49 protein-coding genes and 7 pseudogenes (1 of these 56 cut by a window edge) are annotated in these 56496 nt (G+C 70.3%); 22 read left to right on the top strand and 34 right to left on the bottom strand.

Annotated elements, in window-relative coordinates; all coding sequences use genetic code 11:
* The 8 genes and pseudogenes from ACZ6Z8_RS12965 to ACZ6Z8_RS13000 all read right to left on the bottom strand — a co-directional run.
* Positions 1–78, bottom strand: the beginning of a protein-coding gene (locus ACZ6Z8_RS12965) for an STAS domain-containing protein (protein WP_465609004.1). The gene continues 327 nt to the left of window position 1, outside the view; only the first 78 of its 405 coding nucleotides appear in the window; the start codon lies at positions 76–78; its stop codon lies beyond the left edge, outside the window.
* A 192-nt stretch (positions 79–270) separates the two neighbouring features.
* On the bottom strand, positions 271–714 hold the full coding sequence (locus tag ACZ6Z8_RS12970; protein ID WP_465609006.1) for an ATP-binding protein: 444 nt from the start codon (positions 712–714) through the stop codon (positions 271–273).
* 125 nt (positions 715–839) lie between these two features.
* Positions 840–1193 carry an STAS domain-containing protein gene (locus ACZ6Z8_RS12975; RefSeq protein ID WP_465609008.1) on the bottom strand — a complete coding sequence of 118 codons (354 nt, stop codon included), beginning with the start codon at positions 1191–1193 and terminating at the stop codon, positions 840–842.
* 183 nt (positions 1194–1376) lie between these two features.
* Positions 1377–1796 (bottom strand): annotated as a pseudogene (locus ACZ6Z8_RS12980) (YdcF family protein); the annotation flags it as partial.
* A 188-nt stretch (positions 1797–1984) separates the two neighbouring features.
* Positions 1985–2110: pseudogene (locus ACZ6Z8_RS12985) on the bottom strand (hydrophobic protein); the annotation flags it as partial.
* Positions 2111–2252: 142 nt separating this feature from the next.
* Positions 2253–3824 carry a PP2C family protein-serine/threonine phosphatase gene (locus ACZ6Z8_RS12990; protein ID WP_465609010.1) on the bottom strand — a complete coding sequence of 524 codons (1572 nt, stop codon included), beginning with the start codon at positions 3822–3824 and terminating at the stop codon, positions 2253–2255.
* 115 nt (positions 3825–3939) lie between these two features.
* The gene (locus ACZ6Z8_RS12995; RefSeq protein WP_465609012.1) at positions 3940–4353 is read right to left on the bottom strand and encodes an STAS domain-containing protein; all 414 of its coding nucleotides are present in this window, start codon (positions 4351–4353) and stop codon (positions 3940–3942) included.
* Between the two features lie 176 nt (positions 4354–4529).
* Positions 4530–5090, bottom strand: a complete 561-nt coding sequence (locus ACZ6Z8_RS13000; protein WP_465609014.1) for a MarR family winged helix-turn-helix transcriptional regulator — start codon at positions 5088–5090, stop codon at positions 4530–4532.
* 81 nt (positions 5091–5171) lie between these two features.
* On the opposite strand from ACZ6Z8_RS13000, the gene ACZ6Z8_RS13005 reads away from it, so the two are divergent.
* Positions 5172–6365 (top strand): PP2C family protein-serine/threonine phosphatase, encoded by a 1194-nt coding sequence (locus tag ACZ6Z8_RS13005; RefSeq protein WP_465609015.1) that lies wholly within the window; start codon positions 5172–5174, stop codon positions 6363–6365.
* A 487-nt stretch (positions 6366–6852) separates the two neighbouring features.
* Here the strand turns inward: ACZ6Z8_RS13005 and ACZ6Z8_RS13010 are convergent, their stop codons facing one another.
* A complete protein-coding gene (locus ACZ6Z8_RS13010) occupies positions 6853–7773 on the bottom strand; it encodes an NADP-dependent oxidoreductase (RefSeq protein WP_465609017.1) in 921 nt (306 codons plus the stop codon).
* 85 nt (positions 7774–7858) lie between these two features.
* Here ACZ6Z8_RS13010 and ACZ6Z8_RS13015 point away from each other — a divergent pair, with 85 nt between their 5' ends.
* The gene (locus ACZ6Z8_RS13015; RefSeq protein WP_465609019.1) at positions 7859–8428 is read left to right on the top strand and encodes a TetR/AcrR family transcriptional regulator; all 570 of its coding nucleotides are present in this window, start codon (positions 7859–7861) and stop codon (positions 8426–8428) included.
* A gap of 604 nt (positions 8429–9032) precedes the next feature.
* Entirely contained in the window at positions 9033–11159 is a 2127-nt protein-coding gene (locus ACZ6Z8_RS13020) for a HEAT repeat domain-containing protein (protein WP_465609021.1), read from the top strand.
* Positions 11160–11170: 11 nt separating this feature from the next.
* Here ACZ6Z8_RS13020 and ACZ6Z8_RS13025 read toward each other — a convergent pair whose 3' ends face one another.
* The 3 genes from ACZ6Z8_RS13025 to ACZ6Z8_RS13035 all read right to left on the bottom strand — a co-directional run bounded on the left by ACZ6Z8_RS13025 (position 11171) and on the right by ACZ6Z8_RS13035 (position 12812).
* The gene (locus ACZ6Z8_RS13025; RefSeq protein ID WP_465609023.1) at positions 11171–11368 is read right to left on the bottom strand and encodes a hypothetical protein; all 198 of its coding nucleotides are present in this window, start codon (positions 11366–11368) and stop codon (positions 11171–11173) included.
* A gap of 180 nt (positions 11369–11548) precedes the next feature.
* Positions 11549–12301 carry an SDR family NAD(P)-dependent oxidoreductase gene (locus tag ACZ6Z8_RS13030; protein ID WP_465609025.1) on the bottom strand — a complete coding sequence of 251 codons (753 nt, stop codon included), beginning with the start codon at positions 12299–12301 and terminating at the stop codon, positions 11549–11551.
* Positions 12302–12380: 79 nt separating this feature from the next.
* On the bottom strand, positions 12381–12812 hold the full coding sequence (locus tag ACZ6Z8_RS13035) for an Rrf2 family transcriptional regulator (RefSeq protein WP_465609027.1): 432 nt from the start codon (positions 12810–12812) through the stop codon (positions 12381–12383).
* Positions 12813–12870: 58 nt separating this feature from the next.
* On the opposite strand from ACZ6Z8_RS13035, the pseudogene ACZ6Z8_RS13040 reads away from it, so the two are divergent.
* From ACZ6Z8_RS13040 to ACZ6Z8_RS13055, 4 genes and pseudogenes are all read left to right on the top strand, one after another.
* Positions 12871–13178: pseudogene (locus ACZ6Z8_RS13040) on the top strand (aromatic-ring hydroxylase C-terminal domain-containing protein); the annotation flags it as partial.
* A gap of 389 nt (positions 13179–13567) precedes the next feature.
* Complete coding sequence (locus tag ACZ6Z8_RS13045; protein WP_465609028.1) at positions 13568–15178, top strand: hypothetical protein; 1611 nt, start codon at positions 13568–13570, stop codon at positions 15176–15178.
* Between the two features lie 524 nt (positions 15179–15702).
* Positions 15703–16956 carry a glycine-rich protein gene (locus ACZ6Z8_RS13050; protein WP_465609030.1) on the top strand — a complete coding sequence of 418 codons (1254 nt, stop codon included), beginning with the start codon at positions 15703–15705 and terminating at the stop codon, positions 16954–16956.
* A 663-nt stretch (positions 16957–17619) separates the two neighbouring features.
* Positions 17620–17973 (top strand): hypothetical protein, encoded by a 354-nt coding sequence (locus ACZ6Z8_RS13055; RefSeq protein ID WP_465609032.1) that lies wholly within the window; start codon positions 17620–17622, stop codon positions 17971–17973.
* Positions 17974–18165: 192 nt separating this feature from the next.
* On the opposite strand, the gene ACZ6Z8_RS13060 is transcribed toward ACZ6Z8_RS13055, so the two are convergent.
* A complete protein-coding gene (locus tag ACZ6Z8_RS13060) occupies positions 18166–18750 on the bottom strand; it encodes a hypothetical protein (protein WP_465609033.1) in 585 nt (194 codons plus the stop codon).
* 370 nt (positions 18751–19120) lie between these two features.
* Between ACZ6Z8_RS13060 and ACZ6Z8_RS13065 the strand changes: the two are divergent.
* Positions 19121–19487 (top strand): annotated as a pseudogene (locus ACZ6Z8_RS13065) (Tn3 family transposase); the annotation flags it as partial.
* Between the two features lie 92 nt (positions 19488–19579).
* On the opposite strand, the gene ACZ6Z8_RS13070 reads toward ACZ6Z8_RS13065, so the two are convergent.
* Complete coding sequence (locus ACZ6Z8_RS13070; protein WP_465609035.1) at positions 19580–20410, bottom strand: alpha/beta fold hydrolase; 831 nt, start codon at positions 20408–20410, stop codon at positions 19580–19582.
* 36 nt (positions 20411–20446) lie between these two features.
* Here ACZ6Z8_RS13070 and ACZ6Z8_RS13075 point away from each other — a divergent pair, with 36 nt between their 5' ends.
* The gene (locus ACZ6Z8_RS13075; protein ID WP_465609036.1) at positions 20447–21067 is read left to right on the top strand and encodes a TetR/AcrR family transcriptional regulator; all 621 of its coding nucleotides are present in this window, start codon (positions 20447–20449) and stop codon (positions 21065–21067) included.
* 68 nt (positions 21068–21135) lie between these two features.
* Here the strand turns inward: ACZ6Z8_RS13075 and ACZ6Z8_RS13080 are convergent, their stop codons facing one another.
* Positions 21136–21825, bottom strand: a complete 690-nt coding sequence (locus tag ACZ6Z8_RS13080) for a hypothetical protein (protein ID WP_465609037.1) — start codon at positions 21823–21825, stop codon at positions 21136–21138.
* Positions 21826–22400: 575 nt separating this feature from the next.
* Here ACZ6Z8_RS13080 and ACZ6Z8_RS13085 point away from each other — a divergent pair.
* Complete coding sequence (locus ACZ6Z8_RS13085) at positions 22401–22568, top strand: hypothetical protein (protein WP_465609039.1); 168 nt, start codon at positions 22401–22403, stop codon at positions 22566–22568.
* A gap of 273 nt (positions 22569–22841) precedes the next feature.
* Here the strand turns inward: ACZ6Z8_RS13085 and ACZ6Z8_RS13090 are convergent, their stop codons facing one another.
* The 4 genes from ACZ6Z8_RS13090 to ACZ6Z8_RS13105 all read right to left on the bottom strand — a co-directional run bounded on the left by ACZ6Z8_RS13090 (position 22842) and on the right by ACZ6Z8_RS13105 (position 26698).
* A complete protein-coding gene (locus tag ACZ6Z8_RS13090; protein ID WP_465609041.1) occupies positions 22842–23999 on the bottom strand; it encodes an IS701 family transposase in 1158 nt (385 codons plus the stop codon).
* A gap of 80 nt (positions 24000–24079) precedes the next feature.
* Positions 24080–25186 carry an HNH endonuclease gene (locus ACZ6Z8_RS13095; protein WP_465609042.1) on the bottom strand — a complete coding sequence of 369 codons (1107 nt, stop codon included), beginning with the start codon at positions 25184–25186 and terminating at the stop codon, positions 24080–24082.
* A 357-nt stretch (positions 25187–25543) separates the two neighbouring features.
* A complete protein-coding gene (locus ACZ6Z8_RS13100) occupies positions 25544–26014 on the bottom strand; it encodes a hypothetical protein (protein ID WP_465609044.1) in 471 nt (156 codons plus the stop codon).
* Positions 26015–26173: 159 nt separating this feature from the next.
* Positions 26174–26698: a P-loop nucleotide/nucleoside kinase family protein gene (locus ACZ6Z8_RS13105; protein ID WP_465609046.1), complete on the bottom strand. Its 525-nt coding sequence runs from the start codon at positions 26696–26698 to the stop codon at positions 26174–26176.
* An 88-nt stretch (positions 26699–26786) separates the two neighbouring features.
* Here ACZ6Z8_RS13105 and ACZ6Z8_RS13110 point away from each other — a divergent pair, with 88 nt between their 5' ends.
* A complete protein-coding gene (locus ACZ6Z8_RS13110; protein ID WP_465609048.1) occupies positions 26787–27089 on the top strand; it encodes a hypothetical protein in 303 nt (100 codons plus the stop codon).
* A gap of 72 nt (positions 27090–27161) precedes the next feature.
* A complete protein-coding gene (locus ACZ6Z8_RS13115) occupies positions 27162–28274 on the top strand; it encodes a hypothetical protein (RefSeq protein ID WP_465609049.1) in 1113 nt (370 codons plus the stop codon).
* A gap of 110 nt (positions 28275–28384) precedes the next feature.
* Here ACZ6Z8_RS13115 and ACZ6Z8_RS13120 read toward each other — a convergent pair whose 3' ends face one another.
* Positions 28385–28900, bottom strand: coding sequence for a hypothetical protein (locus tag ACZ6Z8_RS13120; protein ID WP_465609051.1), 516 nt, complete (start codon positions 28898–28900; stop codon positions 28385–28387).
* A gap of 26 nt (positions 28901–28926) precedes the next feature.
* Between ACZ6Z8_RS13120 and ACZ6Z8_RS13125 the strand changes: the two genes are divergently transcribed.
* Entirely contained in the window at positions 28927–29646 is a 720-nt protein-coding gene (locus ACZ6Z8_RS13125) for a hypothetical protein (RefSeq protein ID WP_465609053.1), read from the top strand.
* A gap of 72 nt (positions 29647–29718) precedes the next feature.
* On the opposite strand, the gene ACZ6Z8_RS13130 is transcribed toward ACZ6Z8_RS13125, so the two are convergent.
* Positions 29719–30117: a hypothetical protein gene (locus ACZ6Z8_RS13130; RefSeq protein WP_465609055.1), complete on the bottom strand. Its 399-nt coding sequence runs from the start codon at positions 30115–30117 to the stop codon at positions 29719–29721.
* Positions 30118–30291: 174 nt separating this feature from the next.
* Positions 30292–30840 (bottom strand): HAD domain-containing protein, encoded by a 549-nt coding sequence (locus ACZ6Z8_RS13135; protein ID WP_465609057.1) that lies wholly within the window; start codon positions 30838–30840, stop codon positions 30292–30294.
* A 107-nt stretch (positions 30841–30947) separates the two neighbouring features.
* On the opposite strand from ACZ6Z8_RS13135, the gene ACZ6Z8_RS13140 reads away from it, so the two are divergent.
* The 3 genes and pseudogenes from ACZ6Z8_RS13140 to ACZ6Z8_RS13150 all read left to right on the top strand — a co-directional run bounded on the left by ACZ6Z8_RS13140 (position 30948) and on the right by ACZ6Z8_RS13150 (position 33453).
* Complete coding sequence (locus ACZ6Z8_RS13140; protein WP_465609059.1) at positions 30948–31715, top strand: transposase; 768 nt, start codon at positions 30948–30950, stop codon at positions 31713–31715.
* A gap of 266 nt (positions 31716–31981) precedes the next feature.
* Positions 31982–32380 (top strand): hypothetical protein, encoded by a 399-nt coding sequence (locus ACZ6Z8_RS13145; protein ID WP_465609061.1) that lies wholly within the window; start codon positions 31982–31984, stop codon positions 32378–32380.
* A 72-nt stretch (positions 32381–32452) separates the two neighbouring features.
* Positions 32453–33453, top strand: a pseudogene (locus ACZ6Z8_RS13150) (IS5 family transposase).
* 1120 nt (positions 33454–34573) lie between these two features.
* Here ACZ6Z8_RS13150 and ACZ6Z8_RS13155 read toward each other — a convergent pair.
* Positions 34574–34789: a hypothetical protein gene (locus ACZ6Z8_RS13155; RefSeq protein ID WP_465609062.1), complete on the bottom strand. Its 216-nt coding sequence runs from the start codon at positions 34787–34789 to the stop codon at positions 34574–34576.
* A 109-nt stretch (positions 34790–34898) separates the two neighbouring features.
* Between ACZ6Z8_RS13155 and ACZ6Z8_RS13160 the strand changes: the two genes are divergently transcribed.
* The gene (locus ACZ6Z8_RS13160) at positions 34899–35843 is read left to right on the top strand and encodes a hypothetical protein (protein ID WP_465609064.1); all 945 of its coding nucleotides are present in this window, start codon (positions 34899–34901) and stop codon (positions 35841–35843) included.
* Between the two features lie 44 nt (positions 35844–35887).
* Here the strand turns inward: ACZ6Z8_RS13160 and ACZ6Z8_RS13165 are convergent, their stop codons facing one another.
* The 3 genes and pseudogenes from ACZ6Z8_RS13165 to ACZ6Z8_RS13175 all read right to left on the bottom strand — a co-directional run.
* The gene (locus ACZ6Z8_RS13165; RefSeq protein ID WP_465609066.1) at positions 35888–36526 is read right to left on the bottom strand and encodes a VC0807 family protein; all 639 of its coding nucleotides are present in this window, start codon (positions 36524–36526) and stop codon (positions 35888–35890) included.
* Positions 36523–37173 (bottom strand): TetR/AcrR family transcriptional regulator, encoded by a 651-nt coding sequence (locus ACZ6Z8_RS13170; protein ID WP_465609068.1) that lies wholly within the window; start codon positions 37171–37173, stop codon positions 36523–36525. Before ACZ6Z8_RS13170 ends, ACZ6Z8_RS13165 begins: the two co-directional genes overlap by 4 nt.
* Before the next feature lie 142 nt (positions 37174–37315).
* A pseudogene (locus ACZ6Z8_RS13175) lies at positions 37316–37654 on the bottom strand (transposase); the annotation flags it as partial.
* Between the two features lie 317 nt (positions 37655–37971).
* Here ACZ6Z8_RS13175 and ACZ6Z8_RS13180 point away from each other — a divergent pair.
* Positions 37972–38868 (top strand): hypothetical protein, encoded by an 897-nt coding sequence (locus tag ACZ6Z8_RS13180; protein ID WP_465609070.1) that lies wholly within the window; start codon positions 37972–37974, stop codon positions 38866–38868.
* Between the two features lie 143 nt (positions 38869–39011).
* Here the strand turns inward: ACZ6Z8_RS13180 and istA are convergent, their stop codons facing one another.
* The 4 genes from istA to ACZ6Z8_RS13200 all read right to left on the bottom strand — a co-directional run bounded on the left by istA (position 39012) and on the right by ACZ6Z8_RS13200 (position 48534).
* The gene (gene istA, locus ACZ6Z8_RS13185; protein ID WP_465609160.1) at positions 39012–40649 is read right to left on the bottom strand and encodes an IS21 family transposase; all 1638 of its coding nucleotides are present in this window, start codon (positions 40647–40649) and stop codon (positions 39012–39014) included.
* Positions 40650–40858: 209 nt separating this feature from the next.
* Positions 40859–45124, bottom strand: coding sequence for an nSTAND1 domain-containing NTPase (locus ACZ6Z8_RS13190; RefSeq protein ID WP_465609072.1), 4266 nt, complete (start codon positions 45122–45124; stop codon positions 40859–40861).
* Positions 45114–45977 carry a lipase family protein gene (locus tag ACZ6Z8_RS13195; RefSeq protein ID WP_465609074.1) on the bottom strand — a complete coding sequence of 288 codons (864 nt, stop codon included), beginning with the start codon at positions 45975–45977 and terminating at the stop codon, positions 45114–45116. Before ACZ6Z8_RS13195 ends, ACZ6Z8_RS13190 begins: the two co-directional genes overlap by 11 nt.
* Before the next feature lie 1594 nt (positions 45978–47571).
* Positions 47572–48534 (bottom strand): zinc-dependent alcohol dehydrogenase family protein, encoded by a 963-nt coding sequence (locus ACZ6Z8_RS13200; protein WP_465609076.1) that lies wholly within the window; start codon positions 48532–48534, stop codon positions 47572–47574.
* 163 nt (positions 48535–48697) lie between these two features.
* Between ACZ6Z8_RS13200 and ACZ6Z8_RS13205 the strand changes: the two genes are divergently transcribed.
* Complete coding sequence (locus ACZ6Z8_RS13205) at positions 48698–49351, top strand: TetR/AcrR family transcriptional regulator (protein WP_465609077.1); 654 nt, start codon at positions 48698–48700, stop codon at positions 49349–49351.
* A 239-nt stretch (positions 49352–49590) separates the two neighbouring features.
* Here ACZ6Z8_RS13205 and ACZ6Z8_RS13210 read toward each other — a convergent pair whose 3' ends face one another.
* Entirely contained in the window at positions 49591–51111 is a 1521-nt protein-coding gene (locus tag ACZ6Z8_RS13210) for an IS1182 family transposase (RefSeq protein ID WP_465609079.1), read from the bottom strand.
* A gap of 239 nt (positions 51112–51350) precedes the next feature.
* Between ACZ6Z8_RS13210 and ACZ6Z8_RS13215 the strand changes: the two genes are divergently transcribed.
* Both ACZ6Z8_RS13215 and ACZ6Z8_RS13220 read left to right on the top strand, forming a co-directional pair.
* Positions 51351–51530, top strand: coding sequence for a type IV toxin-antitoxin system AbiEi family antitoxin domain-containing protein (locus ACZ6Z8_RS13215; RefSeq protein ID WP_465609081.1), 180 nt, complete (start codon positions 51351–51353; stop codon positions 51528–51530).
* 1032 nt (positions 51531–52562) lie between these two features.
* Positions 52563–53105, top strand: a complete 543-nt coding sequence (locus ACZ6Z8_RS13220) for a GNAT family N-acetyltransferase (RefSeq protein WP_465609083.1) — start codon at positions 52563–52565, stop codon at positions 53103–53105.
* A 427-nt stretch (positions 53106–53532) separates the two neighbouring features.
* Here the strand turns inward: ACZ6Z8_RS13220 and ACZ6Z8_RS13225 are convergent, their stop codons facing one another.
* Complete coding sequence (locus ACZ6Z8_RS13225; RefSeq protein ID WP_465609085.1) at positions 53533–54114, bottom strand: ArsR/SmtB family transcription factor; 582 nt, start codon at positions 54112–54114, stop codon at positions 53533–53535.
* A 480-nt stretch (positions 54115–54594) separates the two neighbouring features.
* On the opposite strand from ACZ6Z8_RS13225, the gene ACZ6Z8_RS13230 reads away from it, so the two are divergent.
* Complete coding sequence (locus tag ACZ6Z8_RS13230; RefSeq protein WP_465609087.1) at positions 54595–55647, top strand: hypothetical protein; 1053 nt, start codon at positions 54595–54597, stop codon at positions 55645–55647.
* A 411-nt stretch (positions 55648–56058) separates the two neighbouring features.
* On the opposite strand, the pseudogene ACZ6Z8_RS13235 reads toward ACZ6Z8_RS13230, so the two are convergent.
* Positions 56059–56214, bottom strand: a pseudogene (locus ACZ6Z8_RS13235) (DUF6296 family protein); the annotation flags it as partial.
* A complete protein-coding gene (locus tag ACZ6Z8_RS13240) occupies positions 56211–56495 on the bottom strand; it encodes an STAS domain-containing protein (protein ID WP_465609089.1) in 285 nt (94 codons plus the stop codon). The pseudogene ACZ6Z8_RS13235 and the gene ACZ6Z8_RS13240, both read right to left, overlap by 4 nt.
* Between the last annotated feature and the right edge of the window lies 1 nt (position 56496).

Here is a 56496-nt window from a genome sequence, read left to right on the forward strand (position 1 = left end):
GTCGGAGCGCTGCACCGTCACGGTCGCCCCGTTCCCGAGGGGGCAGTCGTCGGTGCCGGAGGATGCGGTCGGCGTCATCGGCAGGTCCTCTCACACTCGTGGCGACGCGCTTCGCTTCCCGCAGCTGGGCGCGGCGGTATGACCGACACGATCACCTGCGGCTCCTGAAGGCGTCAAGGAATTCATGACATGCGATTCAGGTAATGAATATCAAACTGACGAGGGCAGCAGGCACCGGGCCCTGCTCACGGGCATCGCACCCGGCCTTCGTCAGCCGTGTGCGCGGCCGGGCCAGGGCAGAGCGGCGTGGATGTGCTTGCCACCCTCGTGGGCAACCACTGTCAGGGTGTCGGCGAGTTCCTCCAGCAGGAGCCAGCCGTAACCGCCGGTGCCATCGGGCTGCGGCGGGCGGGGCTGGGGTGCGGCGGTGCTGGTGTCGCTGACGGTGACCCGTACCTGGTGCTCCTCGGTGAAGTCGATGTGCAGCCGTCCGGGGCCGGGAGTGTGCCGCACGGCGTTGGTGACCAGTTCCGAGACGGCCAGCAGGATGTTGTCGGCCGCCCGCGGGTCGTTGCTGGGACGCACACGGTGCAGCGCGGCGAGGAAGTCCCGGGTGACGGCGCGGGCGGCGCCGATGCTTCCGTGCCGGCCGTCGAAGACGTGCCGAACCGACCACTGGCCGCTGCGAGCCCCGGAGAGGTTGTCCACCAGCATCCTCACTCCTGTGACTGTCACGGGCCCCTCCAGGCGGGAGCACTCAGTGGAGATCCCCGCGCCGGTACCTGCTGGCCGCACCGGTACGCGGCGGCTTCGGGCAACGTGTTGCCGTCCCGAGGACTCTACACATCCCGCTCCGGTCCCCGGCCGGGGCCGGGGGGATCGGCCGGCCGGCCGAGCAGGTCCGCAAGGCCGGTGAACGCCAGCAGTTCGCGGGCCTGACGGCCGGCTCCGCTCACGAACAGCGCGCCACCGCCGTCCCGGGCGACGTGCTGAAGGGTGACCAGGGCATGGATGCCGGAGGAGTCGATGAAGGTGACCCCGGTCAGATCGACGGCGAGGTCGGTACCCGCCCCACGTTCCGCGGCCAATGCGGCTCCGACCAAGCGGCCGGCGGTGTCCAGATCGATCTCGCCGAGGGGGTGGAGGGTCAGGGTGGCACTCTGGCGACTGGTGAAGACGTGAAGCTCGGTCATGACCGGCTCAGCCCCCTTCCGGGGCGTTGACTGCTCCCACCCTCTCACCACGCCCACGTCTCACCAACCCAGCGACTGGTGTCCCCCGCGGGCACGGCCCGTCGGCGGGCGCGCCGTCGCACGCCGGACACCCCCGCTCTCGCGCGTCGTCGAATCCCCGGAGGGCGGTCGGGTTTCACCGGCTCAGCCGTACCAGCCCGCCCGGGCCCCGGCCGCGGCCAGAACCGCGCACGCCGCCAGGTTCGCGAGCGGGTAGGAGACCAGTACCGCCACGAATTCACGCAGAGTCGCGCTCGGCCGGTAGTAGGCCGCAGTGGGCGCGCCACGGGCCTCGCCCGGAACCCCGGCCCGGCGCGCGAGGATGCCCGCTCGCAGCACGTGGAAGTCGTTGGTCACGATGGCGCAGCGGTAGTCCGGGCGGATCCGCTCCATCAGCTCGCGGCTGAACCGGAAGTTCTCCCCGGTGTTCGTCGAGGCACGCTCCTGGAGGATGCGGTCCTCGGGGACGCCCCGCGCCATGAGGTAGTCGGCCATCGCCTCGGCCTCGGGTACGCGTTCGTCCGAGCCCTTGCAGCCGGAGACCACCAGGGTCGGGGGCCGTCCTCGGGCCGCCTGGCGCTGGCCGACCGGCCAGGAGCGCTCCGAGGACGCCGGCCACTGCTGCCGCCGCGATGCGCTGAGCGTCCGGTGCCCTGTCGCCGGGTGCGCGCCTGCGCACCCGGCCCCGCCGCGGCCGGACCTTCAATCGGCCGGCATGGCACGGGAGTTCTTTCTCACCGGCCGTGTCGACGTCACCACCGGTACCAGCGGCGTCGGCCGCCGGCATCGTCGACGGTGCGGACCACGAAGCCCAGGAGCCACACCGCCAGGACGAACAGCGCCACCCACCACAACACCTTCACTGCGAACCCGAGGCCGAGAGGCGACCTGGACCCAGTCGAACAGGGCTGGACACCCCCGGGTCGGGGTGTCCAGCCCTGTTCGACCGCGCGGTCAGAAAGTGTCAAGATGCGTCGCCAGCGCTCCCAGCGGGACCGAGGCTGGCGTGCGGGGGATTCGTCATCGGCTGATGTGCAGGGCGCAGACGTCGTCGCGGCGGGTGTGCGGGGCGATGAGGGGCCGCACGATGCCGTCCAGGGGTCGTGGGGTGTGGGCGTGGGCCAGGGCGGTGTCGGCCAGGCGGCCCAGGCCTTCGTCCAGGGGTTCGTCCGGCCTTTCGACCAGGCCGTCGGTGTAGAGCAGCAACTGGTCGCCGGGCAGCAGGTCGAGGGTGGAGGCCTCGTAGTGGGGCGTGGTGATGGCACCCAGGAGGATGCCGCCGGTGGAGGGAAGGTAGCGGGCCCGGCCGCCGCGCAGGAGCAGGGGTGGCGGGTGGCCGGCGCGTACCCAGGTGAGGCGGGAGGCGGCGGGCTGGTACACGGCCATGATCATGGTGGCCGTCGGGCCGTTGCGTTCCGGGGTGTGCAGCAGGAGGGTGTTGAGCCGGGCAAGGATGTCCGGCAGGGGGGTGCCGGTGATGGCCATCCCCTTGGCGGTGAAACGCAGCAGAGCCATGGTGGCGACCGCGTCCAGGCCGTGGCCGGCGACATCGCCGACGACGAGAAGTGCGCTGCCGTCGGGCAGTTCGATGGCGCTGTACCAGTCGCCGCCGAGGCTGAGCCCTTCCTGGAGCGGCAGGTAGGCGACGTCGACGGTCAGGCCCGCGAGGTCCAGCGTCTGCTGGGGCAGTGGGAGCAGGGTGTCCTGCAGCCGGGCGGCGAGGTCGCGTTCGGCGGTCAGCAGGCTCTGGTGGAAGAGGGCGGCCTCCTGGTGCTCCAGTAGCTGCTGTTCGGCGAGCTTGGCGGCTGTGAGGTCCTGGAAGAAGCCGTGAACCTGCACCGGGTCGCCGCGCACGTCCGTCTCCGCCTCGGCGACCACCCGCACATGGCGCACCGCTCGGCCGGGCAGGCGGACGCGGAAGGTGCGATCCATCGGCTCCCCGACCTTGAGCAGGCGCCGCACCGCGTCCTCCACCGCCGGACGGTCCTCGGTTTCGGCATGGGCCGACAAGTCCTCCAGCGTCATCGGGCCCAGAGAAGGGTCCCTCTCGAAGATCGAGTACACCTCGTCGGACCAGGTGATCTCAGCTCGGACCAGGTCGCGGTCCACCCAGCCCATCCGGCCCAGACTCTGCATGAGCGCCAGGCGACGCTGCTCGCGCTCACCGGTATCCAGACGGTTCCAGGAGACGATCAGGCCGCCCTGGCACGGGGCCGCGCGCACGCCGTACCGGGACCGGTGCGGGATGCCGGCCGCCGTCTCCTCGTACTCCAGCTCCCCCTCGTACAAGGCACCGCTCTCCAGTACTCCCAGGTAGCCGCGCCACAAGCCCGTGGCATCGACCCCCGGATACGTGCCCAGCACAGTCAACCCCAGCAGCTGGGCTCCGCTGCGCCCGCCGATGTCGACCGCTTCAGGAGAGGCGGCCAGGAACCGGAAGTCCACCACCTCGCCGCGCGGTCCGCGTTCCGGCTGGAGGAAGACCACCGAACCGGGGAGGCCGGCCAGGACCTCCCGAACCACCGCAAGGCCGGTCTCCGCCGCGGGCCTGTCGCCCGGTACCTGCACTACCAGCTGCTCGTGGTCCATCATGCGACGAGCATGTCACGTGGACCGCCCGCGTCGACAAGACCGGCTGACGCCGCCCCTCCCCGGCCGGCGAAGGTACGCGGCCCTTCGGCGGGCACCCGATCCCGCCCCGGGCCGCTCAACTTGGTCGCGGGGCGACGCCTACGGGTTCACCGTCGTTGGCGGGAGCGGGCTTGGTACGGGCCGCCGGTAGCTGCGGTGAAAGGCCAAGGGCACTGCGAGTACGGGTGAGATCGGCGAGACGTAGCAGAGCGGGTGACGGATTGGCGAGGTGGAAAGTGGCGGGTGCTTCCGTGATGCGCTTCTTCGCCCGGAGCAGACCGCCGAGACTTGCGCAGTCGCAGAACGTGAGGTTCTTCGCGTCCACGATCACGATCCGGGCGTGCGTGAGCAGCACGTGACGGACCGCTTCCTCGAACTGCGGGAGGGTCTCCAGATCCATCTCGCCCGACAGTTCGATTCGGGCGACATCTGCGCCGATCGTCACGTCCACCGTCAAGCAGCCCGGTGCCATGCGGGGTCGTTCGGCCACTACGGCCTCCCTTCACCGGGCGGTGCGCAGAGCGCGGCCCGGGACCGCAAAGTGCGGCATATGGCCCACCCTAGAGGCAATAGTTGCGCTTCGACAACAATCGCCGCTCAGCAATGATCCGCCGCTGCTTCGTGAGCAGGGTGGCCCGAGCGGGGCCGGCAGTGCGAACGCCCGGTTCAGGCGCTACGTGCGGGGCCGGCACCCCGTACGACATCGTGTCCGGACGCATCAGCGACCGGCTCCCCGCCCGGTACCCCGTGCGAGCCCGCTGAGGTGGTTCGCTGCGCCGTGACGCCCATGGCCGCTGCACGGAAGGATGTCAGCCCAGACATCAGCGCGCGGCGGTCCGCGTCGGGCATGGCTTCGAGGACCCGCTCCAGGGACCGCTCCCGGTCCGCCCGCAGACCGGCGAGAAACGCGCGACCGGAGGCCGTGAGGTGGAGTTCGAGCTCCCGTCGACTGGCCGCACTCGGGGTGCGCTGCACCAGACCGATCGCTTCCAGCCGATCGCAGAGCCGACTGGCGGAAGAGGGACGGGTGTCCAGGGCCTGTGTGAGGGTGCGCAGGTTGATTCCGTCACTGGCCTCCAAGACGTAGAGCACCCGCAGTTGTGACACCGAGACCGGCGCAGCGACCAGGTCGCGGCCACCGCCCCAGAGCACCTCCAGCAGTTCCACCACGGACGACGCGATGGCCGCGGCGTCTGGGCGGCCCGGCAGGGGGGAGACTGTGTCCATGGGGCCATCTTGGCACCCGTACCACCACACAAGACACACCGCCGACGGAACAGTCGGCGGTCGAACGGGAGGGCGAACTGATTGGCGGCCAACCTGTCGGCGGTAGAACGCGCACTGCGCGTCGCCGCACCCTACGCCCTGCTGGACACCATCCGTGCCATCCTCACCAACCTCTACCACGCACACCAGGTCGAGCTGCTTCTGGCCGACTACAGCCTGACCGTGCTACAGCCGGTCACGGAACTGCCCCACACCGCGCGACCGCTCCCCGTACACACCAGTGCTCCGGGCCGCGCTTTCGGCTCGCAGGAGCCCTTCGCGGAGCCGGGCCCCTTCGAGGGAACACGTCTGCTGCACCTGCCGGTGACCGTCCGGGGTGACCGTCTCGGCATCCTGAGCGTCGGCCTCGACAGCTCCACCCTCACCCCCTCCGTGCAGGACGAATTGTGGGAAATCGCCGAGATGCTCGGCTACCACATCATCGTCGCGGAACGCGACACCGACCTCTATCTCCAGGCCCGCCGCAAGAACCGACTCACTCTCGCCGCCGAGATGCAGTGGCAGCTCCTGCCTGCCCGCGCCTGTGCCCGTGACGAGTACGCCATCGGTGCCCAGCTCGAACCGGCCTACGCGATCCGCGGTGACAACTTCGACTGGTCCGCCACCGAGGACCACCTGACTCTGACCGTCACCAACGGCATGGGTGAGGGCATCGAGGCGTCCCTGCTCACCAACCTGGTCGTCAACTCCCTGCGCAACGCCCGCCGAGCGGGCGTCAGCATCGCCGACCAAGCGGCCCTGGCCGACCAGGCCGTGTACGGGCAGTACCGCGGCAAGGCCCACGTATCGGTCCTGCTCCTTGAGTTCCACCTCGACACCGGCCTGGTCGAGATCGTCGACGCGGGCTCACCCAAGCTGCTCCGGCTCCGGGCCGGAGCGGTCGAGCACATTCCGTTCGAGGCGCAGCTACCGCTGGGTCTCGCCGACGAGACCCCGTACGAGGCGCAGCGCATTCGGGTCGAACGGGGCGACCGGCTGATCTTCGTCAGCGACGGCGTGCACGCGGTCACCTCCAAGACAGGCGAGCCATACGGCGAGCGGGCGCTGGCCAGGGCGATCCTGGCCACCCAGCTGCTGCCCGCCGCCGAAGTCCCCCGAGCGGTACTGACTGAGCTGGGCCGCCACCGCGACGACGATGCCCTGGACGACGCCCTGGTCGTCTGCCTCGACTGGTACGGCCGCCATCCGGCGTCGGCCGATGCCACGCCGGCGTGAGCCGCCGCCATCCGACCGTCGCGAGGAGGCACGCCGCGGACCGCGCATCCACCTCCGCGGTCCGCAGGGCCCCATTCACGCATGGCTGCGGCTGGTGGTGTGGCAGCAGACAGCCGTGCCAGGACTTGCGCTTGCGGTTTTCCCAGGTAGATCGGATTGCTCCTGGGCCGCCGCCCAGCCGCGTCCTCGATGGTGACTCGGCAGTACCCACCCGCCGGCGAACATCGCTACAGGCAGTGAGCATGGGTCAGGTCTGTGCCTCCGAGGACCTGCTGCCGGGTGAGCAATACGTCGGCCATGTGACAGCTGTCGCCCCGGTCCCCGTAGGCGGACAGCGCGTTGTAGACCTCGACCGCGTGTGCCGCATCCAGGCTCTCGGCGTCGGCGAGGGGGAGGAGCGATGCGGCACGGTGTGCCATACCGATGAACGCGGCGCGCTGCCTGCGGGCCGCGCTCCCCCGGCCTCCCGAGTCTGCCTGGTGACGCTCTACATGGCGATCACGATCTTGCCGTGCACGTGCCTCTCGGCCTGCGTCGTCACGGCTTCGCGAATCCGCTCGACCGGGTAGGTCGCCGCGATCGGCACCGTGATCCCGCCGCGACGGATCGCGTCGGCGATCCGCTCCAAAGTGCCCGGGGCCGCGTCGAGGGCCCCCAGCTTGCGCACGCCGGGCGGCGGGGTGGGGCCGTCGGCCACGACGGTGATCCGCTCGGGTGCCACGCCGAGCTTGAGGGCGGTCTCGGCCGCGTCCCTTCCGAACAGGTCGGTTGCGGCGGTGATCCCCTCGGGCGCCAAGGCCCGCACCCGGTCCGCCAGGCCCGGGCCGTACGCCACGGGTTCGGCGCCGAGCCCGCGCAGGAATCCGAACGTGGCCTCGGAGGCGGTGCCGAGCACCCGGGCACCCGCGAGCCTCGCGAGCTGCACGGCGAAGACGCCCACGCCGCCCGCCGCCCCGCCGATCAGGACGGTGTCCCCGGCGCGGAGCCCGAGTGCGGCGAGCGCGGCGGCGGCCGTCAGACCGGACACCGGAAGCGTGGCCGCCACCTCGTCGCCGACGCCCTCGGGGGTGTGCCAGAGCGTTGCCGCGGCTGTCTTGACCAGCACGAAGTCGGCGACGGACCGGCCGATCGCAGCCCCGTAAACCCGGTCGCCGATCGCGAATCCGGTGGCTTCGGTGCCCACCTCGTCCACCACTCCGGCGAAGTCGCTGCCGAACCCGGCTGGCAGGGTGATGCCGAACCGTGCCGCCATGTCGGGCTGTGTGGTGATCTGCCAGTCCATCGGGTTCAGCCCGGCGGCCGTGACCCGGACGCGAACCTCGTCGGGTGCGGCGTGCGGCTCGGGTATCTCCTGCAGTTCGAGCACCTCGGGACCGCCGAATCGCCGGTAGCGGACAGCTCTGCTCATCGGTGACCTCTCTCCTGGCCAGTGATGGGACTTGGTCTTATCGACCGTACACCAGTGATGGGACGAAGTCCCGTAGACTGCTCCCATGGCTCGCTGGCAACCCGACGCACCAGGACGACTCGCCGCCGCCGCCCTCGACCTCTTCGAGGAGCACGGCTACGAGAACACGACCGTGATCGAGATCGCGGAACGCGCGGGGCTCACCAAGAGCACGTTCTTCCGGTACTTCCCGGACAAGCGGGAGGTGCTCTTCGGCGCGGGCACGATCACCGACCTGCTCACCGAGGGGATCGCCTCAGCGCCGCCGACTGCGGGACCACTCGACGCGCTGGCGCACGCCCTCGATGCGCTCGGCCGCACGTTCTTCACCGCCGACCGCCGCGAGTTCAGCCGCCGGCGCCAGGCCGTGCTGAACGCCAACACGGAGCTGCGCGAACGCGAAGCCCTGAAGCGGATCGACCTCACCGCCGCGATGATCAAGGCCCTCAACAGGCGCGGGGTCCCCATCCTGACCGCGCGCGTGACCGCACAACTGGGCACGCTCGTCTGGGAGATCGCCTACGACCAGTGGATCGACACCACCACTGGCGAGGACTTCGGCCCACTGGCCCGCCGGGCACTCGCCGACCTGCGTGCGACCGGAGCCCTGCGCTAGCCAGGGCACGTATTCGGTCGTGATCCGCTCTGACCGACTTCATCAGCGCCGACGATCGGTGAGGGCATCCTGGGCACTGCCAAGCGCCGATGGTGATCGGCCGGGACGGACGTCGCTGACCGTCCTGCTCCGGTGGTCAGCTGTCGGTGGGCCGGCGTCGGAGACGCGCCGGCCTCGGCAGGACGGCAAGCAGGAGCAGGCTGCAGTACTGCAACCAGCGACGACCACCAGGCCGTCCGCGACCTCACCCGCAACCTCGACCCCGCCACGCTGCGCCAGGTCATGAGCTGGCTGGAGCGCACCCGCACCGCCGCCGCCGCGCTGCGCGGCCCCGGGCAGGAGCGGCCCGGGCGGCCCGTCGTACGGCGCAGCACGTTCTGACGGACCGGGCCCGCCCAGAGGTGTTGACCTTGATCTTCGGCGGGCGTTGGATGGGCGCTCCCGGGTCGGGGCCCACACCCGGCGGCAGCACGGGAAGGAACCGGTGGGCCGGGTGGTCCACGCGGAGTTCTGTCCGGTGAAGGGCTGTGGGGTGTCGTTGTCGGTGGTGGCTGGCACTGTGGTCCGCGTGATCAACGATCTTGAAAGTGTCGACTGGTCGTCGATGAGTCATGCGTACGGGCCGGCCCACGAGGTGCCGGTGTGGCTGCGGGCGATGGCATCGGCCGACGCCGGGACCCGTGAGAAGGCGTTCGGCGACTACTACAGCGCGGCCCACCACCAGGGGGACGTGTACCCGTGCACCGTGGCGAGCCTGCCGTTCCTGTTCGCCCTGGCCGACGACCCGGCAACCCCCGACCGCGGCGCGGTCGTCCACCTGCTGCTCAGCATCGGGCGCGAGGCCGTCGACCGCGGCGACGACATCATCGTCGCGCCGGACGGCAGCGAGTCGACGGCCGCCGGGGACGGCGTGGCCATGCTGCGCGAGCGCTCCGGCGCCTTCCTCGCCTACGCGCAGGACCCGGACCCGTGGGTGCGCCGGGCGGGCATCGAGGGCCTGGGCCTGTTCGTCGAGGACGCCGACCGGGCGCTCGGGGCGCTGCGCGAGCGGCTGGCTGCCGAGGACGGGACCGTGGAACGGCTGCTCGTCGTCCACACGGCGGCGACCCTGGCACTGCGGCTCCCCGCGGCACGCACCGCCGCGACGGCCTGGCTCGCCGCCCTGGCCGACGACCCGACGACGGAACCCGACATCCGGCTCGCCGCACTCGTTCACCACGCCCGCTGCGGGCAGGACCGCGACGACGCCGTGCCGGCCGCGATCGCCCTGCTGCGCCGGCTCGCGACCGCACCGGAGCGGGGGAGCGAGGAGGCCGGATGCCGGTCGGGAACCGGCTCCGGAGCCTGCGCTTGCCGGAACGGGCGCGAGGGCGAGGGCGAAACCGACACACGGGCCGACCGCGAGGCCGACACCGAGACAGAAGCCGTCGCCCAGGACGGCGTTCCGCCACAGGTCACCGCCGCGTTCGAGGACCTCGACCGGCACGGCCGGCTGCACGCCCCCACCACGACCCTGCTGCGCACCTTCCACACCGTCCTGGACGCCCGGGTGCCCGAGCGCACGGCGCTGCTCACCGAACAACTCAGCAGCCCGGACCCGGCCATCCGCTACGACGCGATCCGCATGGCCCAGGACCTCATCACGTCCTGGCGGGGCGAGCACACCGGCCTCGTCCAGCTCCTCGCCGACTGCTTGGCGCCCCAGGACCCGTACACCGCCGCCGCGGCAGCCGAGAGCCTGCGGGCCCTGGGGCCCGCAGGCGAACCCGCCCGCGAGGCGCTCGCCGCCCACGTCGCCGCCAACCGCACCACCCACGGGCCGAACGCCTGGGCCGTCACGAAGACGCTTCCGCGACGCGCGCACCAGGAGGCCGTCATGGCCCTGGCCGCCCTCGGTGATCCCCGCGCCGTGCCCTGCCTGCTGACCGCACTGGACGGCGGTACCGACGCCTGGCGCGCGGTGCAGGTCGCCGGCCGGCTGCGCCCGGGAGCCGGTGAGCTGGTGCCGCGGCTCTCCCGGCACCTGGCGGACGCCGACATGTCGAATCCGTGGGCCGACTTGGGCACAGGCGCCCTGATGTCCGCCTTGGCCGAACTGGGTGACGCGGCCGCCGTCCCCGCGCTCACCGACGCTGTCACCGCCGCCATCCGCCATGACCAACTGCGCCTCGGGGCCTCCGCGCTGAAGGCACTCGCCGCCTTCGGCACCGAGGCCGCGTCCGCCCTGGACGTGGTCCGCCCGCTGGCCGACGCCGCGGACGTGAACCTGCGCGCGGCCGCCACGGCCGCGCTCTGGGCGCTCGAACGCGACCCGGCCGATGTCGTGCCCCGGCTGTGCGACCTGCTCGATACCCACGCGCACCACGACGCGGCCGACGTCCTCGGCCTGATCGGCCCACCTGCCGCTGCCGCGCTGCCGCGCCTGCGCACGATGCTGACCGCCGGGTACGAGTGGACCAGGGTCCATGCCGCGACCGCCCTGTGGGACATCGTCGGCGAGGTCGAGGCCGACGTCGTGGTCCGGACGTTGCTGGCCGCCTGGGAGAAGAACGACGCGACGTCCAACCACGTGCTGGCCTGCCTGGATCGGATGGGCTCGGCCGCCGCACCCGCCCTGCCCCGCATCCGGGCGGAACTGGCGCAGGCCCGCCGCAGTGGGCGCTTCGGGCGCGTCGCCAACGACGAGGAACTGCAGCGCACCTGCCGGACCATCCTGGCCCGTCTGTCCTGACTGAACCGAAGTCACTTGTCCTGAGCCGCGGGGACAACGATCTCCCGGCCGAGCAGGTACTTCGTGCCGGCTGGTCGGCGCGCGTCCGGGGCCCCGCCGTTGCGGAGAGCGAGCGGCTCGTCTACCAGGTCATCGACCAAAACCCTGGCAGCGCCCAGGTCCGGCGGCAACGCGACCGCACCGATCAGCGAGCTGATCCGGGTGAACAAGTCGACCACGATCCGGCTGCAGGGCACCCGAACGGCTCAGGAGTCGCCCGTCAGTCAGCAGAACTTCGGGTCGGACCGGGCTGTCCAAGGGACCTGTCCACGGTCCTCCGGCCCTGCAGGGGCCGCCGCTCGGGCAGACGCCGGGGCGTCGTCACAGGGCCGCGAGTCGCCGAGGCTGCGTCAGAGTTGGGTTGCGCCGCCGTCGACGAAGAGTTCGGCACCGGTGGTGAACGAGCTCTGGTCGGCCGCGAGGTAGAGGGCGGTGGCGGCGACCTCCTCGGGTCGGCCGACGCGACCGAGGGGGGTCGGTGTGGCATGCTCGGCCGCCGCAGACTGCCCGCCTTGCGGCATGGCGGCCCGCAACTCGTCGGCCCCGGGGGTCTCGACGGGACCGGGAGTCAGGGCGTTGACCCGGATCCCGCGATCGGCCAGCTCGGCAGCCCAGGTACGAGCCAGGCTCCGGATCGCGGCCTTTGTGGCGGCGTAGACGCCGAGGCCCGGAGCCGCTCGTAGCGCGGCGCTGGAGGAGAGCAGGATCACCGAGGCTCCGGCCGACAGCAGCGGCAGGGCCTTTTGGACGGTGAAGACGGTGCCCTTGAAGTTGATGGAGGTGGTGCGCTCGTATTCCTCTTCGGTGATCTCCCCCAGTGGGCCGTAGTCCCCGACGCCGGCGTTGGCCAGGACGATGTCCAGGCGGCCGCTGCGCTCGGTGATCCGGGCGAACAGCCGGTCGAGGTCGTCCAGGTTCGACGTGTCGCTCTGGATGCCGATGCCGCGTGGGCCGACCAGTGCGACGGCAGCGTCCAGTTCGGCCTTGCGGCGGCCGGTGAGGTAGACGGTCGCCCCCTCCGCGGCGAACCGGCGGGCGGTGGCGAGGCCGATGCCGGTCGATGCACCGGTCACCAGGGCGGTCTTGTGCTCCAGCAGTCCCATGTCGTTCTCCAGTCCTAGAGGTAACCATCTTTGTTACATTTATGGGCGGAAAACATCCCCGCGAAGGGGAGCGGTCGGATCAGGTTGCTTTGAGTACGTCCCGCAGGACGTCCTCCAGTGTCGTTCTCGCCAGCTCCCTGCGCAGGGCCGCTTCGACCTCGTCGTAGACGGCGGTCATCGCCGGCCCGATGCCGTGACCCACGACGCACTCCGGGTCGGGGATCGAGCGATGCAGGGCGAAGATCGGCCCCGCCTCGACCGCCTCGTAGACATCGAGAAGGGTGATGTCCGCCAGGTCTCGCGAGAGCATCCAGCCGGCCCCCGCGCCGCGCCGCGAATCGACCAGTCCGGCCTTGCGCAGTTCGGCCAGCAAGCGGCGGATCACCACCGGATTGGTGTTGACGCTCGTCGCGATCTGCTCGGAGGTGGCAACCCCATGGCCACGGCGCTGATAGAGCCCGATCCAGGTCAGGGCGTGTGCCGCGATCGTCAGTCTGCTGTTGGCGCTCACGCCGCACCTCCCTTGCCTTGAAGCAACAATAATAGTTACAACAGAAGCCGGCAGGCAAGGCCTCGGCTACCGCGGATTCTCCCTCGCCGTGGACACCCGCCCGGACCTGCCCGAGGCAGCGCTGCGCGCCGGCGACCGCGCCCCGGACGGCCGCCGCGGCGGCACCCGCCTGTTCGACGCCTCCGGGGCCCGCACTGGACCCTGGTCACCGTCGGCACCGACGACCCGCTGCCCACCCTGACCACCCCCGTGGTCCGCATCCCGGCGTACGAGGCGTACGGGACCGGCGTCTTCCTGGTCCGCCCCGACGGCTACCTCGGCTGGGCCGGTCACACCCCGGAGGGCCTCGCCGCCTGCGCCGCCCGGGCCAGGGACTCCTCGCCCGCCGACCCGGGGATCCGGCCCCGGCCGGCACCGCCGGAGTCTGACGGCGCGTCGTCACCGCGTCGCCGTCGCGTCGCCGTCGTGTCAGCGGCACGTCGGCGCCGCGAGGTGCCACGTCGGCGCCGCGAGGTGCCACGCCGACGCCGGTCAAGGCCGGCTGACATGCGACCGGATGACCGTCAGCCGGTCCGACACGGCGGGGCGGGGGTAACGTCGGGCCGGGCGGTGCACGGACGCCGCGACGGAGCCGGGGGTGGCGGCCCGTTCCTGACGTTCCGTCTGCGCGCGTCGGCCTTCCCGGTTAGACTCCCGGACCGTCGTGCGGTCGTCCGACCGGTCGATCCGTCACGCCGTCCGCCCGCGGAGGAGTCTTGGTCTCGATCACCCTCGACGCCGAGCGCCGCGTCCGTGCCGACGCCGCACGGGTTCGGGTCGCGGCCGTGGACGCGCTGCGCTCGCTCGGTTTCCGGATCACCTCGGAGATGGCCACCGTGGTGGAGGCCCAGCGGGGCTCGGCCGTCCGCTCCGCGATGCTCCTGCCCGACGAAGTCCCGCTCGCGATACGCATGCTGTTCGTCGGCGGCCCGGACGGCGCCGACCGGCACACCACGGTGTCGGTGCACCTCACCGACCGTGCCGTCTCGGTCGTCGCGCTGGGCGTGCAGTCCCCCTATGTGGAGGCCTACCGGAGCGCGCTGCTCATGCTCGACCGGACGCTGGCCGGCCTCGATCCGGACGCGGACTTCCCCCAGCCGCGCTGGTGGGCCCGCGCACCCCAGGCGGAGACGTTGGCCCGCCACCACCAGACCGGCGAGCGCGTGGTCGGAGGCGTGGCCTCCCTCATCAACGAGCGGCTCTCCGGCGGCCCCCGGACCACCGGGCCGTCCCTGTGGGCTGGTATCCAGGGCGTCGTCTTCCGCTCCCGGGAGGGCTTCGTCGCCGTGGACCGCAACGCCCTCCCCGGCCTGCTGTCGATCCCGGTGATGATGAGCCGCCGACCGGACGGCGTACCCGAGCGACTCGGCTCCGGGGTGGCGCAGTTGGCGGCCACCGTCGAGGGCTTCCTCGCGGCCGTCGGCGTGGGAGTGGCGGACGTCCCGGTCGGGGAGGAGCACCGGGCGGCCTTCGAGTTCCTGTACCGGCAGTTCGGGATCCGCTCCCGGCTGCCCGTCCGGACCCTGTGCACGTGCCGGGACTGCCGGCAGACCAAGGTCGTCAACCTGGACCTCCAGCGCCTGCGGGAGCGGAGGCGGCGGCTGAAGACGATCCAGTCGGTGCTGCGCGCGGCGCACAGCAAGGACGGCGAGATCCACCCCTTCCAGATCTTCGGGGCGTTCTTCCAGCACGGCAAGGTCGAGCCCGACTTCATCTGCTCACGTTGCGAGAGCACGGAGGCCGACGAGCAACCGGTGACGTTCTGCCCCGGCTGCGGGGACATGCGCACCGAGGGAGCGCTGATCTCCTGCGGTGAGTGCGGGTACGACTTCGAGGCGCTGGTGGCCGGGCTCGCTGTTTGGGACGTGGCGCCGCCACCGGCGGTCGTTCCGCCGGCGGTTCCCCCAGCTCCTCCAGCTCCTCCAGCTCCTCCCGTTCCTCCGGTTCCTCCTGTTCCTCCGGTCCCTCCCGTTCCGCCGGTCGCGCCCCCCGCCCCGGTCGCGCCCCCCGCCCCGGTGGCACCCCCCTCACCGGTCGTCGCCCCGCGCCCGGCGGTTCCCGCACCGCCCGCCGTCCCGCCGATGCCGGCCACCGTCCCGACACCCGCCGCACCCACTGCATCCACCGCCCCGCCCGGCTTCGGGCCGCCGTCCGAAGGCTTCGCCCCTCTCCCAGCCCCGACCTGCGCCATCTGCGGCGTCAGCTACCCGGTCCTGTGGGCCGTACAGATCCTCGACGGTCCCAACCCGCGGCCGCTGACCGTCTGCAGGACCACCCAGCGGTGTTCACCGCCCTCGGTGGCCACACCCGTGCGCATCCTGACCTGACGGCACCCGCCGGGGCCGGCGGCCCGAGCCGCGCGCCGCTGCCGGGCTGAACCGCCGGTCAGCCCGCAGACTGCTGCTGACCGACGCCACGGGTTCGGCCGTCGGGCGAGGTAGGCGAGTTGGCGGCGGTAGGAGCGGTTCGTCTGTCCCGCCGCTTCCCCGCCGGAGCGGTCCGACGACCACCTCGACAGGGTGCTCGCGGTCAACGCCGTTGCTCCCGCGGTCACTCCGGCTCCCGGGGAACGAGAGCGCCCGCCCGGTCAGCGAACGGGTGGCCGCGGCGACTCCGGCCGGAGCCCCCGGGCTCTCCCGAGGACATCGCCCGCGCCGTCGCCTTCCTCGCCTCCGACGAGGCCCGGATGATCCACGGCACCACGGATGCCGGCGAAGGCGTGGTCCGCGGGTCCGTCGGCGTGAACCGACGGTGTGTCAGTTCGGTGGGGGCCCTGACCTCCCGTTGCGTGATCGACAGTGGCGCAAGGCGAAACCTCGCCGGGTCCTTCTTCCGTCTTGTGGAGTTGAGCGTGACGTTCTCACTGTGGGGGGCCGTCGATCGGCCCGCTGCCGGCCGTCGGGGTCGGGTGCTGGCCGTGGCGGCCGGTGTGTTCGGCGCCGCGGCCCTCGCCCCGGTGGCGTTGTCCGCGCCCGCCCGCGCGCAGGGCACCTGTACGGTCTCCGGCCCCACCACCACCTGCACCTTCGCCTTCACCGGCGCCGAGCAGACGTTCACCGTCCCCAACGGCGTCAGCCAGGTCGACGTCACGGCGATCGGCGCGGCCGGCGGCCTGTCGGGGGTCAACACCACCCCGGGCGGCCGGGGTGCCCAGGTCTCGGGCACGCTCACCGGGCTGTCCGGCGGGCAGACCCTGTACGTCGAAGTCGGTGGCGTCCCCACGCTCCCCTCCGGGTGCTACCCCTTCTCACCGTGCATCGGCGGCTTCAACGGCGGCGGCAACAGCCGGTTCGGCGGCGGTGGAGGCGGGGCCTCCGACGTCCGCACCCAGCCCCGCACCATCCCCCTCACCACGAGCGACTCCCGCCTCATCGTGGCCGCGGGCGGCGGTGGAGCCGGTGAGGTGTTCAGCTCGTCGTGTACGGGCGGCAGCCAGGGTGGGGACGCCGGCCAGCCGGGTGCGAACGGGATGTGCACCGGGGGAGGTGGCGGTGGGGCGGGCACCGCCACCCAGGGCGGCCCCGGCGGCGTCAGCCCCGGCAACACGAACGGCTCGCCCGGCACCCTGGACACCGGCGGCGACGGCGGCGCCGGCACTGGCGGCGCGGGCGGCGGCGGTTACTACGGGGGTGGCGGCGGCGGCAGCCTCAACGCCCAGGTCAGCCCCTTCGGGAGCGCTGGTGGCGGAGGCGGCGGATCGTCCCTCGTCCCGGCCGGTGGCACCGGCCCCGCCGTGACCGGCGCCGCCGCAGGCATCACCATCAGCTACCCCACCCCGGGCAAACCGGTGACCACCCGTCTGATCGCGATCCCCCAGCAGGTCCGGCTCGGGCGGCCAGTAGTCCTCGACGACCTGGTCTGCCCGGCGGGCACGGGCGCCACGACCCCGCCCACCGGCACCGTGACGTTCACCGACACCACCGCCGGAGTGACTCTGGGCACCGCACGCCTGGTCCTCAACCTCGGGAACTGCGCCGCCGCCGGGCGCGTCGTCTTCTTCCGGACCACCGGCCCCCACGTCATCACGGCCGTCTACAGCGGCGACTCGGTCTACCAGGGCAACGGCGGCAGCCCCGAGAGCATCACCGTGACGGTGAACCCCTGACCAGAGGAAGATCGCGGGCGCCCCATGGTGCCCCGGTGAAGCGCAGTCGAACGCGTACCGTCGCCGCTTCCGGCAACTGGGGGTCCGCCCTTCGGAGGGGCGGACCCCCAGTTCCCCGTCGGGGCCGCCCGGTCAGGCCGGCTCGACGCCGAACAGCGCTGCCCGGACGTCGACGCCGGGCGGACGAAGGGTCGACGGCCGGTCCGAAAGCCCCACTCGCGCCCCGCCCCGGGCGACGGCACTGGGCACCTGGCGGCGCGCGGTGTCCGGGGGGTGTCCCGCGCGCCGCCAGCCCTGCCCGCGACCTCCGGCTACCCCCGCCCACCCACTTCATGCACCAGACCTGACGGCCGGGGCATGGACACAGCGGTCCCGGCAACCGCTCATGGATCCTCACTGTCAGGCGGCGCCCGTGTCCCGCGCCGGTGCTCCGCGTTCCCGGGCGTCCGGGCCCGCCACCACGGCTTGTTGACGGGAGAGGAGCTACCTTGCATGCTGCGCCTGGGAGTTCGACGGCAGGGGGAGTGGGGCGAAGTGAAGGGGATCGATCTCCGGCGTGCGACCGGTGCCTTGGCGGGCGTATTACTCGGTGGGGGCTGGCTGCTCAGCGGGTGCGTCGCCGATCCCGAGCCCGCTCCTGACCCGCTGAGTCATCCCTGCCTCTTGCTGAGCGCCTCCCAGGCCGCGGACGTGCTGCACCGCTCGCCAGGCCCGGCCAAGGAGATCCTGCAGGAGCAGGTGAGCGAGTGCGCCTACCAGGAAGCGGAGCTCTACGTCAGCGTTGCCCATGCCTCCTACGGCAGGCAGTCCTTCCGCGACGTCGTCGACCGCACCAAGGGCCAACCAGTGGCGGAGGCGGGGCTCGCCGACGCGGCGTACAGCTTCCACGTGCAGGAGGAGTCCAGGGACTTCGTCCTGCTCGACGTCCTCCAGGGCAGCAGGCTCGTGCAGATCACGGCGCCCACGGCCGAGGACGCCCGGCACACCGCCCACCTGCTACTGCCGCAGCTTCACTGACGGCGTCCCGCGCAGCGGAACCGGTGCCCTCCGACAGGCGAACCTGACCGGTAGCCGAGTGACCAGGAGCTGTTCAAGGACGGCGATGCAGCTCCAGTCGCGCCGGGCGCAACGCCGACCGGGTCGCTATACCCCCAACCGCACGCGGGTTCCGCCCCATCATTCATCCTGCCGAAGCAGGGGGATTGTGGGTCAGCAGGGGACGATCGTCCAGACGTAGTACCAGTTGTACGAGGGCTGCCCGTACAGAGCTGGCTGGCTGCTGCCCAGGTAGTCCCCGTACTTGCCATAGAACTTGGCCCTGACCCCGATAGTCTGATCGTTATCGTAGGAACCGGTGCCGTTGAAGGGCATGTTGTAGGACTTGCAGTAGTACATGTCTGCTTCGCTGCCGGTGTACTCCGTCCCACTCCAGGTGCAGAAGTACCCGCTGCCGGTCATGTTGAGGCAAGGACTGCTCGATGCGGTGGCGGGCGCGACGGCGGGGTGGTTGACGAAATCACGCGGGTGGGCTTCGCCGGGGATCGCCACCCGGATCGTCTCGCCCGGCAGAGTGATCACGTTGAGGGCCGTCTGCGTGCCGCCGGTGCGCTTGAGGTACGTGGCCACCTCGGCGTGCAGCGCGCGGTTCTGCGCGGGGGTGAGACGCGCGGCGCGGGCCTGGTCGGCGAACGGCTCGGGCGTGCTGGCGCCGGCGGTTCCCACGCTGAGCGAGAGTGTGAGCAGCGTAGCGGCTGCGGCAGCGATGGCGATCTTCTTGCGGGCTCGGCTGGGCATGCGTGCCCTCCGTGTGGTGGTTGATGGGCCACGGGCGATGCTGGCACCGTTGGCGGGGGGCGTCGAGTGTGTATACCAGCCAGTTTTGACACCCGGATGGTTGCCCTGGACTCCTGTCTCTGACCGCCACTTTGCGGCTGGGGCCAGCGATAGGACTCCGCGGCACCAGCGTCCACCGAGCGTCGCGGGGTCCAGAGGCTGTCCGGCCCGGCGCCCGAGGAAGAGCCAGTCGCTGGTCGGCATGCCGCCGCCCACCCCGAGCGCCGCTCGACCCTCTGGCGATGGATGGGAACCCAAGGCCGACCGGGCCGCTATGCTCCCAACCACACGCGGGTTCCGCCCCGTTCACGCCCAGGAATCGGCGAACCCGCGCGCTTCCGGCAACGGCGTGATGATCTACTGGCACGTGGAGCGGAAGAACGTCTGCATCTACTCCCAGCTCAAGAGCTGTTCGTCGTCCGAGGTCGCGGCGATGATCGAGGGCCTGCTGCGGCACTGCACGGACGCCGAGATCGAGTCCTACTACGTCCAACTACGTCGACACCCACGGCGCCTCCGTGGTCGGATTCGCCTTCACGGAGCTGCTGAACTTCCGCCTGCTCCCACGGTTGAAGAACATCGGCAGCATCCGGCTGTACCGCCCGGACGACGACCCGCCCGGCTGGCCCGCCCTGGGCGGCTCACTGACCCGCTCGATCAAGTGGGACCTGATCGCCCAGCAGTACGACCAGATGCTCGGCCTCCGCGGTCCCCAGGCGCAGGGCGGTCGCCCGCAGCAACGTGGGCGATCGGACGTGACACGCATCGCTCGACGAGTCGCCTGCGGCCCTCAATGGAGAGCGGCGCGTTGGCATGGGTGCCCATCAGATGCGGCGAGGTTGTTGAGCAGGTGGCCAAGCTCTGTCGGCGCCTGAATGTGGGCCAGGTGGCCCTGGCCGGGGAGTTCGTGGACTCTGGCGTGACCGACGTGCCGCCGCACGTTGTCGAACGACGTTCCGTAAGGGGCTGTTCCGCGGTTGTACTGGCCGATGATCAGGTCCACTTGATCTGCCTGCCGCGCCATCACATCCGGAGGCGGCGCCGCGTTGAGCGCGCCGAGTTCGGCGTACAGCGGTCGGCTCAAGCGACGCAAGATCGCCCAACCGTGCTGATCGGCCTGAAGGTCCTCGACATGCGCAGCGGAGAAGCCGGAGATCTGCCGATTGACGATCTCGACGCAGCGATCCCAGTCCGCCGTCTCCGCTGCGTGCTTCAGGTCCGGCAGTGCATGGCGACCGAATGGCTGCATCACCGGCTCGTAGGCGATCACCTGGGGAATAGGGCGATCGTTGGCGGTCAGCAAGGTGATCAAGCCGCCGTAGCTCCAGCCGAAGAGCGCCCTCGTGCTCTCGAACTCGTCAAGGACCACGCCGAGGTCCTCAACCTCTGTCCGCAGTGAGTACGAGTTGGTCAACGGCCCTGAGGAAATACGTCCCCGGCGGTTGACGACTACTACTGAGGGCCAGGCGTCGATGGCGCCCGCAACACGGCGCCACGAATGCGCATCGCTCATCACGCCCGGGACGACGACGAGGCTCGGGGCATCCGGTTCCCCGTACACATCGACCGTGACCCAGCTGTCCCCGCCGACCGACAGCTTCTTCTGAATCGTTCGCTCCATAAATCTATTATGGAGCGAACGATCTACAATGCAAGCGTGACCGAACGCAACCGTGGACGACCACGAGCCTTCGACCGCGACCGTGCGGTCCTTGACGCCGCTCGCCTCTTCTGGCGACGCGGCTACTCCGGCACCTCGACCCGCACCTTGACTGCGGCCCTCGGGCTTTCCACCTCTAGCCTCTACGCCGCCTTCGGCAGCAAGGCCGGACTGTTCGAGGAAGCGGTGCGGACCTACGCCGAGCGTTACCGCGAGATCTACCAGCAGGCTGTCGCCGAGAAGGACATCCAGACGGTCATCGAACGCATCCTCACCGACTCGGTCCACGAGTTCACCCAGCCAAGCGACACGCATCCCGGATGTCTCATCAGCAGCGCCGTGATGACCGACAGCACGAGCACGCTCGATACCAGCGCCTACGTCGCCGAACTGCACAGCTCGAACGAGCAGGCCCTCCTCGTGCGCATCGAACGAGCGGTCCAGGACGGGGAACTAGCCGCGGGCACCAACGCAGCGGTCCTGACCGGGCTCATCCAATCCGTCTGGCATGGATTGTCAGTGCGGTCCAACGTCGACACGGCTCGCGAGGACCTGCTCGCGACGGCACAACTTGCTCACCAGCTGATCTGCCAACAACTCACGTCACCAACGTCCTGACCCGCAACATCGCCCACAAGCGCACCCGCCCCTACCGCCCGCGGATCATCTTTTGGGCGGCCATACGGTCAGTTCAGAACCTCCGTATCCGTGACGGCATAGCCGATCTGGGCGATGTCCTCCGCGAGGTCGTCCAAGCTCACATCCGGGTTCAGCGACGAGACGACGCTCTGCGAGAGCGGGCGCAGGGCATAGACATGGCGCACAGCGACCAGGTCGACCGTGATCTCGTAGTACTCCTCGGCGAACTGCTGGTATGCCTCAGGCCGACCGTCCACCAAGACGTCGAACAGCCAATCGGCACCATCGGCATCCTCCCTGCCTTCCGAGGGAACCTCGACGTCCCCCGATCGCCAGGCGACGTCGGCCTGCTCGCGCCAGAAGCACACTGTTGCCCGGGGCGTCCCATCAGGCTCGCTGAAGGCCGGCTCCTCCACGCAGGAACGGAAGACCGAAGGGACCGAGTCGACCAGGCCAGGCCACGGCGCCAGAGGATCGTCTCGATAGGGGCTCATCGGCGACTCGTGGTCGAACCCGCGGGCATACGCCCCAGCTGCAGAGAAGACGATCGAGTACTCGTTTCCGCAGCCGTCCCGCATCGAGGCCATCTCCTCGGTGGGCGACCACCGGGAATCGAAGGAGTAGAACCGCGAGTCCCAGCCCGGGCTCAGGATGGCGTCCAGCATCGCCATGGCTCGGGAACGATCCCTAACAGTCGATATCTCCGGCAACCGGCGGGTCACTTCATACACAGACATGGCCTCATCCAAGCCGACACCAGTGACAATCCCGGCGCCGGCCCGGGGCAGGGCCCGATCGGTCAACGGTCAGCTCAGAACTACGTCCACAAGGTCGAGGTCGACCGCTCCACCCTGGCGCCCGAGCGGGTGGCCGCGAAGTTCACCGCCTACCGCGAGCTGTTCCGCACCAGGGTCCGCGACAACGACCCGGCCCTCGCCGACCGGGAGCCGGCCGACCGGAAGGTGCATTGGTGGCGCCGTACCTGGCCCACTCTCGCCGTACCTGACCGCGCACATCGACCGGTTCGGCGAGTACAGCACGCACGAGCACGGCATCCTGCCCGAGGCGTACGACCCGAAGCTGGACGTCGGCTTCACCCAGCTGCGCGACCAGGACCCGGCAGCCGCCGGCTTCGGCAAGGCCGCCTGACCGGCCGGTGCCGGGGCCGGGGTGGCATCAGGAGGGCCATGGACGACACGTGCGCGCCCACCCGAAATCCCGGACGGCCTTCGCGGGGATGACGGCCGCGGCGCCGGCACGGTGGAGCCGTCTTCTCCGTGATCAGGCGTGCAGTTGGTTCCACCACCAGGCGATGGTGGGGATGGGGGGCGGCTCGGTGCTGGCGTCGGTGGGCTTGTCGCTGCGGGCGACACACTGGGCGGCGTCGGGGGATGCCGGCCTGTCCGGCGGCCTGTTAGACCCGCTGCTCGGCGACCCGCTGATCAAGGCCGCCCACCTGCGGCCCGCCCTGACCGCCTGAACCGCCCACCTCACCGACCCAGCGGGGCGGACGTCTCGTTGCCAAACTTGCCGCCTGCCCCGCCAGCCATCACCTGACTAGTACTGCAACGGTGCTTACCGCGACGAGGCCTCAGCTCCTGCGCTGTGGCCTCGTCTCTTGTAGTGGCTGGTCCGCGCCTGTGTTGCCGTCGGCGGCGCCATCGGGACCAGTGCAGGACGTGGTCAATGCTGCGGCGGACTGGTCGGGTGAGACGCGTGATCAGTCGGCGGATCTCGGGGAGGGTGAGCCCTATCAGGTCTGGCGTTCGAGCAGGTCCGGCCCCTTTTGAAGCTGCTGGGCCCGCACGACAGTGAGGTAGGCGTGGGCGGCCATCGCGAGAGTGATGTGCCGGTACCAGCCCGGGTGGCGGCGGACCTGGTAGTCGTCCAGGCCGCACTGGCCCTTCGCGGTCTGGAAGCACTCTTCGATCGCCCAGCGGGCGCCCGCGACGGCGATCAGCTCGTTGAGCGTGGCATCGGCCGGCGCGTAGGCGATGTAGTAGGCGATCTTCGTGGGATCGGTGATGCTGCGGCGGGCCAGGACCCAGGGCTTGCGGTCGGGGCGGTGGAAGGGTCGGACCTCGGCACGGGCCCAGTCGTAGATCCGCAGGCCATGGGCGCCCTCGCCGCAGGAGCGGCGCTTCCACTTCTGCCGGGGCAGGTCAGCGACCAGGTCGTGCAGACGCTGGTCCATGGCCCGCCAGGTGACGACGGTGTCGTGGCTGGTGGTGGCCACGACGTGGAAGACGTCGGCCTGCTCGAGTTCGTGGCGCCAGCCCTTGCTGTAGCCGTAGCCGGCGTCTGCGGTCACCCAGCGGAACGGGATCCGGTCGTCGATCGCGCGGCGGACCATCGCCCGTGCGAGCTGGACCTTGGTGGCGAACTCGACCTCGTCGCCGATCCCCGCCGCCCGGCACCGAACGCGGTCGTCCGTCCAGGACGTCGGCAGGTAGAGCGCCCGGTCGATCAAGGTTCGGCCCAGCTCGCTGGAGTAGGCAAGGAAGACTCCGACCTGGCAGTTCTCGGTCCGACCAGCAGTGCCGGAGTACTGCCGCTGGACGCCGGCCGACCGCTCGCCCTTCTTCAGGAAGCCGGTGTCGTCCACGATCAGCACGCCGCCAGGATCCGCCAGGTGCTCGACGACATACTCACGCACGTCGTCGAGCACCCCGTCGGCGTCCCAGTCGATCCGGTTCAGCAGCCGCTGGATCCGGTCCGGGCCGCCGTGACCGGCCTCCTCGGCCACCGTCCACCCGTTCTTGCGGTCCAATGGCGCCAGTAGGCCCTGGATGTAGGCCAGCGCCGACTCCCTCGACTCGCTCCGCGCGAACCGGTGAGCAAACCGCTCATGCAGTCCGGCCAGCCCGGCCGACCAGCGACGAGCATCGACCTCGGATATGTCCCCACCCATGAACGGTCCAACGAGTGAACCCAATAACCGTTACGGTAAGCACCGTTGCAGTACTAACCCGGCCCGCCTTGCGCGACAGCTCACTCACTCATCGCGGCAGTATGCCGGTCATGCGCGACTGTAGACAGCTGCTCCCGCAGCTCGTCGGCGCGCGCACCCACCGTCTTGACCGCATGGCAATTCGGGCACAGCGCGACCATGTTTCTGGGGTGGTCCTCGCCACCATCGGCGAGTTCGTGGACGTGGTCGACCTGCAGGACCGGCTTGCCTGAGGGCGTAACCTCGCGGAACTCGGGGCTCGCGCAGCGCGGGTTCTCGCACCATCCGCCGCAACGAGCCAACACGAGCGCCTTGGCCAAGCGGCTGCGCCGGGGTCGGGTGCCGTGGGTCACAGCCTTCCCGCCGGCACGGCGACCCTCCAGAACGTGCACGCGCTCCCGGTACTGGCCAGGCGGCACGGCTTTAACGGAACGGGTAGGGGCCGGTGCGGGCGCGGTACCGGGAAGCGGGCCAGATGGAGCCTGAGGCCCCAGGTGGGCCGCTGTCTCGATGAGTGCTGCGGCAGTCGCTTGAGTTGGGATCGGCGCCCTGACCTGCGGATTCGCCGGGGGTTGCTCTTCTGGCGCGGAAGCCAATCTCGGCGCCTCACCGCCGCGTCGCGCCGCCTCGCGGCGCAGGACGCCCTGCAACCGATTTGTGTATCCAGCACGGCGAAACGGCGCGGCGATATGCCGGGTGAACAGCTCCACCGCTCGGTCGGCCCACACCACAGGCGGTGCGCCTGCCATCGACGCGACTCCGCCCCATGTGCCCCAAGGTAAGGCGTCCTGGCGGTTGACGATGCTGACGAGACAGTTCGTCCGCTCCCAGGGCTCCGGCCGGTAAGGGCCGTTCCAGTAGCCATAGACGCCCACCCCCCACTCCAGGGACTGGCCCATGGCGCGCGCGAGGTCATGCTCGCGCATGCGTAGGCCACGGATGTCCGCAACGAACTCAGCCCGGTCCGGGCGGACGCGCAGTTCGATCGCCAGAGTCGTGTCACCGCGTATGGCGAGCAGGACGCCCCCGCCGTCGAAGCGCGTCACGACCGCGTTGAGAGAGCCAGGCAGAATCTCGACCTCGTTGCCCAGAACTGCCTTGAACAACGACTGGCGCTGCTTCGCGCTGCTGCTCTGTCCGCCGTGCACGGACGCCCCCTCTGCATGACCATAGTCGGTCCGGAGATCGTTTCGGCGCCCTCGGCACGAGCCTGTTTGGTCCACATGCGGGCTGACGCCGGGGATGGTCGGCAAGATACCGGCATCAGCTCTTTGGGGTGATGGGTTTGCCGTTTCGCTGACGGACGGTGACCTTCGCCAGCCGGGTGCCTTTCCTGGCAACCTGGCATCGCGCCAGCCCGGAGGTGCAACTGAGGCCTCAGGGTCCACGGCGCTCAGGGCCTGGTGGACGGCCGACGGTCGGGCCCAATACGGTTCGACCTGCTCCGGCGGGAATGTAAGGGCGACACGCTCTTACCAGCCACCGGTTTCCGATGTGGGAAAAAGCTAGGTAGACCGTCTCGTGAGTTGGTCGACTGTCAGGTCGGCCCGGACACGGACGTTCCGGGGCCGGTGACGGTAGCGCCCGAACTCGGGGCGGTCCTGGTCGACGAGGATCTCGACGACGACCTCGGGGACGACGGGCAGGTAGGAGACGGGTGGGCTGCCGGGCAGTCCTCCGACGGTGCCGGGAAGCTCGGCGAGCTGTCCATCGGCGGCAGGGCGCAGCTGGGGTGCGAGTTCGCGCCGCAGCTCGGGTGTGAGGGGAAGGCTCACGCCGACCGCGCGCAGCCGGCCGTCGGGGTCGGGGCGGGAGAGGACGGCGGCCTGCTGGTTGGGGTTGGCGGCCGCGGTGATACCGGTGATGACGCCGCCCTGCTCGTTCGCCAGGCCCTGGACCAGGGCCTGATCGACGCCGCCAGCCTCGTCCGCCAGCCGAGCTGACGCTGCAATACGTCCACCGACGGGGTGCAACACAGGTGCAACGCAATGACAGCGTTGCACCCATGACCTGCGATAACGCACAGGGGTTTGGCCTTGGGGTCGTTTTTTGCACCCCCGCGTTGCACCTGGTTACGAATCACCGGTTGGACATCGAGCGGCACGACACCGGCCTTGCTTGAGTAACGCAGTCGCTCAGCTCTTGACCGCCTGTGCGATCTGCAGTGCTGCCTGGGCGGGCGTGAGGTGCGTGGTGTCGACGACCTCAGCCTCGGCGTGCAGCCACGTGCGGGCCGCCTCGGCGTAGGGCTCGAGATACTTGAGGCGGAACGGAGAGTTGGGGCCGACAACAGTGTCCCCCGCGATGCGTCCGCGGAGGGTGTCCTGTTCGGCGTGGAGTACGAAGTGCCGTACTGGAATGTCATGTTGGGCGAGGCCCGTGCTGATCTCGCGCCAGTACTGCTCGACCAGGACAGTCATGGGCATCACCAGAGTGCCGCCGGTGTAGTCGAGCACGAGGCGAGCGGTCTCGACTACGAGTGGCCGCCACGGCGGCCAGTGCTGGAAGTTGTCCGTCACGGGCAGCCCTGGCGTGATGTCCATGAGCGTCTCGCCGACCTTCTCGGCGTCGAACACCCGTGAATCCGGGATCAGCTGCTGCACGAGTGCGCTGGTCGTCGTTTTGCCTGCGCCGTGTGTGCCGTTGAGCCATACGATCATGGGCTCGACGCTATTGCTTCGCGGGCGGTGGGAACCAGCGCGGCAGCGATTCGGGACGGCTTACCAGGCCCAGGTCCGCACCAGCCGCGTGCGCCTGGAGGAGGGGGACCGGGTCGAGCTGCTGGAGCCGGTGCGCGCGTCGTGGATCGACGAGGACCTGGCGGCCGAGGAGTACTGGGAGGAGGACGCCCGCGTCCGTGTGGACGTCCCGGCCGGCACCCTCGGCGTCATCACCCGGGTCCGCCGCTACCCGACCCCGTTCCCGTACGTCGTCGCCTTCGACCGCGGCCCCGAGTGCGGTGTACGCCACCACCAGATCACCCGCTGCGCCGACCAGTCGCTCACCCCCGCCGCGCCGCCCACGCCGACCACCGAGCCGTGGAGGCGCTGACCGCCCACCACCCGCCACCACCCGGTGGCGGCCGCGTTGAACCGCTCAGCCGAGAAAAGGGGAGGCACCAACATGCCAGAAGTTGTGAAGCCGGTGCCGTCCTACACCTGGTGGGGCGAGGTCCTCGACCATCTGCGCACCACGACCCAGCTCGCCGCGCTGGACCTGCCGCGCCAGGCGGCCGGCCCGGTCCGCGCCACCATCAAGACCCGCAACCCCGGCACCGGACGCATGGACGAGTTCGACCTGTACGACGTGCGCGAGTCCGTCCCGACCGCGGCCACCGCCGCGCAGCTCCTCGCGGCCGGCGCGCGCCGCACCACCAACACCCGTACCTGCGAGGACTGCGGCGCCCACCCCGACACGCCGTGCACCCCGGCGGCCGACGGCCGGGCCCTGTGCGGCACCTGCGCCCACATCACCCGCCTGCGCACCCGCCAGGCCGAGGCCCGCGCCGCGGCCCAGGACGTCGCCGAGACCGCCGCCCGACTCCTGGCCGACGAGCGCCTGGCCGTCCTCCAGATCGACTACACCCCCGGCGAGCCCACCGCCGCCGGAACGCCCCGGCCGCCGGCCGCCGCCCGCCTCACCGTCCTCGACCGCACCGGCGCCACCCTCTACGACCGTACCGTGCGCCTGACCGGCCCCCGCACCCCCGGAGCCCCGGAGCCCCCGACCACGCCATCAACCCCGCCCCCACCCTCGACTACCTCACCAACCTCCTCGCAGAGCGCACCGTCGTCCTGTGGACCCCCACCGACCTCGACCCCCTCTACGACGCCCTGCGCCGCCTCAAGCTCAACACCGCCCTGCTGCCCGAAGGACGCGTCAACAGCCTGCGCCCGGCCGCCAGCCAGTGGCGCGACGACCTCGACCCGCGCACCGGAGAACTGCGCCGACCCACCCCGCCCGGCACCGCCGACCGCCCCCTCCTCCTGCTCCGGAAGATGTCCGCCGACGCCCTGCGCCTCGACCCGACGGACGAGCACAACGACCCTGACCGGAAGCGGTGGAACTACCAGCTCACGGGTGGACCAGGCACACCCCGGGGTCTCCGTGATCGTCACGCACGCCTACGCCACCTCGGTCGAGGACCCGGTACGCCTGACCAGGAAGAAGCACGACGGCCACCTCTACGGCGACGGCCTGTACCGGATCGTGCGCGTCGAGGAGGAACGGCCGTGACCAGAGGGCGCCGCAGGTTCTGACCAGCCACAAGGCGCCGGTCACCACCAGGTGGTCGGCGTCTTGTGCGGGGTGTGAGGGGCGCCGCTGTCGGCGGCCCACCCGGTGAGCTACATGAACTCGATGCAGCCGGCCCGGTTGTTGAGGTTCAGGTCGCGCACGTAGACGACGTCCGCCGGGTCGCCTTCGTAGTGACGGATGCCGCGAACGCCGTTGAGGTCGGGGTATCGGTCCGGGTGGTCCGAGCTCGTTGAGCCGGGGAAGAACACGACGTACTCCCAGTCGCGGTACTTCGTGCCCGTGTCCCTGCACGCGCTGGGGTAGAGCCTGATCGCGGGGACGTCCCGGTCCCTGGCGATGGCGGAGCGGCCGAAGTCCTCGCCGTTGTCCTTCGTCAGGTGAACCCAGGTGCGGGATTCCGTCCTTCGCTTGTACACCCAGATGTCCCCGTTCTTGTTGCCGTTGTAGTCCTCCCGTTCGTAGAGGCAGAACGCGTCGGATGGGCAGGCGCCGGGCCCGTGCCCGCGGGCCTTGTACGTCTGGTCCACGGACGCGGCGTCGGCGCAGTGGGGGACGGCGACGGCCAGCAGCAGCCCGGCCAGGCAGGCGGTAGCGATCTTCTTCACGCCCCGGTCAACGAGCGCGCGCAGGATTGGTCATCCAGGCCGAGCCACCTGCTGCGCCGGGCGCAGGGGATCACGAGGAGGGCGAGGGCGAGCCCGACGACCGCGAGCACGGACTGCTCGGCGCCGTCCGCAGCCGGGTCCGCCGCCAGGCGGCCGGGATGACCCTGGAGAACATCCAGCAGGCCCTGGAGCAGGCCCGGTTCGAGGAACGCTGCGCCGACCGGCACGCCGACGCTGGCCACGAGAGCGCCTTCGTCACCGCGGCCGACACCTGCGCCGAGTGGCAGCGCATCCACGACCACACCGCCGCCACCCGCGCCGAGCGCTATGACCCCGACCACGACACCGCCCTCCAGCACGCGCTGCGCCGTGAGCGCCACCAGCAGGACGTCGCCGCATGCGCCCGCGAGGCCGCCCACCAGGCCCGCCAGACCACCGACGTCGCCCACCGCCGCCTGGCTGGCCGAGCCGCCGAACCGCTCTACACCGCCCTCAACCGCGCCGGCCTCCACAACCTGACCGACGACGACCACCAGGCCGTCCGCGACCTCACCCGCCACCTCGACCCCGCCACGCTGCGCCAGGTTATGAGCCGGCTGGAGCGCACCCGCACCGCAGCCGTCGCGCTGCGCGGTAGCGAGCCGCAGCGGCCCGCCCGCCAAGGCCCGCCGCAGCCAGTTCTGACAGACCCTCGGGCCCTCCGAGCCCGCCGCCGCGGTGCGCGCCGGACTGGCTACCGGCCCTGACCCGGCCGGGCGGGGGCGCGTGAGAGTGGGTCAGGGGCGGTGCGCGCCCCGCCCTTCGGTGGATGGTTCGGTTCAGGAGTGGATCTGGACGGTGACCTTCCACTGCTTGGTGGTCGAGGGGCACTTGGCGCCGGCCTTGACGGGCTTGCAGGTGGCCTGGGCGGTGATGGTGGCCGTTGCGGGGTCGAGGGCGTCGAAGGTCGCGGTGACGTCGCCGTTGGACATGGTCCTACCGCTGGTGCGGTGCAGGATGTCGGCGTTCGAGGACGTGGGCACCCGCCACTCCCAGCGCAGTCCGGCCTGCTCCTGGACGGTGAGGTTCACCCGGAGCGTGTCGCCCTGGGCGGTGCTGACGTTCTGGTTGGCGCTGGCGTTGGTCAGCGTGGTGGTGTTGGCGAACGCGGGCGGGGCGGCGAGGACCAAGCCGGCGAGGGCGGCGACGGCCGGCAGGCAGTGGTGGGTACGAATCATGACCGGGCCAACGAAGCCGGCGAACGCGGGACACGGGGCCCGCCCCGGCTGGCCCTGGTCTGCCGGTGGTTGACGGTAAGCGCACGCGCCCTATCACTGGCGCGGTTTATCTAAGGGTTGTCCCGTAACGATCACGTGACCGTGAGGCTGTCCGCGCCACGTGATCCGTCGGTGTCAGCGCAGGTTGGTCGCCCAGTCCGACAGGGTGGCGAAGTCGGCGGCAGTCAGCCCAGTCCGGGGATCCACCTGATGCAGGAGGGCTGGGCCATCATGGTGCGCTTGGGCCCACGCGCGGTCCGCATCGGTGATCTGGTCGTCGACCCAAGCGAACGGACGGCCTTGGGCCCACGCGATGATCTCTGGTGTCTTCCAGAACACGCCGCCTTCCGGCTGGGGCCGAGGTTCTGACCAGGCGATGAATGGCATCTCGGGCAGCCGCAGCAGGGGCGCAAGGAAGTCATTGGCCTCCTCTTCCCATGTCGTCGCCCAGACAAGGTCATAGGGGAGCTTGGCCAGCGCCGGCCCATGGTCAGGGTTCAGCCAGACCCGCAGCGGCTTGACCGGTTTGTTGGGCAGCCCCCACGCGGTGAGCCGACGCCGCTCGGCCGCCTCCCACCGCGGTGTCAGCAGCCGGTGTGTCCCGTAGCCCTCGGGACGCCTATACGGCTTTGCCGCGTACGGATTCAGCGGTCCGTCGACGTCCACCAGCAGCACCGGCCGCATCAGCCCACCCCCTGAGATCGTTTCCGCACAGTACCGGCCAATGATGTGAAGGCCCAGTGCATTTCCTCGTCGCACAGGCTGCCGACCTACGGTGAGATGATCTTGTTGTGGCTGGTGTGATCACGGCGTCAGAGTCGTCTTGGATAGCCCCGTTCACCGGGCTGAGCCCGCACGACTTCCGCAAGCTGATGACGGTACTGCGTCGCGAGGGCGCCGACACGGTGCGGCCCGGTCGACCGTGGAGCCTGCCCTTGGAGGACCGGGTGTTGCTGGTCGCGGCCTACTGGCGAACGAACCTGACACTGCGGCAGCTGGCCCCGCTGTTCGGGGTCTCCAAGTCGGCGGCCGACCGGATCATCGACCATGTCGGCCCGCTGCTGGCGCTCAAGCCCCGGCAGCGGTTCCGCAAGGACACCGTGCTGATCGTCGACGGCACCCTGGTGCCCACCCGCGACCACAGCATCGCCGAGCAGTCCAAGAACTACAGGTACTCCACCAACCACCAGGTCGTCGTCGACGCCCACACCCGCCTGGTCGTGGCTATCGGCAAGCCCCTCCCTGGCAACCGCAACGACTGCAAGGCCTGGGAGGAGTCCGGCGCCAAGGCCGCCGTCGGCAGGACAACCACGATCGCAGACGGCGGCTACCCGGGCACCGGCCTGGTCATACCGCACCGCAGGCCGCGCGGTGGCGAGCTGACGGAGTGGCAAGCCGAGCACAACCGTGAGCACAAGCAGGTCCGCGCCCGCGTCGAGCACGTATTCGCCCGCATGAAGACCTGGAAGATCCTGCGCGACTGCCGGCTCAAGGGCGACGGAGTCCATCACGCGATTCTTGGCATCGCCCGCCTGCACAACCTGCTCCAGGGCGCGTAGGGAGTTCGCCGGGCGGTCACAGCAACCTTGCCTCGATCCCTTTCGAAGATCAATTACGGGACAGCCCTTAGGGTCGGCTCGTTTTTGCAGGTCAGACCCTCAGCTCGCGGTGAGTCACATGAGAATGGAACGAACCCGCCACGGGATGGTCTGGGGCTCTGCGCGGCCACCCGTCCCTCGTTCGAGTGAGCGTCGCTGATCATGACGTCGGATGTCGTCTCTTCCCGTCCAAGCTGGAACCTCACCCGCCGACCGAAGGAAGACCCATGTCTGACGCCGTGCTCAACCAGCCCAAGATCGTCCACAACACCGAGGGCGACTACCACACGTTCGCGACGATCTCCGAGCAGTCGGACGGCAAGCAGGCCACGGCGTGGGAGGTTCCGGCGGGTCCCGTGACACTCGGAGGCGACCTGACCATCGACCCGAAGACGCACGACGCCACCCAGACCCTCTACGCAAAGCTCCCCATGGTCGGACGGACCAACCTGGGCACGGCCAAGGGCAACCTCAAGGACGGGCTCACCACGACGTTCGACATGCGGGGCATCGTGTCTGGGACTTCCACCACCTACCTCAAGAACAACAACGAGGTCTGGGCGAAGTTCACTCTTACCGCCTTCGGCAAGACGTACACGGGCGACACCCGTCTGTTCAACCTCTAGGGCACGTATTCGTCGTGATCAATCTGCGCGATTCACCTTCAGGGCGGGTCGTGATCCGGTAGACCGTAGTGCGTGACGCGAGCGCAACTGACGGATGCGGAGTGGGCGTTGATCGAGCCGTACTTGCCGATCGGCGAGTACGGCCCCTACCCGGAGCGGCTGCGGCAGCAGTTCGAGGGCGTGATCTGGCGATTCCGGACGGGCGGGCAGTGGCGGGAGATGCCGAAGGAGTTCGGTGCTTGGTCGACCGTCTCCAATCGGTTCCGGCAGTGGAGGGACGCCGGCGTATTCGAAGCCCTGATGGAGGGCCTGATCGCGGAAGCCGCGAAGCGCGGCGAGACGGACTTGTCCCTGGTCAGCGTGGACTCCACCACCGTGCGGGCTCACCACGACGCCGCCGGAATGCACCTCGACACCGACACCATGGCCGCCCTGGAGAAGGCCGCCGACGAGGCGGAGAAGGCTCGGCAAAAGGGGGCGGCCCGGAGGAACAAGACGGGCCGGACGCCCCAGACGACCCGAAATGGGAAGAACGGCGACGCATCCGGCGTCGGCGCAAGCTCCGCCTGAAGGCAGCCCTGCTCGGACGCTCCAGGGGCGGGCAGACCAGCAAGATCCATTGCGCAGGCGACCGCAAATGCCGCCCACTGGCCCTCATGCTGACCGAGGGCCAGGCCGCGGACAGCCCGCAGTTCATCCCCGTGCTGAAGAAGGTCCGGGTCCGCGGGCCCGTCGGCCGTCCCCGCACCCGGCCGGACGCGGTCGCCGGTGACAAAGCCTACTCATCCCGCGGCAACCGTGCCCACCTGCGCAAGCGCCACATCAAGGCGGTCATCCCAGAAAAGAAGGACCAGAGCTCCAACCGGAGGAAGAAGGGCCGCCGGGGCGGCCGGCCGGTCAGCCACGACGCCGAGCTCTATAAGGAACGCAACACTGTCGAGCGCTTGATCAACAAGCTGAAGGCATGGCGAGGCATCGCCACCCGGTATGACAAGACCCCGGAAAGCTACCTCGCCGGCCTCCACCTTCGTGGCGCGATGATCTGGATCAAGGACCTCATCCAGACCCATTGATCACGACCGAATACGTGCCCTAGGACACGGTCACGACAACGAGTCATTGCCCCCGGTCAGCCCCACCAGGCCGGGGGCAATGACGTGTCCGTGCCGCTGGCCTACGGACAGACCCCTGACGCGGCGTCCACCGTGCCCTGACACACACCGGCCCAGGCGGGAGGCCCAGCCCCGGGAACGGCCCTTCCCGGACTCCTGATGTAGCTCCTGATGCCGCACCCCCGCGCCTGGGGCGCGGGGTGGCGTCCTGGCCGAAGGCCAGACCCGCGGAGCGGGTCCAGGACGGGACGGCCGGTGGTGGGCCGTCCTGCGGCTCCCGCCCGGGCCGCCGTCGGTGGAGCCCCGCCGGCGAGTGTTGGGTGCCTCGCGCGCGCCATGGATGGGCGTTTCCCCGGCCGCCGTCCTCGCCGCCGTCCGGGGGTCCGGGGCCACCAGGCCGCCGTCCGGGTCGCTTGGGTCGCTGAGCCTGGTCGATGTCGTCGGTTGATGCCTCGCGTGTGGCATGGAGTCGTCGACAGCCGGATCCCCGCGGCCGCCCGCCGGGCCGCCCCGCCGCCGTCCTTTCCGCCGTCCTACCGGCTCGGTGCCCGGCGGCGGGGTGCGGGTGGCCGTCAGGCCGCCGTCCGGCGGCGGGTGCGCCGTCTGGAGAGGGCCTGGGAGCCGCCGGGACCGCCTCGGCGCCGGCCGCCAGGCCCCACCGCGAATACCGGACCGGCCCTTTTTTTCGGTGGCGCCGTAGGCGACACCTCCTAGCCTTTCGATGGGTCGTCAGGGCCCCGCTATCGCCGGAGGCTCTGCGCTGTTTTCTGGCTCTTGTGCTGGACCTGTGGGTCGGGTCATGTGACTTGGCGGTGGGGCAGGGCCGGGCGGTTGCCGCCGAGGCAGAGCATGACGAGGGCGATGACGGCGTCGGCGGAGCGGAAGCCGAAGCCTTGGCGGATGATGGCCCCTGCGGACGTGACGCCGGACCCTGGCCGGGGCGTGAGGGACCAACCTGGTCCCCTGATCGATGGGAGTGTGGTCAGGGACTGCCCGAACCGGGCGTACGAGCGAGTCCGGGCCGGTCCTGTCCCCGCCCGCCCACCCGGGGACGGCACCGGCCGCTGGGGAGTACGTACGGTCAGGCTAGGGTCCGCTCCAGCCAGTCGAGGACGACGGTGTTCCGCAGCTGCGGTGCCATGGGCGCGCAGTGGTCGCCGGCGCCCTGGGCCGTGGTGAGGACGGTGTGCTGTTTGGGACAGCGGAGGAGGTCGTACAACCGGCGGTCCTGGCCGGGGACGAGGCTCTCGGTTTCGTAGCCGAGGACCAGGGTCGGGCAGCTGACCAGGTGGGCCACGTCGTCGCAGCGGAACCGGCAGATGGTGCGGGCGAGTTGCCAGAGGTCCTGCGGTGCCCGGCCGGCGCGCGCGTCGTGGAGGAACCGGGGGCCGAAGATCTGGGCGCGTTTGGCGAGCAGCGGGGTGGCGGGGGCCGAGCTCGGGGAGGACGGACTGCTGCCAGTGGCGGTTGACGGTGTCGCGGTCGGGACCGTCGGCGAGTCGGCGCCAGACCTCGGGCCAGGCGAGCCAGTTGTCGACGGCGCCGGGGTCGGCGACCGCGGCGGCGATTCGGGGTTCGAAGGCGGCGGCGCGGATGGCGAGGATGCCGCTCATGCTCCAGCCGACCAGTGCGATGCGGTCGGGGTCGACCAAGGCGGACAGCGGAGGCGAGAGGAGGTGATCGACGACCGGGCGGACGACGTGTTCCCAGTCCGGGCGGAACGGGATGGCGTGCTCGAAGAGCAGGCTGCCCTGGCCGGGGCCTTCCAGGATCAGCGCGTTCCAGCCGCGTTCGACCGCGGCGCAGGCGCCGAAGGCGTAGAGGTCGATGCTCTGCGCGTCGCTGCCGTTGACCAGGACGACGGTGGGTCGGTGCCGGGGCCGGCCCGGAGGGGTGAGGAGGTACGCGGGCAGCCCGAGGACCTCGTGGTGCTTGTGGTCCGTACGGTCCTCATGGTCCTGGTACGGGATGCGGAGCCGCTGCACGGGCGGGTCGAGGAGTTCGCCGGCCCGGTGCCAGCAGGCCTGCATCTCGGCGAAGACGGCCGGCTCGTCGGCGGGCCGGGCGCTGCCGAGGACGGAGAACAGTGCCAGGGAGAAGTACTTGGCGGCCCGCAGGTAGCCGTCCCTGGCAGCAACGGGACGGCCGGAACGGAGGGCGGATTCCGCGGCGGCGGCGGTGCGGCGGCCGAGGGCGAGGAACCCATCGTGGTAGCTGCGGCCGGACAGCCCGGCCCGGTTGATGCGGTCGACGGCGGCCAGGACCTCCCCGGCCTCGGCGGCCCGGTAGGCGGTGGCACCGAGCGCGGTACGGGTCTGGAGATCGAGGTTGGGCTCGGGGAAGAGCCGTAAGCGGTCGAAGGAGGCTGTGGTGGTCAAGGGAAGGTCCCGTTCGGTCAGGCCCGCAGGCCGTGGCGCTTGGTGTACGCGAGATGGAAGAGGAACAGCGGTACGGCGATGACGGGCCAGCAGGCGTGCATGGCCGCCGGGGCGGCGTCGACCGGCAGCAGGTAGGCGAAGGCGAGCTGGGCGAGGGCGTTGAGCAAGCTGGCCGCACCCCACACCGCGGTGAGAACCCGTAGGCCGTGCCGGAAGCCGGCGTCCTGGTGCCAGCGGCCCTCCCAGGCGCGCAGCCCGTCCTCACCTGCCTTGACCTGTACGAACGAGCGGAAGACGACCATCAGGGCCGGGCGCCCGTAGCCGACGGAGGCGAGCAGCCAGACGCCGATCAGCCCGCCGAGCATGCCGGTCCAGGCCTCGCGGATCAGCAGGGTGCGCGGATCGCCGGTGAGCGTGGAGAGGACGAGTCCTAGCCCGATCATGCTGAGGATCAGCAGGGCGAGGAAGTCGAGGCGGCGGGTGCGGACCAGTCGTACGACGATGGTGGCCGCCGGTACCGCGGCCGACCAGAGCAGGGACCACCACTGGTCCACGCCCGCGAGACGCAGCCCGTAGTAGACGCCGAGCGGCAGGACGAGGTCGAGGAGTAGCGGTAACAGGGTGTTGGCCCGGCGGGGAGCGGCGTGGACGGTCACGACGTGCCCTCGTTCCGGGAGTTCCGGGTGGCGAGGCCGAATAGGGTCACCAACTCGCGCCCGTAGGCGCGCGGGTCGAAGTAGTCCCCGACGGCGAGCCGGTTGGCGGCCGCGTCGATCGAGGCGCGGATCGCGGTGGCCATCGCCTCGGCGTCGAACGGGCGGAAGGCGCCGTTGCGCTGGCCGTTCCGCAGGTGCTGCACCAGCAGCGCGACCGGGGTGTCGAAGCCCGCCGAGCTGACCAGCGGACTGCCGTCCTCTCGGCGGGCGCTGGCGAGGACGTCCACCAGCGCCCGTACTTCGACGGGGTGCTCCGCCAGGAACTCGAGGTTCGCCTCGATGTAGGCGGCCAGCATCGCTGCCGGCTCGGTGTGGGCGCGGATGCGCGGCTGCATGGCGACCCGTGCCTGCTCCTGGACGGTGTCGACCAGGGCCTGGAAGAGGTCCTCCTTGTCGGCGAAGTGGTACGAGATCAGCCGCACGCTGGAGAGTTCGGCCCGTTTGGCGATCTGCGCGAACGAGGCGCGGGCGTAGCCGAGTTCGGCGACGGTGGCGATCGCGGCGGCGACGATCTGGGCGCGCCGCGCGTCGGTGATGAAGCTCCGGCCGCTCTCCGAAGCGGCGGCGTCCTGAGGTTTTACTCGCATGAGTAAAAAGTAACACGGGTAGGCAAAAGCGCGGGCGTGCCTGTCGGTCGGGTCATGTGAGTTGGCGGCGGGGCAGGGCCGGGCGGTTGCCGCCGAGGCAAAGCATGACGAGGGCGATGACGGCGTTACTGACTTCGGCTCGTCAGGGTGAGGTTGGCGTGTCGAGGGTCAGGCCGCTGCCGGCTATGAAGCCGTCGAGGGTGTCGGGCCGGTACTGCAGGCGTTTGAGCCGGTTGCGGACGAGGGCTTCGAGGCGGTCGAGGGCCATGACGGCGAGGTTGGCGAGGCTGCGCTTGACGTGTGCCCAGACCCATTCGACAGGGTTGAGGTCGGGTGAGTAGGCGGGCAGCAGAAACACCGTCAGCCAGGTGCGCTCGGCGATCAAGTCACGCATGGCGTGGGAGACGTGGGTGTTCAGCCGGTCCCAGACCAGCACGATCGGCGCCTTGACGCGGTGGTGGACGCCGTCGACCCGGGCGATTGGCTTCGTTCACGTGAAGTAGCAGCGTTTGATCAGCAGTGTGGGCAGCAGTTGGCGATCTTGAGTGCTGCAGATGCTCACGAGAAATGACGTCACCGTGTCGGTGCCACCGGAGTGCAACAGAAGCGGACCGCGCTGTTGATCACCGGTCGTTAGACTCCCGGGGTTCGCGCGTACGGTGCCGGCCCGGTCGTTTGATCACGTGGTCGGCGAGTGGAGGGGGCTGTGGTGCCCGAAGGCCAGGCTGGGGACGATGGCCGCTGGGCCAGGTGGCCGGAGCCGTGGGTGGGCACGGATGCCGACATGCGGACGGCGTCGTGGACGCGATCCCGCGGGAGGTCAAGGACGGGTTCAAGTACGACGAGATCCCTTGGCAGCGGTTTCCGCACTTCTACGGCCCTGGCGAGGAGATCCCTGTCCGCCTGGCGGTGCTCGCCTCCGGAGACGCCGAAGCCGCCCGCCGGGCTCTGTGGCAGCTGTGGGATCACCTTCACCACCAGGGCAGCACGATCGCGGTGGGAGCACTGGCGGTGCCCTTCCTGCTCCGGATCGCGGCCACCGGGTCCCCCGAGCTCCGCGCGGAAACCCTTTGCCTGGTCGCCGAGATCGCCCGGTGTCAGGCATTCGGGGACGGTAGGCGCGAAGGACTCCTCAACGTCGCCGAGGATCCAGAGGACGCGGAGGGCACCACGATGTGTCCGGTGGACTGGACGATCCAGGCCGCCCGCACCGCCATCACCGCCGACCTGCACCTCCTGTTCCCTTTTCTCCCCAACCCCGATCCCGAAGTCCGCTCCGCCACCGCCTTCGTCCTGGCGACGGCAACCGGCGAGATCCCGCGCATCTCCTCCGCCCTGCACAACAGGCTGGCCGTGGAAGATGATCCGGCGGTCCGGGTGAGCCTGATCCTGGCAATCGCCCAACTTGCCCGCGAAGACCAGGACGAACACGCTCCCGCGTGGGCCCGGGCCCTGTGGTCGGACGCCGCCCAGCCGCTCGAGACGCGCGTCGGTGCTGCCCTTGCCTGGCTGTGCCTGGTCGATGACCCCGTCCCCGACGAACTCCGCACCCTCCTCACCGACCCCTGCACCGACCAACTCAGCGAGCTGTTCCAGCAGGTGCCATGGCTCCCCCCGGTCGACTACTACGGCAGCGGGCTGCGCCGCTGCATCCACGAAATGCTCACGCCGGACGTTCCCTGGAACAGTGCTTGATGGTCCTCCGCAAGGAGGGCGGAGGACCATCACGGTGGAGCCTTCAACGGTCAGCCGGCCTTGGCGGGTGCTTCGGCAGGCGGTGTCGATGGCCGTGGTCGCGGCCTGCTCGGTCAGGTTCCGCTGGCGGGGCAGCATGGCGGTCATGGCGCTTCTCCCTCTCGCAGGTCACCGCCGCCGGCGCGGCGGTGTCGGAGCAACTGGTCGTAGTGGGTCACCGAGGGCAGCGGCCTGGTGTCCGGCGGAAGGCGGTTGAGCTTCCACTCGTGCAGGAACGTCACGGTCGCCGCCCCCGGACCGGCAACTGGCCGTGGCGTGGGGACGTCGACGGGTTCGTCCTCGGTCTGGGCGGCCTTGCGGGCCTCCAGGGCGACCGCGTCCGCAGTCACGGCCCCAGCCCGCAGCGCGGTGGCCAGGCCCGCGACGACGTGCTTGTGCGCGAGGTGACGGCCCAGCAGCAGCACCTCGATCAGCGCCCGGGTGCCTTCGGCGTCGCCGTGCGCCCGGACCGCCGCGGCCCACCAGGCGTCGTGGACCGGGGTGAACTTCCCGGCGGAGCGGGCCTGGTCGAGCGCGGTCGCGCAGGGGAAGGCGCCCGGCTTGCGGACCAGCACCTCCAGGTAGTGGTCCAGCTCCAGCCGGCAGCCGCCCTTGGCGATCAGCCGCTCGTGCCGGGCGACCTCGACGTTCCTGTCGTAGACCACCAGGCGGGAGGCGTGCAGCAGCACCCGGACGCGCTTGCCGATCAGACGGACCGGCACCGAGTAGCGATTGGTGCGGACCGCGATCTGCCCGTAGCGGTCCACCCGCGGGGTGAACACCCGCCCCGTCTCGAACGGGTCCCCCGGCAACGGCAGCAGCCGCGCTCGCTCGTCCTCGAAGCACTCGTCGACCGTCCGCGCCCTGGACCCGATCCGGCGCCGCCCGTCGTGCCGGTCCCACTGCTCGACCAGCTCGTTCAGCTCCGCCAGCGAGTCGACCTCCGGCACCGGCACGAAGTGGTTGCGGCGGAAGCAGCCGATCTGGCCTTCGACGCCGCCCTTCTCGTGGGCGCCCTCGATGCCGGGCCGGCAGTAGAAGCTCTCGATCCCGAAGTGCGACTTGAAAGCGATCCACCGGTCGGCCTCCACCCGCGCCCGGCTCAGCCCCAACACCCGAGCGACGGCGGCCTTCAGGTTGTCGTAGCGGACCTTGCTCCGCGGGACGCCGCCCAGCGTCCGCAGCGCGTGGACGTGCCCCTCGAAGAACGCCTCCTGGCCGCAGGACGCGAAGACCTGGTGGACGGCCTTGCCCGAATAGGACAGCCGGAAGGAGAACAGGTAGCAGGTCACCAGCTCGCCGGCGAGCCGCACCGTCACGTCGCCGAAGTCGACCTCGGCCTCCATCCCGGGCTGGTGGGTCTGCGGGACGAACGCCTCCAGCGGAGCCTTGCCCGACTCCACCAGAATCTGCGGCTTGCGGTCCGCGACGTAGCGCCGGACCTGCTGATAGGAGATCTCCGCGCCGTGCTCCTCGACCAGGCGGTGGAAGATCCGGGTGACCGTGTGCCGCTGCTTGCGCGGCGCATCCAGATCGGCTCGCAGGATTCCGTCGATCACCGCCTTGTACGGGTCCAGCGCGGTCGCGCGCGGTGGGAGCTTCTTCCGCGGCTCCGGCCAGACCGAGTCCACGGCCTTCCTGATCGTCCGCCACGACACGTTGTACTTGCGCGCGATCTCCCGCAGCTTCATGCCGTCCCGGTGGTTACGCCGGATCGCGGCGTACAGCTCGACCTTCGACATCTGCGGCATGACCAGGGCCTTTCACCAGGGGCACTCCCGATGCTGACCTGGCAAGTACCCCGGTGACGTCGAAACTCGTGAACATCACCCATCCGTGGTTCGAGGTGACTCCCAAACTCGTGAACAACTGACGTCACGACTCGTGATTAAAGCCAAGGCTGCGGTTGCCGGAGTGCCGCGTTGGAGTTCTTGCACGTACAGGACGGCCCCTAATTGAAGGAAACCGCGTGATCGTCCACAGCTTCGATGAGAGCGACGCCGCGGACAGTTCCGACAGCGAAGCGACTCTCTTCCAGCACAGCCACCGATGTCACCGCAGCGTCCAGCCCCACCTTGGCCAAAGGCTCGCCATTGAGCCGCCAAGCGCGCAGCTGCCCATCGGTTCCACCAGTGACGAAGCATGCCACTCCGCACCAACTACCGCATACCGTGGCGGCGATCCTCCCCTGATGAGCGGCGACAAGGCGCATCACTTCCTGGCCACTGGTCGGAGGCCAGATACAAAGTGTCCCGTCCTGACGCCCTGCCGCCAAGTGCCCGTGACCAAAACTCAGACTTTGAATTCGGCCGCCCGCCGATCTGCCCACGGGCCGTCGTGATGGATCCATAACCGGCCATGCGCGGATGATGCCTTCGCCGGCGGCCGCTGCCACCCAAGGCCCTTCGGGCGTGTTCCACGCTGTAGCAGCCAACAGCGGTTTGTCGCTCCAGCCGTGGATCTGAAAACGCCGCCACCCGAGGTAAGGGTCTCTGCTTTCAACTTCGTCTCCGGTTTCTGCGTCCCACAAGCGGCAGAGATAGAGGGGGCGTCCATCGATGTCTGACGTCATCGCAGTCGCGAACAACGTGCAGCGCCCGGATAGATCCAGGGGGGTGAGAGACGAGATGTACTGGCCTACGTGAAAACGGACCATCTCGGATCCATCGACAGCATTTAGGATGGTGATATGCTCATCTGCGGACCCGATGGCGATATTCTGCCTGTCATGGATACGAACCAGTGCCATGCTGCAGATGCCAGAGCCGGTCATCCGGCGTACGAGGCGCGGTTGCGGACTGCGAACGTTCCATTCCCGGACTTCACCGCTACGCGTGGTCGAATAGATCCGATCATCGCTTGCGGCCAGAAAATCTACGGCGTACTTATCGAGGCGCTCCTGTGGTGACTCGCACAACGTTGCGGATTCCGCCGTCACATCCCGTATGTACCAGAGCCGCAGCGTGTGTGCCGCGCTCACCACTGCGTCAGGCCTCCCATGAGCGCTGATCGGTCCGGCCCAGGTCGCATAATCGTCGCATTCGACGGCGCTTCCATAGCGTACTGGCTCGAATTCCCCCAGTGGAACATTCATCGGCACCAAGGCGCCGTTACTGCAAAGCAGTCCTTCTCCAGGCGTGGTTTGGAGTACGGCAGTAGGGTGCGGTGACACCTGTCCCGGCAGTGCACGGAATTCTCCGTTGGCTCCGAGGCGCCACGCTCTGGTTTCGCCGTTGCTCGTGATCACAACGACTGACCCTTCAGCTTGCAGGGCGGCCACCAGCCTTATGAGGCGATTGTCGCTCGGCCCCTCCGCATACAACCGCAGTTCTGGAACAGTCCACGCGCGAAGGCAGGGCATATCACCTGGGAGCCCCGGGGCGACCGGATAGTGGTCGCCGCCGGAGAGCAGAATGCTGTGCCCGCCGATCTGTGCCACTGCGAGAGAGTAGACGATCGTGTGCGCCTGGTCCTTAGTGCGGACCGGTATGAGATCGGGTATGCGCCACAGTCTGATCGCGCCTCGGCAGTCCCCGGTGGCAAGCAGGTCGGAGTGCGGAATGCCGATGGCAGCCGTGACGGCGTCCGGATGGGCGCCCGCCCGCTGCCTCAGTCGCCGTAGGCCGGGAACGCCAAGTAGCGTGAGGCTGCCGTCCTGATGCCCCAGGGCCACCAGCGGCGAGGATCCGGGCAATACCGTCAGTGAACGGATCGGTGAACCGAGGAAAGCACGCGCCAACCGCTCCCTGCGCTCAAGGTGCCAGACTTCCACCTCCTGGTCTACGGACAGCAGCGCGACCGGTCCTTCCTCGGTCGGACACACGTCCAGCAGCCCGCGTTGGGCCCCAACCTCTGCGATGGTCTGAGCAGGTGTCGGCCGGTTCCACCAGGTCCACAGAGCCCGCCAATTGCCGATCGCTGCCTGCCGGACCGGATCGGACAGCGCGTCGGCCAGGTGGTCCGCGCCGACCTGAAATGCGGCCAGTTGGAGTGCGCCCGTGCCCTCACCGAGGCGCGGCAGCGCGCGGCGGTAGGCCTGCCCCACTCGCTGCGCCTCCACCGTCATGGCTGAGCCGAGAACACTCAGCAATGAGGCGGGGACCAGCGCGCAGAGCAGGTCCGGGTCGCACAGAATCTGGTCCAGTTCTCCGGCTCCGGCTGCATGGATGGCCAGGTGGCTCAGGGTGTAAGGGTGGGCTCGGGTCCAGTCGCGGGTACCGTCGGCATGCAAAGGAACGCGGGATACCAAGACAGCGGTGAAGGCCCTGTGGATGGCGACCGGGTCCATGCCCTCGCAGAGGAACTCGGCCATGGCCTGGTGATAGAGGCGGTAGACGGAGCGGCCGGCTTCGGCGACCTCGATGACGTAGGAGCCGGCACTCTCGCGCAGCCAAATCAGATCCTGATCGGTGTACGGCTGGCCTGAGATCCGTGAGGCGAGGGGGGCCCAGATGTCTTCCCAGGGCAGTCCTCGGCCTTCTGCGTAGGCGAGTGGGCGGAGCAGGTCGCGGGCGCGTTGGGCGTCGTCGCCGAGGCGGGTGTACAGGTCCTGGCGCATGGCGTCAGCGGCGAGGCGTGGCAGCGTGGCCTGCCAATCGGGGTCGCTGGGGTCTGCGGCGTGCTCGGCGGTGGCGAGGGTGCCGCTGGTGATTCGGGCGACGAGGAAGGAGGGGAATGCGGCCTTGGCGACAGCGCGTGCAGTATCGAGGGTGAGAGCGTCGTGGCCGAGGTATGGGCTGTCGGGGCTGGCGAAGCGCAGGCCGTGGGCTGCATAGTCGGTCAGGGCGTCAACGTCCGCGTAACGGTCGGCGTCGAGGTCGACGGCCTCCTCACGGTTGAGGCCCAGGCGGCTGAGGAGGTGGGGCTGGGTGCCGATGAGCAGCCGCAGCCGACCGCGGGCGTGGGTGAGGAGTTGGCGGAGGATGGAGGAGCCGAGAGTGTCGGGGGTGGCGGCTTCGTTCAGGGCGTCGACGATGACAGTCAGTGGACGAGCGCGTTTCGAGAGTGCATCGAGGAGTTCGCCGACGGTAGCCGCCTCAACCTGGGCGGCGGCAGCCATGCCCTGGAGTACTTGGTCGTCGGTGAGGTTCTGGGCGTAGATGGCAACATCCACCGCCTCCGGCGGCGGAATGGCCTGGGGCGGCAGGGCGAGGCGGTCGAGGGGGACAGTGCGGTGATATTCGGGATGGGTCAGGGCGGAGATGAGGCCAAGGACGGCTGTCTTGCCGGATCCGGGTCCACCGGTTACCGCTAGTGCGGGCCGTGCGGGGTCCTGGTGCTGCAGCCAGTCGGTGATATCAGTCAGGGCCTGGCGTCGGCCAGCGAACCACCATCCTCCGTCTGTGCCTTGATAGCCCATGGCCGGGCCCAGCATTCGGCTGTGGAACTCGACATTGCGGCGCTCTGCCTGAAGCTGCCAGGTGACGGCCTGCTGAATGGCAAGGTCCACGTCCGTGAGCCTCGGGTCGTACCGGGGGTTGGGCAGGAAGCCTGGCACGCAGCCGGTCAGGCCGACCGGCGTCCAGTTGATCGTTTGAAAGGGAGGACGGTGGGGGTTGGCGTTCATGGCCTCGATGACAGCGTCCAGCGCCAGAGTGGCGGGGGCGTGCCCGGCGGTACGCAGGCTGTGGACCGCCTCGGTCAGAAGACGCGGGAAGGCGGCGACCTGAGCCTCCTGGCTGGGTTGGGCAGAGTTGACCACGACGAATCCGCTCCCTGGAGCGCCCTCCCACTGCCGGGGTCTGAGCGTGAGGGCCGCGGCGGCGATATCGCCGCCGCCGTGCCCCGAATAGCAGGTGTCCAGGAGCAGCAACATCCGCCGGATGCGTGTTTTGAGGAGCATCTTGCGGGCCAGCTCAACGGTGGGCAGGGCGTCGTAGAGATCTTCGGGGTCGGTGTCGGAGGTGAGCAGGACGTGCTCACCCCCTTCGTCGAGGATCTCGCCGTGTCCGGCGATGTACACGACCACCAGGTCGTCCGGACGGCGCTCCGGCGAACGGCAGAAGTCACGCAGGTACACGGTGAGTCGGTTTTTGGTCGGATCCAGGCCCAGGTCACTGACGTGCTCGTAGCCCAGCGTGCCGGTGAACAGATCCACCACCTGCTCAAGGCCTCCGACCAGGTCACGTTCATCCCACTGCGAGGCCTTGGGGTAGTGCGTGATCGCGGTGGCGATGAGGAGCCTGCGGGGGGCACCCGACTCTGAGTCAGCAGCCATGGAGGCCTCCGGCCATCGCTGTGCCGGTCAGTGCGTCCGTGAGGTAGGAGGTCGCGTCATGCGCGTGGCTGCCGTTGTGGACCACGACCGACGCGACCTGCCGGCCAAACAGCGGGCGCAGATCCTTCTCCAGCGCTACAACGTCCCCGTCGTCGACCACGTTCGTCCAGATCAGGCCGCTGGCGCCGGGCCAAGTAGCTCCGTTGGTACCGGGCGAGGGGTCGAGGCGGTCGTAGATCAGGCTGCGGATCCCCAGCGGTGAGCCGAGGGTGATCAGCGCGCGGACCCGGTGTCCGGACAAGGCACACAGTGCTTCGTAGGCCGCTACCGAACCCAGCGAGTGCGCCACGACGACTTGGGTGTCCGCCCCGATCGCAGCCGTGACGCGCTCTCGCACGCTGCTACGCAGGTCCGGTTCGGTCAGGTAGCGGCTGACCTGTTTCAGGTCGAAGACGAGCGATCGCAGCGCGACGTTGGCGAAGAATCGCGAGTGGGACAGGGCGCGCAGCCCGGCCTGCACCGACCCCGGAGCCCGGGCCAGCGTCTTTGTGTCGGGCGCCACCACGTGCTCATCGGTCGCTGCCGCCCGGGCCCACCAGGCCAGGAGCAGCTCTGTCTCCAGCCCGTCCTGAACGTCGGCGGCTGTCAGCAGCGGGTCCCCGACTGCCAGCGTTCTGCCCGGCGGCCTGAACAAGTCCCCGTAGAAGGCCATGCCTACATCCGCGTCTGCCAGCACGCACGACGCCTGGGCATGGTTGAGGCCGTCCTTCAGCGCAGGAAGCCAGTCCTTCAGCAAAGACCGCTCGCCCGACCGCTGCTTGCCGATCCCGTGCACGCACACTACGCGGGCCACAACACCGGCCCCCTTCAATCTGCGGGCAGCCAGTCCTCCAGCCTGAGCGACGGCGCGACGGCGATTCCGCCGGAGGACCCTGTCCACGGCCGAGTCTGGTCGGGAATTCGGTTGGGGCTTCAGGCACAGCCCATCCGTGCTTACCTTCTTGCGCCGCTTTCCAGCGTGCTCCTGCCAGCCCCTTCGCGCATGCCAGCATTCCATTTGCCCTGGCCTTCGTCCGGGGCTGATCGCCGCGTGCCGAATAGCCGCCGCATGCCCCCCGGCCTGTGACATTGTAGGCGGGGCTGGCTGGCGGCGTCTCCAGACTGGGAGCAACTGGCTGCATGACTTTCTTGATTCCATACGAGCCAGAGTCCTACAGAGCTCACCGCTGAGGTAACGGTGCGCACACACCGACGCCCAGTCCTTGCCATCAGGAGTCAGCGATTGCGCAACACCCACCCACACGGCCAGTGCTCACTTCATCGGGATTCCGGCGTTTCCGCAGGAACCAGTGAGCGCCGAAACGCGGATCCTACACGACTCATCCGCCTCACCGGCGCCCCACGCTTCGGGTGCCAGACTCGCCCCGAACGACCATCGCCACCGCGGACACAGCAGCCACCAGCCCGCCCTATGCCGACCGCGCAGTACGGTCGCACCGTGAGCGATCAGCACCTGAAGCCCCTCCACCACCCGTCCATCTCCCTGGCACCGGACGCCACCCAGCTGCCCGTCTAGGACCTCGTCTACGAGCTCGCCGACGCCACCGTGCGCACCGGCGAACCAGAGCACGGGCAACGGCTGCTGGTCGAGCTGGAGCGCCGCGGCGACCACGCACTGTGGGAAGCCGCCCTGGTGTGCCTGGGACCGCTGTCCTCCCGCCCCGTCTACGGCCTTCCCGAGGAAGCCGGCGTTGACCGCCTGCGGCAGACCGCCCGAACCACGCCCGACGCGGTCACAGCCTTGGTGCTCGATCAAGCTGGCAGGGGACGCCAAGGCACACGAGGTAGACCCGTAATGAGGTCGACTGCCTCGCCGGCCCAGACGGGCATCGGGGGAATCACCCCGCTGGCCACGTCGTCCTGGCGGGCCCGTGGGTCGCGGGCCAGCTCGGCTTCCCGGCCGCGCCATCGGTCGAGGTAGGGGTGGCCGAGTGTGCGGGCCGTGTACTTCTCGGTCGGCCAGCTCGCACCGCGGGCGATGCATCACTGCCTTCGGCTCCGACTACACCATCAGCTGAGCCACCCCGGAGCCGGGATCCGGAGTGTGGGACCGACCCCGGCCCCTCACGACCCCAGCCGGTTCCGCTCCCGGTCGCCGCCGACGCCGGGGCCGGCGACCCGGTTCAGCTCCGGGCGTCAGCGCCTGGCCAAGGCTGGCCGGGCGCAGCGCCCGGGCCGTGGCCTGTACGCGCAACTGGACCGCTGACCCGCGGGCCCAGCCCTGCCGACGGCCGGTTCCCGAATCTGGGACGCCGGGTGGCCGCCATCTGTGGGCGGCGGCCTCGTGTGTCTTCTCGGGGGCTCGGCAGCCTTCTGAAAGCAACGGGCGGGCCCTGTCCCTGGTCAGAGACCCCGCACAGCCGGTCGGTGGCCTTCCGAGGGCCGGGTCAGGGGGCCAGCACGACCCTGCCGAACACCTGTCCCGTGTCCATCCGGCGATGGGCCAGCGCCGCCTGGTCCAGGGGCAGCAGCTCGTGCACGACCGTGCGCAGGTCCCCCTGCGCGGCAGCGGCGAACTGGGACGACCGCACGGTCTGCCGGTCGGGGCCGGGCACGGTGTCCGAGCTGAAGGTGGAGAACGACAACGACCTGCGGAAGACGTCCATCAGCCGCATGCCGAAGTCCGCCGGCGGCTGGCCGCCCACCACACCGACAGTCACGAACCGCCCGTTGGGGTTCAACTTGTCCAGGAAAAGCGGAAGCTGGGGACCTGCCACGACATCGATCACCACGTCGAAACCCGTCGGTGCGTCCGGGCCACCCTCGCCGGTACGGTCAAGGACATGGGTAGCGCCCAGTTCCTGCAAGCGGGCGCCACGGTCCGCCGACGATGTGGTGACCGCCACCGCGCTCGCGCCGCGCCTGGCTGCGAGCTGGATGGCCGTGATCCCGATGCTGCCCGCCGCACCTCGTACGAGCACTGTCTCTCCCGGCGTGAGGCCGGCCCGTTCCAGAGCGAAGTGGGCGACTATGCCGGAGCTGCCGAGGGTCACCGCGTCGGCGCCGGTCAGATCGTCGGGCAACGCGAGGACATCCTCCGCCGCAGCCACGGCCTGCTCGGCGTACCCACCGGACAGGCCGGTGAACGCCCATACTCGCCGCCCGATCCACGAGGCGTCCACGCCTTCTCCCACCGCGGTGACTCTTCCCGCGACCTCGCTGCCGAGGAGGTGGCCCTCCCGGAATCCGTAGGCGGCGAGCGTTCCCCGGCGGATCACGGCGTCCACGCCGCCCACTCCGATCGCCTCCGTGGCAATCCGCACCTGTCCCGGGCCGGCAACCGGCGCGGGCACGTCGACGACCCCCAGACCGTCGGGGTCGCCAAAGGTCCTGATGACGACGGCTTTCATCTCTGCTCCTCGGGTCGGTGGGGCAACGGTTCGCAGCCGCTGCGGCCACGGGCGTCGAGCCGGCCCCACAACTGGACATCGCCGGCGAAGTGCCGGGTGGGACGGCCGTACCACCAACGGACCGTAACGGGCACCCTCGTCCGCTTGGCTAAAGTGAGACTCGATGAACGGCCAATTGCCCCAGTCGGTGCGCCGTGACGCCCGCGACAACCGGGCCCGCATCCTGGACGCCGCCTGCGCGGTGTTCGGCCAGGAGGGCCTGAACGCACCCATGCGCGAGGTCGCCCGGCAGGCGCACGTTGGCCCCGCCACGCTGTACCGTCACTTCCCAACCAAACAAACACTGATCACGGACACCTTCGCCGAGCAGCGGCGAGCCTGCCGCACGGCTGTCCGCGACGCCCTCGTGGATTCCGACCCGTGGCACGGATTCCGCAGCCTGGTCGAGCGGATCTGCGAACTCCACGCGCACAGCTGTAGATTCCCCGACGCCTACATGGCGGCCTTCCCCGAGGCCATGGACTTCGCCGCCGACCGGGAGCAGACACTGCGCGCGGTCCGCGAACTGGCCCGCCGCGCCCAGGAGACCGGGCAGCTACGGCCCGACTTCGTCGTCGACGACCTGGTCCTCATGCTGACGGCCCACCGGGGCCTCCAGGACGTGCCGCGTGCGGCCCGGACCGCGACCTCTCGCCGCTTCGCCGCCTACGTGATCGAGGCGTTCCGCGCGGCACCGCAGGCGGCGGTGCCTACGCCGCTGCCCCCTGCCGTGCGATGGTGGACGGGGCGGCCCGGACACGGGTTACCGCAAGGGTGAGGCCTGGTGGGGCAGGACCCTTGCTCCCCGGTGCCTGCCAATTGCCCTCCCGTGTGGGTCCCCCTTAGTTCGCCCAGTCGACGGCCTGGGCGCGATGCCCGCACCGGTGCCGGCTCCCGCGCACCGTGGGCCTCGGCGGCACCGTGATCATGATCCATCGCCACCCCATCGACTGTCTGCCGTGGACGAGCCGTCCTTAGAACCGGCTCCGGCGGTCCACCGGCGCCCCCGCTCTACCGCTAGATGTTCTGACCACGGAGGTTGAGGGCGGCGGCGCGGTTGTGGAGCCAGGTGTTGTTCTTCAGGACGCCTCGGTAGGGGACGCGGCGGTTGCCGCGGGCGGTGAGCCAGGCGATGGCTCGTTCGACCGGTGGCCGCCAGCGGCGGTACTCGGTCTGCCAGTTGGGCTCGGTGGCGTTCTGGCGGGCGGCTTTGAGGCGGTTGTACTGGGGGTGGACGTTGAACGTGCGGCCGGTCTTGGAGCGGGTGCAGCGTTCGCGCAGCGGGCAGGTGCGGCAGAGGGTCTTGAACTGGGCCCGGCGGTTGCCGTTCGCGAGGCGGCGGCCGAGGGCTTTGGTGTGGCCGGCCGGGCAGGTGACGGTGCCTGCGGTGGTGTCGACATGGAAGTCGTCGGTGGTGAAGCCGCCCGGAACGGCGGGCTTCAGCGGCGGAGGCTTGATGATCAGGGTGTGGCCGTCGGCTTCGAGGGCTTCGCGCAGGTCGCCGGTGCCGTAGGCGGTGTTGCCGAGGACAGTCAGGTCTTCGGTCTCGTCGGCGAGCAGGTCCTGCGCGACGGCTGCTTCGTGGTTGTCGGCCCCGCTGCCCTGGGTGAGCTCGACCTCGGTGAGCAGGCCGGTCTCAGGCTCGAACGCGGCGTGGGCACGGAAGCCGTCCTGGTGGCGGGTTCGGTTCTTGTGGATGTGCCTGGCCTCGGGGTCGACGGTGGACACGATGCGGTTGTGGGCGGTCCCCTGGGTGATTCGCCAGCGGCCGCCGCGCCCGTCGTCGGCAGGTTTGACGTCCTGTCCGGCGACCAGGGCCAGCAGGCCGACCGCGTCGGCGGCCATCTCGTCGAGCTGCCGCTCGGGCAGGCGGCCGAGCAGGTTGAGCGCGTCGGTGACCAGGGCGTCCACGAGTGCGGCGCGGGCGGCCTCGTCGTTCCAGGCGATGCGGGGCTTGCCCGGGTCGGTGTAGTCGTGCGCGGTGCACCAGGTGGCGGCAACCCGCTCCGCGCCGGGCACGTCGCGGATGACCCGGCGGATCGCGGCGACGAGCTGGGTGACGGTGTCCTGGGTGGCGACCGCGTCGTCCAGCACGGTGGAGTCCAGGGCTCGCCGGTGCTTGCCCTTGAGGACGCCGGTGGCCGCGATGACCTCCTTGACCTTGGTGAACAGCCGGTTCGGGTCCGCCGAGCGTTGCAGGCGCCGCCGGAAGTAGGTCAGCAACGAGGGGTCGAACGCGGTGTCGTGCAAGCCAAGTCCGCAGGCGGCTTTCCAGCGCAGATCGCAACGCAGTTCCTGGACCGTGTCAAAGTCCGACAGCCCGTGCGGACTCTGCAGCACCACCGTCGCCGCGAGGACCTGCGGCGGCATGCTCGGCCGCCCGTTCGCCGAAGGGTACATGTCCGCGAACATCGAACCCGGGAACAGCGCTTCCCGGTGCTCGGCCAGGAACGCGAATACGCTCCCCGCCGGGATCAACTCCCGGCAGGTTTCCCACACATTCGGCCCGACCAGCCCACCAGCCCAATCCCCCTGCACACACAGCAGTCTGGCCTCGCCTCGGACCGGGCGAGGCCAGAACCTGAAAGATTTTCAGTGATCTTCTAGACGGCGCCGACCGGCCCCCCGACGGCGCGCGGCCGCGCACCACGGCGAAGAAGGCGGCCGCCGTCAGAGGCATCGGGCTGGTGCGGACCGGCGCCGCACCGTCCACCGAGACGAGCGAAACACCTGCGCCCGCGCCCAGGCGGTGAACCACCGGTGCCACCTCCGAAAACGTGCTGGCCGTACTGGCCGACGCCGAGGGACTGCTGCGCGCCCAGGAAGTAACCGCCCGGCTGGGAATCGAGGAATCGGCGGACACCGTGAACGCAGTGCGCACCGTGCTGGAGCGCCTGGCCAAGGCCGGCCGGGCGCAGCGCCCGGGCCGTGGCCTGTACGCGCAACTGGACGGCTGACCCGCGGGCCCAGCCCTGCCGGCCGCCGGTTCGCGCAGCTGCCCCTGTCCTCACCGCCAGGCCGGTCGAGTGACATCGCCGGGTTCGGCCCGGAGTGTCCTGGCGTCGCCATCCCTGTCTGAGATGCCGGATGGCCGCCACTACCTAGCGGGTAGCGGCCTCGAGCACCTTCTCGATGCCTCGGCCGCCTACGGCCGCCCCGGAGATCGCCGGGGGTGGACCCGTAATCGGCTGGGCTCGGGCGCGCGGCGCCGAGGTCCACCCCACCGCCTGGGCGTGCGTGCCCGGCCACCGCGAGGACGTCTTCCAGTAATGACCTGACCGTCTCCTTTCCCGGTCACCGATGACCTCCCCGCATCGCGCCGGCCGGCGCGATGCGGTGGGCGTGTCGTGGCCCGCATGACCGTTCCCGGCGGGGGCACGCTGTCGTCCATGACGACACCTCGACCCCGTCGCAGCCGGCGCCTCTCCCGTGCCAAGGCCCTGGGAGTGCCACTGAGCACGCTGGACACGCAGCGCCCACCTGCCGTCCCCGCACCGCCCCGCCTGCCCGCACCGGCGGCGGAGCGGCCCGCACCGGAGGCGCCCGTGCCCGGCGTCCCCGCCCCGGCCCGCGTGCGGAAGGAGCCGTGCTGCCGGGTGCGCACCGAACGGTTCGTCAGCCTCGGCGGCACCGTCTTCATGATCCACCGCCATCAGCCCGCCTGCCCGCGCTTGACCATTCCCGCCACAACCTGAACCCCCGGGCGGGGCCTCCTGACGGGTCAGACAGTTGTTTCCTGGGGGTGTCGGGGCAGGCCACCCGCACGTACTCGCCAAGGTCGGGGGACAACCAGTGCCGATCCTGTTCGAGTTCTGCACCGAAGCCAGGCCCGACCACGGTCTCATCGAGGTGTACGACTCGACGCCTACCTCACCAACTCCGAGGCTGTCAGTCAGAGCTGGGACACGGTGGTAGTGGGCACCGGTAACCGGAGATGAGGGAGCGGCGGGCGGGGTCGGTTGGCGGGAAGTTCCCGGGACTGGCCGCGCATGGCGCTGGTGGGCGGCTACCGTGCCGTCATGCCAGCCGATCCTGTTGCCGGCCGCCTGGGGGCCGTGGCCGATATCGAGAAGGTGCTGACGATCATCGGTGCCGCCGATGCCCGGCGAAGCGGGCGTGCGCCGGGAGGGGAGGCAAGTCGTGAGCGCGCGCGCCGCAGACTCGCCGGTCCGGACGCGTTCTTCGTCGTTGCCCGGAGCGCCGGGGCGGAACTGGTCGGTGTCGCCGCCGGGATGAGCGGCCGCCGGGACGGCGGCACGGGCCCCGCCATTGCAGGGCTGTGCCACATCAGCATGGTCGCCGTCCACCCCGGGCACTGGGGGCGGGGAGTGGGCAGGAAACTCCTTGTGGCTCTGCTCTCCTACGGCCTCGAGCGCGGCTACGACCGGTTCCAGCTGTTCACCCACGCCGACAACTTCCGTGGCCGGCGTTTCTACGAAGCCCTCGGCTTCGCGCTCACCGGTCAGACCGGAATGTCCGACGACGGTGAGAGCATCGTCCACTACCAGTGGGTGCCCCCGCGGTTCCCCTGACGCCGGGGACCACCCCGCGCCGCACACGCCTGTCGGGTTGTGGGGCCAGCAGCGGCAGGGCACGGGTATCAGCCGCCTGAACTCGTAGGCACGGAAAAGGCCCCTTGGGGCCCGGATCCGGCGGCAGCCGGAATTCCGTGACTGGCGCCGTGACCCCTCCGAACCAACCAGCAGGAGAATGTGGGAGCCCAGCCCGGGCGGCGGCAGCGGCACGGGCGGTCAGCCCGCTGAAGGACCACCGCGAGCTTGCGGGTACCGAGCTGGGACCTACGGTCCCAGCGGCGACGGTTCCCGGGGACCAGCCCGTGACCGCCGTGCGGTCGCCGCACGTCAGTTACCAGTAACTCGTGCTGTGACCCCATGCGTTCACCGGGTTGGCGCTGGCGGCGCCTGAACCGGAAGATCCGGTTGTGGCTTGCGGCCGACCCTAGGCATCCTGCCGTAGCAACAGGCTGCCGAGTGTGGTGCGTCGGTGCAGGACCGCCTTGCCGGCACGCGAAGTGGAAATCAGTCCGGCGCCGCGAAGCGCTGCGGGGTGAGCCGAGACCGTGGCGGCGCTGACGCAGAGCCGTCGGGCGAGCTCGCTCGTGGTGTGCTCCTCGGCCAGCAGGTGCAGCAGCTCGACGCGAGTGTTCCCGATCACCTTGACCAGCGCCTCCGGACCGGCAGGGCCATCGGGCTGAGGCAGAAAGCCGGCACCGGCCGGGTACGTGAGAGCAACTGGGCGGTCGGGGAGGTCGGACAACAGCGGCCCGCCGCTCCAGTGGAAGCTGGGCAGGAGAAGCAGTCCGCGCCCGCCGAGGTGGACCTCCCGCGGCTTGCCCGGGAGCTCCCCAACGCCTCCCTGCAGGCGGGCGCCAGGCACCAGCCCGGCCAGCACCGAGGCGACGCCACCTGAGGCGAGTTGCACGGCCCGACGCACGAACTCGGCGTGGTGCAGGTCCTGCACCTGGGCCCAGACCGGGCCGAGCAGCACCTCGAACGCCGCATGCTGCGCACGCTGAATCAAACGCCACGCCCCGGGGGCACCCCGGTGCAGTTCGTGGATCCACGCCGGGGCGGGCGTGGACGCCCCTTCGTAGACCCGTTCCAGTTGGCACTGACGAGCTCCGCCGGGGCCGAGCGGACCTGTTCCAGGGCGTCCGGGAGCGAATCCGCCAGCACGTCCAGAAAGCTCGGCGCCCGCCCGGCCGGAACGAGGTCCGCGAGCGGGAGGGCCGCCTTCGGCAGAGCACGCAACGCCCTGCGCCGCCATGAGCCGTGGAGAAGCTCGCCATCGCGGCGGCACATCATCGTCAGCGCCACGTTGAGCTCCTGGAGCGGCGCCGGCCGAGGCGCGAGGCTGACCCGGGCGAAGTCGTCCGGCGTGAAGTGGATCCGGAGCACGGCTCCCCCTGCGTGTCGGCCCCGACAGTGTCCCGGGCGCCATCCTTGAGCCCCCAACCTAAACGATCGCGTGCGTCGGTCCGGGCGGGACAGCATGCGCTGCATGACCCACGACATCTCCATCAGCCGACGCACCGTCACCAGGTCCGTACTGCTGGGCTCCGCCGCCCTGCTGCTCGGCGTCGGTGGCCGCGCCCACGCCGACTCCCGGGCCACCGTCGCGGGCCCAGTCTCGGGCGATGCCGTCCTCACCCTGCCCGCGCCCACCGGCCGCCACCGGGTGGGGTGCCAGCCGGTGTACCTCGTCGACGACTCCCGGCGCGACCCCTGGGACCCCGCGATCCCCATGAGGGAGCTCATGCTGACGGTCTTCTATCCCGCCCGCGACGTCACCGGCCTCGCCCCCGGCACCGCAGATGCCGCCGCAGGCCGCGGACGCTTCGGAGGGATCGTCCCGCTCACGCCGCTCCACCTGCCCGCCGCGGGCGTGAACTGGGGCGCTACCCGGTCCCACGCGTTCGAGGGCGCATCGCCGCTGCCGGGCCGCTGGCCGGTGCCGGTCCACAGCCCCGGCGGCGGCGACCCGCGCGGCCTGGGGACATCCCTGGCCGAAGACCTGGCCAGCCATGGCGCCGTCGTCGTCTCGGTCGACCACCCCGGCGACGCCGCAGCGGTCCAGTTCCCGGATGCCCAGCCGTACCGGGACGGCAACGTGCGGACGACCGTCTTCCGCGGCGACCCGCGGGACCAGCCGGCCGTGGCCCGCACGATGATCGACGCGCGGATCGCCGACCTGCACTGCGTCCTCGACCGGCTCGGCCGCGCGGCCGACCTGCCACTGCCGCGCGGCCTCGCCCAGACGCTCGACCTGGCCGCCTCGGCGTCTATGGGCACTCGCCGGCGGCAGCGCCGTGACCGAGGTGATGTACGAGGACCGCCGGGTGCGTGCCGGGATCAACCTGGAGGGCTACCTGGACTACCCGCCCTCCGCGCCCGGCGCCGCCGCCGAACCGTTCCCAGTCACGCAAGACGGGATGGACAGGCCACTGCTCCTGCTCGGCAGCGAGGAGTTCAACCGCCGACAGGAACTGGACCGCTCCTGGTCGGCCGTGGCCGCGCTCTCCGGTCGATGGGTCCGCAGCGCACGTGTCGCTGACGCCAACCACTGGACCTTCACCGACTATGCCGCGATGCTCCCCCAGCTCCAGGCAGTCGGTTTGATGACGGCAACGGAGAGGAACGTGCTGATCGGCACCATCAACCCAACGGTATCGGTCCCCAAGGTCCGCCACACGATCCGCAGGTTCTTCGCACGACACCTGGCCGGCCACTGATCTGAAAGCAACGGCCCATGACCGCACAGGTTCACCACGGCCGGCCGGTTCCAGCGTTGGCCGGTAGGTCGGTCCTCCCAGGTCCTCCGGGCGAGGTCCTTGGCGGGCCCCGGCCGGGTCCGGTGTGTTGTCGGGTGGGCCTCTTGATATGGGCATGGGGCGTGCAGGTAGGTGTGCTGGCCAGTGTGTTGGCCGGGGCCGGCGGGGGTGGCGAGTGGGCGGACGATGTCGTCCGTGATTTCGACGCGGAAGGTGCCGGTGGCGTCGGCGAACACCGGTTGGCCGTCTCGGGTGGTCTCGCCGGTGGCGTGGACGATGATGACCTCGGGAGGGGCGTGGCCGCCGGGGACGCCGGGCAGGGTGATCGCGTAGCGTGGCGAGGTGTTCATGGCTGGCTCCGCCGATGGGGGCGGTCGCCGTGCAGGGCCGCGTAGACGCTGTCACGGATGGTGAATACTTCGTCGGTGCCGGTGACTTGGAGGAGTCGGCGGACCTGGGGTGAGAGGGACGTCAGAACGAGGAGGGTGCCGGTCAGGGCCGCGTCCTGGAGGAGGAGGGCGTTCGGGCCGGAGGAGTCGCAGAAGCTGACGGCGGCCATATCGACGATCAGCTGGTGCGGGCGCTGGTTGACGGCCCGCCGGCGGAATCTCGACGGCCCGGCCAACCGCACC

It is taken from the genome of Kitasatospora sp. NPDC101108, assembly GCF_055584725.1.

Excerpts from the sequence above, each read along its gene's own strand:
- ACZ6Z8_RS13170 (WP_465609068.1), bottom strand. The coding sequence starts at position 37,173 with ATGCGAGTAAAACCTCAGGACGCCGCCGCTTCGGAGAGCGGCCGGAGC.
- ACZ6Z8_RS12990 (WP_465609010.1), bottom strand. The coding sequence starts at position 3,824 with ATGATGGACCACGAGCAGCTGGTAGTGCAGGTACCGGGCGACAGGCCC.
- ACZ6Z8_RS13080 (WP_465609037.1), bottom strand. The coding sequence starts at position 21,825 with ATGTCTGTGTATGAAGTGACCCGCCGGTTGCCGGAGATATCGACTGTT.
- ACZ6Z8_RS13000 (WP_465609014.1), bottom strand. The coding sequence starts at position 5,090 with ATGGACACAGTCTCCCCCCTGCCGGGCCGCCCAGACGCCGCGGCCATC.
- ACZ6Z8_RS13030 (WP_465609025.1), bottom strand. The coding sequence starts at position 12,301 with ATGGGACTGCTGGAGCACAAGACCGCCCTGGTGACCGGTGCATCGACC.
- ACZ6Z8_RS13115 (WP_465609049.1), top strand. The coding sequence starts at position 27,162 with ATGCCAGAAGTTGTGAAGCCGGTGCCGTCCTACACCTGGTGGGGCGAG.
- ACZ6Z8_RS13130 (WP_465609055.1), bottom strand. The coding sequence starts at position 30,117 with ATGATTCGTACCCACCACTGCCTGCCGGCCGTCGCCGCCCTCGCCGGC.
- ACZ6Z8_RS13135 (WP_465609057.1), bottom strand. The coding sequence starts at position 30,840 with ATGCGGCCGGTGCTGCTGGTGGACGTCGACGGACCGCTGAATCCGTAC.
- ACZ6Z8_RS13220 (WP_465609083.1), top strand. The coding sequence starts at position 52,563 with ATGGCGCTGGTGGGCGGCTACCGTGCCGTCATGCCAGCCGATCCTGTT.
- istA (WP_465609160.1), bottom strand. The coding sequence starts at position 40,649 with ATGTCGAAGGTCGAGCTGTACGCCGCGATCCGGCGTAACCACCGGGAC.
- ACZ6Z8_RS13060 (WP_465609033.1), bottom strand. The coding sequence starts at position 18,750 with ATGCCCAGCCGAGCCCGCAAGAAGATCGCCATCGCTGCCGCAGCCGCT.
- ACZ6Z8_RS13200 (WP_465609076.1), bottom strand. The coding sequence starts at position 48,534 with ATGAAAGCCGTCGTCATCAGGACCTTTGGCGACCCCGACGGTCTGGGG.
- ACZ6Z8_RS12975 (WP_465609008.1), bottom strand. The coding sequence starts at position 1,193 with ATGACCGAGCTTCACGTCTTCACCAGTCGCCAGAGTGCCACCCTGACC.
- ACZ6Z8_RS13190 (WP_465609072.1), bottom strand. The coding sequence starts at position 45,124 with ATGGCTGCTGACTCAGAGTCGGGTGCCCCCCGCAGGCTCCTCATCGCC.
- ACZ6Z8_RS13205 (WP_465609077.1), top strand. The coding sequence starts at position 48,698 with ATGAACGGCCAATTGCCCCAGTCGGTGCGCCGTGACGCCCGCGACAAC.
- ACZ6Z8_RS13070 (WP_465609035.1), bottom strand. The coding sequence starts at position 20,410 with ATGGAGCGAACGATTCAGAAGAAGCTGTCGGTCGGCGGGGACAGCTGG.
- ACZ6Z8_RS13145 (WP_465609061.1), top strand. The coding sequence starts at position 31,982 with ATGTCTGACGCCGTGCTCAACCAGCCCAAGATCGTCCACAACACCGAG.
- ACZ6Z8_RS13010 (WP_465609017.1), bottom strand. The coding sequence starts at position 7,773 with ATGAGCAGAGCTGTCCGCTACCGGCGATTCGGCGGTCCCGAGGTGCTC.
- ACZ6Z8_RS13085 (WP_465609039.1), top strand. The coding sequence starts at position 22,401 with ATGGTGGGGATGGGGGGCGGCTCGGTGCTGGCGTCGGTGGGCTTGTCG.
- ACZ6Z8_RS12970 (WP_465609006.1), bottom strand. The coding sequence starts at position 714 with ATGCTGGTGGACAACCTCTCCGGGGCTCGCAGCGGCCAGTGGTCGGTT.
- ACZ6Z8_RS13090 (WP_465609041.1), bottom strand. The coding sequence starts at position 23,999 with ATGGGTGGGGACATATCCGAGGTCGATGCTCGTCGCTGGTCGGCCGGG.
- ACZ6Z8_RS13015 (WP_465609019.1), top strand. The coding sequence starts at position 7,859 with ATGGCTCGCTGGCAACCCGACGCACCAGGACGACTCGCCGCCGCCGCC.
- ACZ6Z8_RS13105 (WP_465609046.1), bottom strand. The coding sequence starts at position 26,698 with ATGATCGTATGGCTCAACGGCACACACGGCGCAGGCAAAACGACGACC.
- ACZ6Z8_RS13230 (WP_465609087.1), top strand. The coding sequence starts at position 54,595 with ATGACCCACGACATCTCCATCAGCCGACGCACCGTCACCAGGTCCGTA.
- ACZ6Z8_RS13020 (WP_465609021.1), top strand. The coding sequence starts at position 9,033 with ATGAGTCATGCGTACGGGCCGGCCCACGAGGTGCCGGTGTGGCTGCGG.